General features: G+C 62.3%; 49 protein-coding genes, 1 tRNA gene and 1 pseudogene (1 of these 51 only partly in view). 20 read left to right on the top strand and 31 right to left on the bottom strand.

Features of this window, described 5'->3' with window-relative positions:
• Window positions 1-410, bottom strand: partial view of a phosphate ABC transporter substrate-binding protein PstS gene (gene pstS, locus NKI72_RS15710; RefSeq protein ID WP_352685935.1) — the 5' end (the start) only. It extends 652 nt beyond the left edge of the window; the window shows 410 of its 1,062 coding nt (coding positions 1-410); it begins with the start codon at window positions 408-410; the stop codon falls past the left edge of the window.
• A 653-nt stretch (window positions 411-1,063) separates the two neighbouring features.
• Between pstS and NKI72_RS15715 the strand changes: the two genes are divergently transcribed.
• Window positions 1,064-1,417: a hypothetical protein gene (locus NKI72_RS15715; RefSeq protein WP_352831421.1), complete on the top strand. Its 354-nt coding sequence runs from the start codon at window positions 1,064-1,066 to the stop codon at window positions 1,415-1,417.
• An 84-nt stretch (window positions 1,418-1,501) separates the two neighbouring features.
• On the opposite strand, the gene NKI72_RS15720 is transcribed toward NKI72_RS15715, so the two are convergent.
• On the bottom strand, window positions 1,502-2,473 hold the full coding sequence (locus tag NKI72_RS15720) for a DUF2865 domain-containing protein (RefSeq protein ID WP_352831419.1): 972 nt from the start codon (window positions 2,471-2,473) through the stop codon (window positions 1,502-1,504).
• A gap of 333 nt (window positions 2,474-2,806) precedes the next feature.
• On the opposite strand from NKI72_RS15720, the gene NKI72_RS15725 reads away from it, so the two are divergent.
• Window positions 2,807-3,022, top strand: coding sequence for a hypothetical protein (locus tag NKI72_RS15725; protein ID WP_352768213.1), 216 nt, complete (start codon window positions 2,807-2,809; stop codon window positions 3,020-3,022).
• 137 nt (window positions 3,023-3,159) lie between these two features.
• Here the strand turns inward: NKI72_RS15725 and tolA are convergent, their stop codons facing one another.
• The 4 genes from tolA to NKI72_RS15745 form a co-directional block, all read right to left on the bottom strand.
• The gene (tolA, locus tag NKI72_RS15730; RefSeq protein ID WP_352471136.1) at window positions 3,160-3,564 is read right to left on the bottom strand and encodes a cell envelope integrity protein TolA; all 405 of its coding nucleotides are present in this window, start codon (window positions 3,562-3,564) and stop codon (window positions 3,160-3,162) included.
• 364 nt (window positions 3,565-3,928) lie between these two features.
• Entirely contained in the window at window positions 3,929-4,795 is an 867-nt protein-coding gene (locus NKI72_RS15735) for a glutathione S-transferase family protein (RefSeq protein WP_352850293.1), read from the bottom strand.
• Between the two features lie 27 nt (window positions 4,796-4,822).
• The gene (locus NKI72_RS15740; protein ID WP_352540244.1) at window positions 4,823-5,404 is read right to left on the bottom strand and encodes a VOC family protein; all 582 of its coding nucleotides are present in this window, start codon (window positions 5,402-5,404) and stop codon (window positions 4,823-4,825) included.
• 406 nt (window positions 5,405-5,810) lie between these two features.
• Complete coding sequence (locus NKI72_RS15745) at window positions 5,811-6,251, bottom strand: SRPBCC family protein (protein WP_008873905.1); 441 nt, start codon at window positions 6,249-6,251, stop codon at window positions 5,811-5,813.
• A gap of 115 nt (window positions 6,252-6,366) precedes the next feature.
• On the opposite strand from NKI72_RS15745, the gene NKI72_RS15750 reads away from it, so the two are divergent.
• Window positions 6,367-7,434: an adenylate/guanylate cyclase domain-containing protein gene (locus tag NKI72_RS15750; protein ID WP_352540245.1), complete on the top strand. Its 1,068-nt coding sequence runs from the start codon at window positions 6,367-6,369 to the stop codon at window positions 7,432-7,434.
• A 512-nt stretch (window positions 7,435-7,946) separates the two neighbouring features.
• Here NKI72_RS15750 and NKI72_RS15755 read toward each other — a convergent pair.
• From NKI72_RS15755 to NKI72_RS15765, 3 genes are all read right to left on the bottom strand, one after another.
• Window positions 7,947-8,021 (bottom strand) — tRNA-Glu (locus NKI72_RS15755).
• Between the two features lie 90 nt (window positions 8,022-8,111).
• A complete protein-coding gene (locus tag NKI72_RS15760; RefSeq protein ID WP_352817759.1) occupies window positions 8,112-8,519 on the bottom strand; it encodes a VOC family protein in 408 nt (135 codons plus the stop codon).
• Window positions 8,516-8,899 carry a fimbrial protein gene (locus NKI72_RS15765; protein WP_352540246.1) on the bottom strand — a complete coding sequence of 128 codons (384 nt, stop codon included), beginning with the start codon at window positions 8,897-8,899 and terminating at the stop codon, window positions 8,516-8,518. The genes NKI72_RS15760 and NKI72_RS15765 overlap by 4 nt, the downstream gene beginning before the upstream one ends.
• A gap of 26 nt (window positions 8,900-8,925) precedes the next feature.
• Here NKI72_RS15765 and NKI72_RS15770 point away from each other — a divergent pair, with 26 nt between their 5' ends.
• The 3 genes from NKI72_RS15770 (at window position 8,926) to NKI72_RS15780 (ending at window position 12,012) form a co-directional block, all read left to right on the top strand.
• On the top strand, window positions 8,926-9,966 hold the full coding sequence (locus NKI72_RS15770; RefSeq protein ID WP_352540247.1) for an RluA family pseudouridine synthase: 1,041 nt from the start codon (window positions 8,926-8,928) through the stop codon (window positions 9,964-9,966).
• A gap of 187 nt (window positions 9,967-10,153) precedes the next feature.
• A complete protein-coding gene (gene rpoH, locus NKI72_RS15775) occupies window positions 10,154-11,065 on the top strand; it encodes an RNA polymerase sigma factor RpoH (protein WP_023678514.1) in 912 nt (303 codons plus the stop codon).
• Window positions 11,066-11,499: 434 nt separating this feature from the next.
• On the top strand, window positions 11,500-12,012 hold the full coding sequence (locus tag NKI72_RS15780; RefSeq protein ID WP_352540248.1) for a hypothetical protein: 513 nt from the start codon (window positions 11,500-11,502) through the stop codon (window positions 12,010-12,012).
• Window positions 12,013-12,194: 182 nt separating this feature from the next.
• Here the strand turns inward: NKI72_RS15780 and NKI72_RS15785 are convergent, their stop codons facing one another.
• The 4 genes from NKI72_RS15785 to NKI72_RS15800 form a co-directional block, all read right to left on the bottom strand.
• Entirely contained in the window at window positions 12,195-13,067 is an 873-nt protein-coding gene (locus NKI72_RS15785) for an MBL fold metallo-hydrolase (RefSeq protein WP_352831393.1), read from the bottom strand.
• 150 nt (window positions 13,068-13,217) lie between these two features.
• A complete protein-coding gene (locus tag NKI72_RS15790; protein WP_023678511.1) occupies window positions 13,218-13,877 on the bottom strand; it encodes a peroxiredoxin in 660 nt (219 codons plus the stop codon).
• A gap of 175 nt (window positions 13,878-14,052) precedes the next feature.
• Window positions 14,053-14,418, bottom strand: coding sequence for a cell division protein ZapA (locus NKI72_RS15795; protein ID WP_254816554.1), 366 nt, complete (start codon window positions 14,416-14,418; stop codon window positions 14,053-14,055).
• 4 nt (window positions 14,419-14,422) lie between these two features.
• Window positions 14,423-14,695 (bottom strand): DUF4164 domain-containing protein, encoded by a 273-nt coding sequence (locus NKI72_RS15800; RefSeq protein WP_006200774.1) that lies wholly within the window; start codon window positions 14,693-14,695, stop codon window positions 14,423-14,425.
• Window positions 14,696-14,955: 260 nt separating this feature from the next.
• Here NKI72_RS15800 and tkt point away from each other — a divergent pair, with 260 nt between their 5' ends.
• The 3 genes from tkt (at window position 14,956) to NKI72_RS15815 (ending at window position 20,225) form a co-directional block, all read left to right on the top strand.
• Window positions 14,956-16,947, top strand: coding sequence for a transketolase (gene tkt / locus NKI72_RS15805; RefSeq protein WP_352613495.1), 1,992 nt, complete (start codon window positions 14,956-14,958; stop codon window positions 16,945-16,947).
• A 158-nt stretch (window positions 16,948-17,105) separates the two neighbouring features.
• Complete coding sequence (gap, locus tag NKI72_RS15810; RefSeq protein ID WP_352831391.1) at window positions 17,106-18,116, top strand: type I glyceraldehyde-3-phosphate dehydrogenase; 1,011 nt, start codon at window positions 17,106-17,108, stop codon at window positions 18,114-18,116.
• 219 nt (window positions 18,117-18,335) lie between these two features.
• Window positions 18,336-20,225: a potassium/proton antiporter gene (locus tag NKI72_RS15815; RefSeq protein WP_352831389.1), complete on the top strand. Its 1,890-nt coding sequence runs from the start codon at window positions 18,336-18,338 to the stop codon at window positions 20,223-20,225.
• A gap of 169 nt (window positions 20,226-20,394) precedes the next feature.
• Here NKI72_RS15815 and NKI72_RS15820 read toward each other — a convergent pair whose 3' ends face one another.
• Window positions 20,395-21,312, bottom strand: a complete 918-nt coding sequence (locus NKI72_RS15820) for a polyprenyl synthetase family protein (RefSeq protein WP_352457948.1) — start codon at window positions 21,310-21,312, stop codon at window positions 20,395-20,397.
• 79 nt (window positions 21,313-21,391) lie between these two features.
• On the opposite strand from NKI72_RS15820, the gene NKI72_RS15825 reads away from it, so the two are divergent.
• From NKI72_RS15825 to NKI72_RS15835, 3 genes are all read left to right on the top strand, one after another.
• Window positions 21,392-22,150: a biosynthetic peptidoglycan transglycosylase gene (locus NKI72_RS15825; RefSeq protein WP_352817821.1), complete on the top strand. Its 759-nt coding sequence runs from the start codon at window positions 21,392-21,394 to the stop codon at window positions 22,148-22,150.
• 139 nt (window positions 22,151-22,289) lie between these two features.
• A complete protein-coding gene (rpmF, locus tag NKI72_RS15830) occupies window positions 22,290-22,472 on the top strand; it encodes a 50S ribosomal protein L32 (RefSeq protein ID WP_006203806.1) in 183 nt (60 codons plus the stop codon).
• A 200-nt stretch (window positions 22,473-22,672) separates the two neighbouring features.
• A complete protein-coding gene (locus tag NKI72_RS15835; RefSeq protein ID WP_352500775.1) occupies window positions 22,673-23,074 on the top strand; it encodes a hypothetical protein in 402 nt (133 codons plus the stop codon).
• Window positions 23,075-23,084: 10 nt separating this feature from the next.
• On the opposite strand, the pseudogene NKI72_RS15840 reads toward NKI72_RS15835, so the two are convergent.
• From NKI72_RS15840 to NKI72_RS15850, 3 genes and pseudogenes are all read right to left on the bottom strand, one after another.
• A pseudogene (locus tag NKI72_RS15840) lies at window positions 23,085-23,498 on the bottom strand (GlcG/HbpS family heme-binding protein).
• Window positions 23,499-23,595: 97 nt separating this feature from the next.
• Window positions 23,596-23,826, bottom strand: coding sequence for a hypothetical protein (locus NKI72_RS15845; protein ID WP_023678501.1), 231 nt, complete (start codon window positions 23,824-23,826; stop codon window positions 23,596-23,598).
• Window positions 23,827-23,901: 75 nt separating this feature from the next.
• Window positions 23,902-24,426 carry a winged helix-turn-helix transcriptional regulator gene (locus NKI72_RS15850; RefSeq protein WP_352451127.1) on the bottom strand — a complete coding sequence of 175 codons (525 nt, stop codon included), beginning with the start codon at window positions 24,424-24,426 and terminating at the stop codon, window positions 23,902-23,904.
• A gap of 97 nt (window positions 24,427-24,523) precedes the next feature.
• Here NKI72_RS15850 and NKI72_RS15855 point away from each other — a divergent pair, with 97 nt between their 5' ends.
• Both NKI72_RS15855 and NKI72_RS15860 read left to right on the top strand, forming a co-directional pair.
• Window positions 24,524-25,375, top strand: a complete 852-nt coding sequence (locus NKI72_RS15855; protein ID WP_352613489.1) for an alpha/beta fold hydrolase — start codon at window positions 24,524-24,526, stop codon at window positions 25,373-25,375.
• Between the two features lie 61 nt (window positions 25,376-25,436).
• Window positions 25,437-26,093, top strand: coding sequence for a glutathione S-transferase family protein (locus NKI72_RS15860; protein WP_352613487.1), 657 nt, complete (start codon window positions 25,437-25,439; stop codon window positions 26,091-26,093).
• Between the two features lie 127 nt (window positions 26,094-26,220).
• Here NKI72_RS15860 and NKI72_RS15865 read toward each other — a convergent pair whose 3' ends face one another.
• The 3 genes from NKI72_RS15865 to NKI72_RS15875 form a co-directional block, all read right to left on the bottom strand.
• Window positions 26,221-26,508 (bottom strand): ArsR/SmtB family transcription factor, encoded by a 288-nt coding sequence (locus NKI72_RS15865; RefSeq protein ID WP_023678497.1) that lies wholly within the window; start codon window positions 26,506-26,508, stop codon window positions 26,221-26,223.
• A gap of 31 nt (window positions 26,509-26,539) precedes the next feature.
• Complete coding sequence (locus NKI72_RS15870) at window positions 26,540-27,787, bottom strand: MFS transporter (protein WP_352683429.1); 1,248 nt, start codon at window positions 27,785-27,787, stop codon at window positions 26,540-26,542.
• Between the two features lie 96 nt (window positions 27,788-27,883).
• Complete coding sequence (locus NKI72_RS15875) at window positions 27,884-28,078, bottom strand: DUF1192 domain-containing protein (RefSeq protein ID WP_023678495.1); 195 nt, start codon at window positions 28,076-28,078, stop codon at window positions 27,884-27,886.
• Window positions 28,079-28,202: 124 nt separating this feature from the next.
• Between NKI72_RS15875 and NKI72_RS15880 the strand changes: the two genes are divergently transcribed.
• The 3 genes from NKI72_RS15880 to NKI72_RS15890 all read left to right on the top strand — a co-directional run bounded on the left by NKI72_RS15880 (window position 28,203) and on the right by NKI72_RS15890 (window position 30,536).
• A complete protein-coding gene (locus NKI72_RS15880) occupies window positions 28,203-29,213 on the top strand; it encodes an NAD(P)H-quinone oxidoreductase (protein ID WP_352454845.1) in 1,011 nt (336 codons plus the stop codon).
• A 132-nt stretch (window positions 29,214-29,345) separates the two neighbouring features.
• Window positions 29,346-29,486, top strand: a complete 141-nt coding sequence (locus NKI72_RS15885; protein WP_023678493.1) for a DUF1127 domain-containing protein — start codon at window positions 29,346-29,348, stop codon at window positions 29,484-29,486.
• A 354-nt stretch (window positions 29,487-29,840) separates the two neighbouring features.
• Window positions 29,841-30,536: a DUF1013 domain-containing protein gene (locus tag NKI72_RS15890; RefSeq protein WP_023678492.1), complete on the top strand. Its 696-nt coding sequence runs from the start codon at window positions 29,841-29,843 to the stop codon at window positions 30,534-30,536.
• A 59-nt stretch (window positions 30,537-30,595) separates the two neighbouring features.
• On the opposite strand, the gene NKI72_RS15895 is transcribed toward NKI72_RS15890, so the two are convergent.
• The 3 genes from NKI72_RS15895 to NKI72_RS15905 form a co-directional block, all read right to left on the bottom strand.
• Entirely contained in the window at window positions 30,596-31,315 is a 720-nt protein-coding gene (locus NKI72_RS15895) for a helix-turn-helix transcriptional regulator (protein ID WP_023678491.1), read from the bottom strand.
• An 18-nt stretch (window positions 31,316-31,333) separates the two neighbouring features.
• Window positions 31,334-31,741, bottom strand: coding sequence for a hypothetical protein (locus NKI72_RS15900; protein ID WP_352831387.1), 408 nt, complete (start codon window positions 31,739-31,741; stop codon window positions 31,334-31,336).
• Between the two features lie 141 nt (window positions 31,742-31,882).
• Window positions 31,883-32,050, bottom strand: a complete 168-nt coding sequence (locus tag NKI72_RS15905) for a hypothetical protein (protein WP_023678489.1) — start codon at window positions 32,048-32,050, stop codon at window positions 31,883-31,885.
• Window positions 32,051-32,252: 202 nt separating this feature from the next.
• Between NKI72_RS15905 and NKI72_RS15910 the strand changes: the two genes are divergently transcribed.
• Window positions 32,253-32,414 (top strand): hypothetical protein, encoded by a 162-nt coding sequence (locus NKI72_RS15910; RefSeq protein WP_352540257.1) that lies wholly within the window; start codon window positions 32,253-32,255, stop codon window positions 32,412-32,414.
• Between the two features lie 117 nt (window positions 32,415-32,531).
• Here NKI72_RS15910 and NKI72_RS15915 read toward each other — a convergent pair whose 3' ends face one another.
• The 7 genes from NKI72_RS15915 to NKI72_RS15945 all read right to left on the bottom strand — a co-directional run bounded on the left by NKI72_RS15915 (window position 32,532) and on the right by NKI72_RS15945 (window position 39,254).
• Window positions 32,532-33,263 (bottom strand): SGNH/GDSL hydrolase family protein, encoded by a 732-nt coding sequence (locus NKI72_RS15915; protein WP_352767667.1) that lies wholly within the window; start codon window positions 33,261-33,263, stop codon window positions 32,532-32,534.
• Between the two features lie 82 nt (window positions 33,264-33,345).
• Entirely contained in the window at window positions 33,346-34,086 is a 741-nt protein-coding gene (locus tag NKI72_RS15920; RefSeq protein ID WP_352831385.1) for a DUF899 domain-containing protein, read from the bottom strand.
• Between the two features lie 150 nt (window positions 34,087-34,236).
• Complete coding sequence (locus NKI72_RS15925) at window positions 34,237-35,262, bottom strand: class I fructose-bisphosphate aldolase (RefSeq protein WP_352831383.1); 1,026 nt, start codon at window positions 35,260-35,262, stop codon at window positions 34,237-34,239.
• Between the two features lie 140 nt (window positions 35,263-35,402).
• Window positions 35,403-36,599: a phosphoglycerate kinase gene (locus tag NKI72_RS15930; protein WP_352540261.1), complete on the bottom strand. Its 1,197-nt coding sequence runs from the start codon at window positions 36,597-36,599 to the stop codon at window positions 35,403-35,405.
• A gap of 162 nt (window positions 36,600-36,761) precedes the next feature.
• A complete protein-coding gene (locus tag NKI72_RS15935; RefSeq protein ID WP_352831381.1) occupies window positions 36,762-37,616 on the bottom strand; it encodes a transglycosylase SLT domain-containing protein in 855 nt (284 codons plus the stop codon).
• Between the two features lie 4 nt (window positions 37,617-37,620).
• Window positions 37,621-38,874, bottom strand: coding sequence for a flavodoxin-dependent (E)-4-hydroxy-3-methylbut-2-enyl-diphosphate synthase (gene ispG / locus NKI72_RS15940; RefSeq protein WP_352831380.1), 1,254 nt, complete (start codon window positions 38,872-38,874; stop codon window positions 37,621-37,623).
• A gap of 200 nt (window positions 38,875-39,074) precedes the next feature.
• The gene (locus NKI72_RS15945) at window positions 39,075-39,254 is read right to left on the bottom strand and encodes a YdcH family protein (protein ID WP_023678481.1); all 180 of its coding nucleotides are present in this window, start codon (window positions 39,252-39,254) and stop codon (window positions 39,075-39,077) included.
• Window positions 39,255-39,494: 240 nt separating this feature from the next.
• Here NKI72_RS15945 and NKI72_RS15950 point away from each other — a divergent pair, with 240 nt between their 5' ends.
• The gene (locus tag NKI72_RS15950) at window positions 39,495-39,698 is read left to right on the top strand and encodes a YdcH family protein (protein WP_023678480.1); all 204 of its coding nucleotides are present in this window, start codon (window positions 39,495-39,497) and stop codon (window positions 39,696-39,698) included.
• A gap of 51 nt (window positions 39,699-39,749) precedes the next feature.
• Here NKI72_RS15950 and NKI72_RS15955 read toward each other — a convergent pair whose 3' ends face one another.
• Window positions 39,750-40,535, bottom strand: coding sequence for an IclR family transcriptional regulator (locus NKI72_RS15955; RefSeq protein WP_352471159.1), 786 nt, complete (start codon window positions 40,533-40,535; stop codon window positions 39,750-39,752).
• Between the two features lie 146 nt (window positions 40,536-40,681).
• On the opposite strand from NKI72_RS15955, the gene NKI72_RS15960 reads away from it, so the two are divergent.
• A complete protein-coding gene (locus tag NKI72_RS15960) occupies window positions 40,682-41,563 on the top strand; it encodes a transporter substrate-binding protein (protein WP_031212143.1) in 882 nt (293 codons plus the stop codon).
• The last annotated feature ends 110 nt before the right edge of the window (window positions 41,564-41,673 follow it).

The raw sequence follows: 41,673 nt of genomic DNA on the forward strand, positions 1-41,673 counted from the left end.
CTCGTGATCTTGCCGAGGAAGATGTCGGCCAGCGTCGGGCCGTCGAGAACCAACTCGCCCGGCTTGATGCCTTCGAGATTGACGACGGGAACGATGCCGCCCATCACCATCGGGAACTGAGCCAGTCCGGTCGCTTCAAGCTCGTCGCCCTTGAGCGGCGCATCCGAAGCGCCGAAGGTAACGGTCTTGGCCTTGATCTGCTTGATGCCGCCGCCGGAACCGATCGACTGGTAGTTAAGGCCAACGCCGGTGTCTTTCTTGTAGGTGTCGGCCCACTTCGCATAGATCGGGTAGGGGAAGGTGGCGCCGGCGCCGGAGATGTCCGCGGCGAGCGCGGCGGACAGGGTGAGGGTGGTCGTCGCCGCAGCCATTGCAATCGCAACGGCCGCCGAGCGGATGAAATGTCTCATGTGGCCTGCTCCTGTTCGGAATATGGTCTCTCGGCGCCATTCCTCCGGCGCCCGCTGAGGCCAATAGCCCCCGATTATTACAGTCGCATGACAGTTTCATGTCGCTCCGGTAACGACGTCCAGCCGGGTTAAGAAGGAGCGGCCGCGGGCTTTTGTCGGCATGGGCCGCGGTTTGCCGCTGGAATCAGCAGCTTGCGTGAATTCCGGCCGGCATCGTCTGCTCGGCGATCGCAGCCACCGGCTTTAAAAGAAAAAAGCCGGACGGGAGCGCGTTGCATGCAGCCAGAACGTGTCATGGCCGCGCCATCGCCGAAACAGGTCCGTTGGGGTAAATCTGACCCTGTTTCTTGCCGGCGGTCGCTGCTCCCGCCCGTAACTGGAGGAGCGGAACTTCGAATATCCCATTGTCGCCACTGAGCGCGGCTTTGGTATGGTGCGATCGCACCATGGCCTTACGCTGGAAGCGTTGACGAATCGCAAGGTTCTAACTCGCGCTGGACCTCCATCCGCGCCCGACCCGGCGCTCGATCTTCGAGCAACGCCTTCCACTGGAAGTGCGACGACTCTACTTCACGGTATCTACTCCCTTCGCCCTATTCCGCCGGTTGTCGGTTAGGCCGAAGCAGCGTTATAAGCTTGCAGGGGTATTGCTGATGTCTCGACGGATTCTGCCTGTCTTCCTGTGCCTGGCGCTGCCTCTGGGAAGCGGCTGCGCGCGCAGCTATGACGGCACCGTCATCATTCCCAAGCCGCTCGATGTTCGCCGTTTCTGGGACAGGCCTTCGCCGCAGGCGCAAGCCGAACAGTCGCAACTGGAGACCGACGTCTTTCCAGTGGCGCCGCAACCGCCGAAAAGGCCGGCGGTGCGCAGGAGCGCGGCTTCCGTTGCAGCGCCTCGGAGGAGGGTCACCAACAACCCGCCCATGCTGTCGCCGGAGCCGACGAAGCCGCTAACTTGCAAGAATGTCAGCGAGCCCGGCAAACGGGCCCGCATGGTCTGCGAATAGCCAACCGTCCGTCGGTTGATGCGCACGGCTCCAGGCCTTGAAGCGGCTATCCGGCCAGCCGTCTCGGAACATCGCCCGCCTTGGTCAGTCCGCTGGGAAGAAGGCCGGCCCGACCACTCTCACCGGCCGCGCGCCGATCGCTCTTTCGATCGACTGATGCTGGGCAGCCCCCTGCACTTCGGCAGCCTGCGTTTTTGCCTCTGCCGGAGCGGCACCGGCGGTTTCGATCCCGGATTCAGGAATTTCCGCGACGACGCCAAGATCCGGCTTTGCCGTCGGCAACGGTATGATGGCGTTGGTCATGTTGGCCGGTGTCACGGTTCGTGCCCTGAGCTCGGCGACGCGCCGGTAATAGCGCTTGACGTCGCAGGCCTTGAAGTTCGCGTCGTCGCGGTACCGGAACGCGGCAGGTAGCTCCACATAGGGTTTTCCCGACTCGAGCGCGACCATCTCCTCGGTCTCGCGAGTGGCGTCGCTCAGCGTATAGAGGTCGACGCCGGCATCGTCGCAGATGTAGCGACACTGATCGACCGTTTCCCTCTGATCGTCGCTCTTGGCGAACTGCGATTTTGGCGCGGGGAAGAAATATCCGTCCGACAAGCGAACGCAAAACAGCATCCGATTGCCGCCAATTGTTGTGCCTGCGGACTGGGCCTTGGGTGCCGTGCGTTGCTGCGCCGGCTGTTTCTTGGCAGCGGGGGCGGCGCAGCCCAGCGCGACAAACCTGGCCTTCAGTCCGGACGTGTCCCTGCTCGAATTCGACAGTCTGGCGATCTGCCGTTGCACCTCCGCCTTGCTGCTGACCAGGTCGGCGCAGGGATTGAAGAAGAAGCCGGCGGTTTTCGCTGCGCATCTGCGTTGTCTCTCAAGCTTTTGAATCGCGGCGAGTTGCCGGCGCAGTTGGGCAAGCTCGGGGCTGGTCCCGCCGCTGCGCCCCGCCGAAAGCAATTGGCTCCTGATGGCACCGCAGCTATCCGCGTAGGAGAAGGATGTGCCGAGCGCAACGGCTATTGCCGACACCAGCATCAGAATCGTGAGGGGCCAGAAGCGTGTCATTGGAACGACCATTATCCTTGTTGCACCGAGAACAGGATTTCTTTGTCGACTATGGATAAGTACTAGCTAAATCAGTTTTTCCTAATTGAAGTAGATCAAACCGCCACCAGAGACTTTAGCTCTAGTGTATTAGATCCACTCGTGTAAATTCAATATTACATTTTTATTTCAAGATTAAGACGAACCGGCAGCAACGCCGGCGGACGCCCGCCACGGCGAAGTTTGATGCGCGCGGCGGGTTCGGCATCGCGATCAATCCGGCGTTACCGGCCGGCCGTCGCTGAAACCTTAGCCCTGGGATCGGCGTTGAGCGGCCAAAGGAGGAGACCGCAAATGTCGATCCACTTCACTGTCGCGGACCTGACCAGGAATCTGTTCCATTCACTTTGGTTGGACCATGAACGCGCACCGAGGCCACTCGACCACGAGCAGAGGCTTTTGCTGGAGTGCTATCTCGCCGGCCAGATACCGGAATCGGCTTGGAGCGACTATGTCTTCGAGGTGCCGGAACTGGCGCGACATGTCGAGGCGAGACGAAGGCGCCACTAAAGCGCATCGCGGTCGACCGGGCGTCATGCGACGCGCTTAGGTTCTTGTCTAATGCATGTCGTTGTCGCAAAACCGCTGCACGCTTTTGCGCGACATGCATTAGGTCCCGAAAAGTGGAATCCGGTTGTCGGAAAAGATCAAGGCGAAGCCTTCACTCGCGGTGCAGCCTGTTCTTGTTTGGGCGAGTTGAATTGCAGAGTGAACACCTTGCCCGGGATGCCTTCAGCCAGCGCCGGTGAAAAGCTCAACGGCAGGCAATGGTCCACGGCCGCGACCGCCGCGTCGACAAAAGCTTGGCGCGTCTTCTCCTCGCCGGCGACGCGGATGGCGGTCGGCTTGGGCCGGCCGATCAGCGTGCCATCGCGCCTGAAGCTGAAGCTCAGGGTGACGGTGGAATTCCCGGCATTCGCCGGAGGGGTCCAGCACGCCTGGATGGCAGCCCCGACCTCGGGCATGGTGTTGAGCGTCGCTGCATTCGATTGACCGGCTGCACCCGCCAGCATGGCGCCTGCAATCACCATCATTCCAGCAATGCTTTTCATGACAGGGCCTCTGTCCTTGAACCGCCATCGAGGACGGGACTACTTCGATGGTAGGGCCCACATCGGCGATGGCAAGATGCCGGCAACGCGCTTCATCAGCCATTCAGGCGTCGTGAAGCGCCGTCAGCCGCAAACTTCGGCAGGGCTGCAATAAGCAAAGGCCGGCGAGCAGCCGACCTTTGCTTTCCATCCGCGCCAGTACATCCGTGGTCGCAAGCTGGAGGTGGATACCAGTAGAAAGGGTTTCGGTTAACGAAACCTTAAGCTCCCCACATCGTGCAAACAGGGGAGAGTAAGAAAGAATTACCTCAGATCACTACCGGCTCCCGCAGAACGTGCGGACGATCGCCGGCCTGCACGTGCCTCAGGCGTTGGCCTGCGACCGCACATAGGCGATATAGTCGCGCACGTCGCTGGCCGGCTCGGCATAGGCCTTGCCGAGCTTCTTCTCGATCGCCGCCATATAGTCTTTTGCCCATTGGGGCAGCGCGTAGTCGATGACGGCGAGGAATTCGAGCGTCGCCGCCAGGCGGATGTCGGCGATCGACGGGTTCTTGCCGCCGATGAACGGCTTGCCGTTCCTGAAGAAGCTATGAAACACCTCCAGCGGCTCGGCTATCGCTTCTATAGCGGCCTTCTGGGCTTCCGACTTCTTGTCGGGATGAGCGTCGCTGTGGCCGACCTCGCCGGCATATTGCGGGAAATTCAGTACAGGATATGTGGCGCGCGCCACATAGGGGTAGAGCGTGCCGATCAGGTAGAACATGGCGCTGTCGATCATTGCCCGCTTGGCCGGCGCCTTGGGATATAATTTCTCCAGCCCGTGCTTGTTGGCGAGATACTGCATGATGGCGCAGCTTTCCCACAAGACACCTCTCGGCAGGCCCTTGTCCTCGATCATCGGCGTAAGATGGGCCGGGTTTCGCGCCATATATTCGGGCGAGCGCGTGAGGCCCCAAACGTCGGTTTCGGAATGATCGAGCCCGGCGGCGCGTGCAAACACCCGAACGCTCATATTGTTGACGCTGGGCTTCAGCATGCTGAGCGTGAGCGCCGGCTTTTTCGCCGGTTTCGCCTTGGCCTTCGGCGCCAGCTTCTTGGCGGAGACCTTGGCCGCCGGCTTTGCCACTTTCGCCGCTGACTTGCCGGCGGCTTTGGCCGCCGGCTTCGCTCCTGGCCTGGCTGCCTTGGCCGCGGGCTTCGTGGCACTCTTGGTTGCTGTCTTCGCCATTGTATCCTCCCTTTGTTCGGCGTGTCGTCAGTATGGATTTTTCGGTGCGCGATCCTCCGACAACGTCGTGCGCGAGCGCTCGACAAGCGCCTGGATCGCATCGGCAAGGTGCACTTCGGCGATGTTGTAGTCGCCGCGCGCGACGCGGATCTTGTGCGCCTGCATCAGCACGTCGGCATGGGTGAAGCCCGCCGGCGGTTCGAAACGGTAGGAGGCGAGTTCGATCAGCAGGCCGAGCGGATCCTCGAAATAGATCGAGTCCATGAAGCCGCGATCCTTGACGCCGCTGTGCTTGATGGCGCGCTCGTCGAGCCGGGCAACCGCCTGCAGAAAGGTGACGCGCGACACCGCGAAAGCGATATGATGGACGCAGCCCGTGTCGGTCGGCGTGCGCCGCTTGACCGGCGTGCGGCTTTCGTCGGTGAAGACGGTGATCAGCCGGCCGTCGCCCGGATCGAAATAGAGATGGCTTTCGCTTGCCTTATCGAGATTGGGCTGCTCGAAGATGAAAGGCATGCCAAGCACGCCCTCCCAGAAATCGATGGAAGTCTGGCGCCCGGCCCCGACCAGCGTGATGTGATGAACGCCTTGCGATTGCAGCTTTTGCATCTGACTCCTCCCGGCCACGCCGTCTTGCCGCCGAACGGAAGTTCGGATGCCCAGTCGCGCTTGGCATGTGACCGCGCCCGGCCTCGCTCGCCTGCGCTCCGCATTCCGCATCCTGCAGGAGTGCGGCCGGAGCTTTGATGAACGGATGCTAATTCAATCCGCGGCGTTGCGCCAGAAGCGCTGAGTTTCAAGAACTCCACGCAGGCGCCAAGAGCGGCACCGGGATCGCGGACGCCTTCGCCGAGCTCGCTGAAACGACCCGTCGCCGGCAGCTGTAGTGGTGCGGCGGCCCGCAGGTCGCTGGGTTTCCCGAGCGCCGGTTTGGCGACGGCAGGTCAAAGGGGCCCTCGTTGACGCATGCCGCGCCTGGTTCGGATTACGGGCATCCGCGGCCCTTAGACGAAAATCACATATTCTTCATCGGCACGTCGGGATCGACATGTCCCCCATCGGCAGTGATCTTCAGCCTTGAGAGGTAGTGCTCCCATCCCCTTCGGTGGCTGTCACGCTCCTTTGCGTTCGGCAGTCCGCTGTGCGTGAAGCGGATCAGTGTCCCCGCATCCCTCGCGATCAGGTCGATCTCGACATGACTGGAGCCGGGGGGCACGGTCTCGTTGTCTTCCCAGCCAAAACTGTAGGCAAGACGGTGGACCGGGATCACCTCGGTGAACTCACCGCGCGCCATATGGCGACCACCGACATTGACGAGGAACAGACCGCCCGGCGTTGCATCCAAATTCGCTTCGGTCCCGATCCATCGCACAATCTGGTCCGGATCCGTCAAAAGCGCGAACACGGTCGCTTGTGGCGCCGCGACCTCAATCTCTGTGTAAACCGATTCCGCCATCGCTCACTCCAGGTCACATCCGCAGCGAATACCTGCATGATTGAAGCGAATGTGGGGAGTTGCAAGAAGATGTTCGAGGCGTAAGCATAAGCCGGTGCCGAGTGACCTTCTACCCATGCTTCTCGCAAAGTCGCTTTCATTCCTTCTGGACGACGCCGCGCATATTGGCGACGGTGGGCGACTTCTATTGCAGCTCTCAACGCATTTGATTGAAGACGGCTTGCCGATCATCGCCGGCGCGCTGGCGCAGGATGCTCCCGACCCGATTATCTCACGCCGCATCTGGCTCTGGCGAGCGCCTGGGGGTGAAGTGGTCGAGGCTTTGGGGATAGGCGCCGACCGCCAGAATGCCGATCCCCGGCTCGTGCTGCGGGAGTGGCTTGGCACGACGCGGGCGATCGTGTTCGACGAGCGAGCGGGCGGTGTCGCACCGACTTTGGTGTGGGCGTTCGATCATACTCCGGATGAGGCGCAGTCAGAGCTGCTGCGGCAAATCTCCCGGTTTGCTGCGGCTCCGATGACCGCACTCGCAGAACGGTCCGCGAAACGCGCATTGCTCGAGGCATATTTGGGAAAGCGCAGTGCAGCACATGTGCTCAACGGTCATTCTCGTCGAGTAAAGGGAGAGACGATACGGGCTGCGCTTCTGTGCGCGGACCTTCGAGGTTTCACCGATCTATCCGAGGTTCATGATGCAGACGAGATCGTATTGGTACTTGATGCCTGGTTCGATTGCGTCGCCGGCGCGGTGCACGCATTTGGTGGTGAGGTTCTCAAGTTTATAGGTGATGGCGTCCTCGCGATTTTCCCGATTGGCGAGCGCGATGCAAATGCCGCATGTGACGCGGCGGTACGCGCCGTGAAGGCCACGCGCGCCGGGATAGATCATCTCAACCAAACTCGGCGCCGCAATGGCGGCCCTGAGCTCGGATATGGCATTGGCCTGCATGTCGGCGAGATACTCTGGGGGAATATCGGCACTGCCGGCAGGTTGGACTTCACCGCGATCGGCAAGGCTGTAAATCTTGTCAGCCGCATCGAAGGGCTGTGCAAGCCGTTGGGACGGACGGTGCTCGCGTCGACAGTGTTCGAGGCAGAAACTACCGAGCCGATGATCGCCATGGGCAGTCATCCGCTCGGAGGAATAGCAGGCGCGCAAACACTTTTCGGCTTGCCGGAATAGATCGAATGGTTGAGCCCGCCGTGGATGTGTCGTTCGCAGCATATCTTGGTATCGTGCGAAGCCATGACTGAGAGAAATTCGAACGGCAAAGAAGCTACGATACTGCAACTGGAGTATGGCGCGTTTAGAGCCCAGCCATGCGCGTCGCGCGCAGCTTTCGCTGGCCGGTGCTAAGGGCCTTCCCGGCATCCACCCTTCGAGGGAGAGGCGCCTTCGCCGAGTTCGCCAAAACGATCCGCCGCCGGCAGCTGTAGCTCAGGTCGGCTCCAGGCAGTGCCGACCAGCGTGATGGACGCCTTGTGATTGTAGTTTCTGTATCTGGCTCCTCCCCGCGTGGCATCGACTGCCCTGTTCAGCGCGACGTTCTGCGCGCCGCTAACGCTGTGCCTCAAGACCCACGATGCAATGCTAATGCAATCAGCTCCGCTTCACCAGAAGCGGCAATGAGCCAGACCCGCCGCGACCCAAGGCGATGGATCGGATTGATGGTTTGCCGAGAGCTTGGAGAGACTTGGTACGCCCAAGGGGAATCGAACCCCTGTTCCCGCCGTGAGAGGGCGGTGTCCTGACCGCTAGACGATGGGCGCGTTCAAGAACCGGCGATATAGGCTGACGGCTGGCAAAAAGCAACTAGGCTTAAGGCTGCCGATCGCGCCGGTGAAGTATCCGCTGCAAGCCTAGCGTTTTGGCTCGATCAGGTCCCAGAGATTTCCATAGAGATCTGCGAAAACCGCCACAGTGCCATAGGTCTCGTGCCGGGGCGCCTCACGGAACTCAACGCCCTTTTCGAGCATCAGCGCATAGTCGCGGGCAAAATCGTCGGTTTCGAGGAACAGAAAGACCCGGCCGCCGGTCTGGTTGCCGATGGCGTGCCTTTGCGCATCGCCGGATGCCTCGGCGAGAAGCAGCCGCGCACCCTGTCCGTTGCACGGCGTGATCGTGACCCAGCGTTTGCCGCCGCCGAGATCGACATCTTCGGCGAGCACAAAACCCAGCCGGTCGACATACCACGAGATCGCCTCGTCATAATTTGCGACGACAAGCGCGACCGTGGCAATGCTGCGGTATTCGGCAAAACCGGTCATTTGTTCCTGATCGAAAAATGGCCAACGATGCGGCGCTCGGTGATGTCATAGACGAAGATGGCGCGGCTGCCGTCGGGCAGCTCTGCGTCGATCGACAGGTGATTGCCGGACAGCGATTGGCTGATCACCCTGGCGCCGACCGGCAGCACGATGTCGCCGTTGACCGTCTCGCCGATCGGCACCTGGATGTCGCTGCTTAGCGGAGGGGCGGCAGGCGGCGCGTTGCGCGCTTTGTAGACAAGTGCCGCGATCACCACCATAAGGGCGAGGAACAGCAGGCCGAGATTGATGGCGACGAAGCGGACGAGCTTCCTCCGCACCTTTTCGACCTCGGGGTCGAGCGGCTTTTCCTCGTCTTCGTCGGCAAGCGGCCGGGCCATGGCAGCAGATTCCGGAACTGTTTTCGATGAGCGCTCATAACGAAGTGGTCAGACAATTAATAGGGGCCGGACCGATCGTCCTGGAGGCGGGCGCTGATGCGGCCGGCCAGCGGCTCGACCAATGGCTGGCGGCCAGGCTCGGCCCCGACATGTCGCGCAGCCGGGTACAGATGCTGATAAAGCAGGGCGCCGTCAGGATCGGCGGCAAGCCAGCCAGCGAAACGAAGCGCAAGATGGCGCAAGGTGACAGCGTGTCGGTTGATATGCCGGAGCCGGAACCGGCGGCGCCGCAAGGCGAAGATATTGCGCTGGACGTCCTCTACGAGGACAGCGAGCTGATCGTCATCAACAAGCCGGCCGGGCTGGTCGTTCATCCCGGCGCCGGCAACTGGACCGGCACGCTGGTCAACGCGCTGATCCATCATTGCGGCGACAGCCTGTCTGGCATCGGCGGGGTGAGACGGCCGGGCATCGTCCATCGCCTCGACAAGGAGACCAGCGGCGTCATGGTCGTCGCCAAGACCGATCGCGCCCACAAGGCGTTGTCGGAGGCCTTTGCCGACCACGGCCTGACCGGCGATCTCGAGCGGGCCTATCTGGCGTTGGTCTGGGGCATACCGGCAAGGCCGACCGGGACCGTCGACGCGCCGCTCGGCCGCGCCGCCGACCGGGTACGCCGCGCCGTGGTGCCGCAAGGCCGCGACGATGCCCGCCACGCCGTCACGCATTTCACCGTCGTTGAGCGCTTTGGCGAGCAGCAGCAGGAATTCGCCATGGCGAGCCTGGTCGAATGCCGGCTGGAAACCGGTCGCACTCACCAGATACGCGTCCACATGGCCCATATCGGCCATCCGGTGATTGGCGACCCCGAATACGGTCAGGCTTTCCGCACCAAGGCCAATCGGTTGCCCGAGCCGCTAAGAAGCAAGGTAAAGGCGTTTCCGCGACAAGCTTTGCACGCCCGCCTCCTTGCATTTCGCCATCCCGATACCCATCTAACGATGAGGTTCGAAGCACCGATACCGTGGGACATGGAGGAACTCGTCGACGGCTTCCGCAAGCTCTGAACCAGCCACCTGAAAACCTGACCGGCGTTGTTCACTTCAACGTGACACACTGTTTCGTGTTGAACAAATGCCTGTCTTTCTGGTTTTGTTCCTATATATGTCGGTTGGCGCGAATGTGCCTTTGGCATTCGCGCCACATGCCCGCCGCGTTTCGGGGGCATCACTCCAATAGAGAGGGGGCGCTATCATGGCCCAGTCATTACCCAGTATCGTTTCCGGCGAAGGCGGTCTCAGCCGCTACCTGGAAGAAATCCGCCGCTTTCCGATGCTTCAGCCGCAGGAAGAGTACATGCTCGCCAAGCGCTACGCCGAGCATGAGGACACGACGGCTGCGCACAAGCTCGTCACCAGCCACCTTCGGCTCGTCGCCAAGATCGCCATGGGCTATCGCGGTTACGGCCTGCCGATCGGCGAGGTGATCTCGGAAGGCAATGTCGGCCTGATGCAGGCCGTCAAGAAATTCGAACCGGAGCGCGGCTTCCGTCTCGCCACCTATGCGATGTGGTGGATCAAGGCCTCGATCCAGGAATACATCCTGCGCTCGTGGAGCCTGGTCAAGATGGGCACCACCGCCAACCAGAAGCGCCTGTTCTTCAACCTGCGCAAGGTGAAGGGCAAGATCCAGGCGCTCGATGAAGGCGATTTGAAGCCGGACCAGATCACCGAGATTGCCACCCGGCTGAACGTCTCGGAAGCGGAAGTCGTGTCGATGAACCGCCGCCTGTCGGGCGACGCCTCGCTCAATGCGCCCATCCGGGCCAGTGAAGGCGAGTCCGGCGAATGGCAGGACTGGCTGGTCGACGACCACGAAAGCCAGGAAGAGATGCTGATCGAGCAGGACGAGCTGGAAAACCGGCGCGGCATGCTGTCGGGCGCTCTTGCCGTGCTCAACGACCGCGAACGCCGCATCTTCGAGGCGCGCCGCCTCGCCGATGAGCCGTTGACGCTTGAAGAGCTGTCGGCCGAGTTCGATATCAGCCGCGAGCGCGTGCGCCAGATCGAGGTGCGCGCCTTCGAGAAGGTGCAGGACGCGGTCAAGGCCGCAGCCAAGCGCCAGACGCAGGCGCTGCGCACCATCGAGGCGCAGCCGGCGGCGTAAGGCCTTCCGGTAGAAACAAATAACGGCGGCGTCAGGTAACTGGCGCCGCCGTTTTTTTCTAAAGCGCGTCGCGTTCGGGCCGGCCTTGTGCGGCGCGCTTTAGATTCTTGTTTTTATGCATGTCGTTATCGCAAAACCGCTGCAGACTTTTGCGCGACATGCATTAGCGGGTTGCCGGTTCCGCGGCGCCTTCGCGGATGTCCGATCCGTCGCCCTAACTGCTCAGTAGCCTTGCCAGGCGTCCCCAGACGATCTCATTGATAGCGGCATTGTCGCAATTTTCCCCAAGCCCTGAAAACCGCAAGGCTGCAAGCTGTGGCGGCAATGTTGCGGCGCCGACCGCGGCATTCCACAACCCGGCGCTTGCGGCAGGCGGGCGCGACAACGGTCCGTCGGGCAGTTGAGTTCGTCTATTGGAAACGAAAGGCAGTGTGATGATGACGATTTCTCCGTTTCTGGCCGCCCTCGGATCCGACGGTCCGCCAGCCGATCGAGCGAAAGACATGGCCCTGTATGGATGGCTAATTGGAAGCTGGGAGATGGACTCGGTCCACTACCTCGACGACGGCACAATCCAGAAATGGGATGGCGAATGCCATTTTGGCTGGGTGCTCGAAGGCCGCGCGATTCAGGACGTTTGGATCAGGCCCAAGCGCCCTGCTCCGTCCGCGATGTATGGCACAACCTTGCGCATCTTCGACCCTGGGATCGATGGCTGGCATATCATATGGAACGACCCGCTCAACCGGGATCACTCGCGCCAGATCGGGCGGGCCGAGGGTAAGGACATTGTCCAGCTCGGCAATGACTCGCGCGGTCTGCAAACTCGATGGCGTTTCACCGAGATCACTGCCACCAGCTTCCATTGGATCGGCGAGGAAAGATCTTCCGAGAGCGATCCTTGGCAAATCATGTATGAACATTTAGCCCGCCGAACAAAACCCTGACGCTCGACTGGCTGGCGTCTGCGCTGCTCCTCATCCGGCTGCCGCCACCGTCGTCCCGCATAGACCTATCGGATTCAAACATCGCAAAAATCGAATCAGGATCAATAGCTTGGATGACCATCGCAGAACGATGAGGGCGGCGCCGAGTCTGAATGGCATTGTAGTGCCAGCGACCCATCCTCTCACAGGCAATCGAGCGGAAACTTCAGATAGCGCTGCCCGTTGGATTCCGGTTCCGGCAGGCGTCCGCCATTCATATTGACCTGCAGCGCGTGCAGGATCAGCCGCGGCATCGGCAACGTCCTGTCGCGGGCTTGGCGGAGCGCGACGAAGTCGGCTTCCGTCTTGCAGCCGGCAACATGGATGTTGCCGGCTTTCTGCTCCGCGACCGTGCTTTCCCACCGCGCTTCGCGACCGCCCGGCTGGTAGTCGTGACCGACGAACAGACGTGTCTCGTCCGGCAGCGCCAGGATGTCCTCGATCGAACGCCAGAGCCGCTCGGCACTGCCGCCCGGAAAGTCTGTCCTTGCGGTGCCGCTGTCCGGCATGAACAGCGTGTCGTGGATGAAGGCGGCGTCGCCAATGACGTAAGTGATCGAGGCCAGTGTGTGGCCCGGCGAGAACAGCACTCTTGCCGCAATGCCGCCGACCGAAAAAGTTGCGCCGTTGGCGAACAGCCTGTCCCATTGCGAACCGTCGGCGGGGAATTCCGGCCAGTTGTAGATCACCTTCCACAATTTCTGGACGTTGATGACCTTCTCGCCGATTGCCGTCGGCGCTCCGGTTCTCCCCCTCAGATAATGGGCGGCGGAGAAATGATCCGCATGCGGATGCGTGTCGAGGATCCACTCGACCTCCAGCCCGCTTTCCCTGACGAAGTCGAGCAGGGCGTCGGCGTTTTTCGTTGCCGTTGCACCGGACCTTTCGTCGAAGTCGAGCACCGGATCGATGATAGCGCATTTGCGGGTCGCCATGTCGGCGACCACATACTGGACGGACCCGCTCGGCTTGTCATAGAAGCCGGTGACCTGCGACCTGGCCGATAATGCGTCCAATCCAGCCTCCTTCGCCCCTCACCACGGCAGGAAGGATTTTCTCTGCCACGGCAAATTAAAGGCATGGTTGTCCGTCAACCAGGCATCGTCAAGCACCCCATGCTCACACGGCCAGGAAAACCGAAAACTCTCTGTGCCGCCTCTGCCTGCTCAGGCGGAAGGCTGCTTGGTTTTCCTGAGATATGGCAGGATCGTCTCATAGGCGCCGAAGCGCTTGATGGCATCCTCATTCGAGACGGCAGCGGTGATGATGACGTCCTCGCCCTGCTTCCAGTTCGCCGGCGTCGCCACCTGGTGCTTGGCGGTCAGCTGCATGGAATCGATGGCGCGCAGGATTTCGTCGAAGTTGCGGCCCGTCGTCATCGGGTAGGTGAGAACCAGCTTGATCTTCTTGTCGGGCCCGATGACGTAAACCGAACGCACCGTGGCATTGTCGGCGGGCGTGCGGCCTTCCGAGCTCTCGCCGGCACCCGCCGGCAGCATCTCGTAAAGCTTGGCGACCTTGAGATCCTTGTCGCCGATCAGCGGGTAGTTCACCGAATGACCGGTCGCGGTCTTGATGTCGTTCTGCCACTTTTCATGGCTTTGGACGGGATCGACCGAGATGCCGATGATCTTGACGTTGCGCTTCCTGAACTCGCCTTCGAGCCCGGCCATTGTGCCGAGTTCGGTCGTGCAAACCGGCGTAAAGTTCTTCGGATGGCTGAACAATACCGCCCAGCCGTCGCCGATCCATTCATGGAAGCTGATCGGTCCTTGCGTGGTCTCAGCGGTGAAGTCCGGTGCGATATCGTTGATGCGAAGGCTCATGACGTGTCCCTTACCCTGTGCGTGCAGATCGCAGCCGGCGTTGCCCGGCGCTGCTTTTGCCTTTCTATCACTCCGGCGTCATCCTTCAAACGCCTGTTGCGCCGGCATCAAGGCCGGCGGCGAAATATTTTCATTGCTTCTCGGCAAATGCAGCAGGAATTTTCGCTGCGCTGGTTCAGGCCTTGTTCACTGCCAGCGTCGTCGCCAGGTCTTCCATGCGCTGGGCCAGTGCGCCGAGCGCCCCGGTCAGCACGGAATCGTTCTTGTCGGCCTTGGTCAGTGCGTCGTCGCGCGTCTTGCGCAGCGTCAGCACTTCGCTTTCCATGCCCTTGACCCGCTTCTGCAGTTCCGAAAGCTCGTCCATGACCATGATGCCGGCCATCACGGTCAGCCGCTGGTCGCCGATCTCGCCAAAAGAATCCTTCAGATGCGAGACATAGCGGTCGAAGCGCTCGGCAAGATCGATCAGATGCTCTTCCTGGCCCTCGTCGCAGGCCATCCGATACTGCTTGCCGTCGATGGAAACCGTGACTTGTGCCATTGGCCTACCTGTCCAGTACCGCGCGGATGGTTTCCATAGCTGTCACCAGCCTTCGCGACACTTCCTTGTTGGCATCTTCCAGCCGTTCGGCGCGGGCCTCGGAATTGTCGAGCTCCTGCGCCAGCCGCGAGCGGTCGGCGTTCATCCGCTGCACTTCGGCCTCGGCTTCCGAATAGTCCCGCTCATGCTCAAGCTTGGCCGCGACGGCGTTTTCCAGCCCTTCGATGGCCTTACCCAGCCTGGCAATGACTTCCTTGAGGGTCGTTTCCCCGGTCATGGCTTTCGTCCTGCGCCCTGCCCATCACCGAATCATCCACGTTCAGAACGCGTTATCCCTGAAACATTACGCGTCGTGTGAACCGCACGTCAATAAAGCTGTCGCGACTGTCCCCTGCTAACGCTAATGTAAGTCGCGCACGGCCATCACAAGACCGGCAAAAGCACACCGATTTGTTGACTAAAAGGCCGCGCCTGCTATGTGTCGCGCACCCTTTTCAAGGGCTTTCCCAAGGCCCAAACCCCCATTTTGGAGGAAGCATGACCTCGCGCGAACAACATGACCGGATGGCCAATGCGATCCGTTTTCTCGCCATGGACGCCGTCGAGAAGGCAAATTCCGGCCACCCCGGACTGCCCATGGGCTGCGCCGACATCGCCACGGTGCTGTTCACCCGCTTTCTCAAATACGATCCGAAAAACCCGCATTGGCCGGACCGCGACCGCTTTATCCTGTCGGCCGGCCACGGATCGATGCTGCTTTACTCGCTGCTCTATCTGACCGGCTACGAAGACATCACCATCGACCAGATCAAGCAGTTCCGCCAATTGGGGTCGAGGACGGCGGGCCACCCGGAATACGGCCATGCCGCGGGCATTGAGACGACGACCGGCCCACTCGGCCAGGGCCTTGCCAATTCGGTCGGCTTCGCGCTCGGCGAGCGCATCATGAATGCCGCTTTCGGCAAAGATCTCGTCGACCACTACACCTATGTGCTGGCCGGCGACGGCTGCCTGATGGAAGGCGTATCCCAGGAAGCCATCGCGCTTGCCGGGCATCTGAAACTGAACAAGCTGATCGTCTTCTGGGACAACAACAACATCTCGATCGATGGCCCGGTGTCGCTCGCCGATAACACCGATCAGGTCGCCCGCTTCCAGGCGTCCGGCTGGAATGCCAGCCATATCGACGGCCAGGACCCGGAAGCGATCGCCTATGCCATCGAAGCGGCCCGCCACTCCGACAAGCCGACGATGATCGCCTGCAAGACGACCATCGGCTTCGGCGCGCCGACCAAGGCCGGCACCAACAAGGCGCATGGCTCGCCGCTCGGCGCCGAGGAAATCGCTGGCGCCAGAAAATTCTTCGGCTGGGATTATCCGCCCTTCGAGGTTCCGGCCGATATCCTCGACGCATGGCGTACCGCCGGGCGGACAGGCGTCAAGGCGCGCACTGACTGGGAAAGCCGCCTTGCCAAGGCTGATGCCAAATTGCGCAGCGAGTTCGAACGCCGCATCAGTGGCACGCTGCCGGCCAACTTCGACGCCGTCATTGGCGATTACAAGAAGAAGCTCGCCGCCGACAAGCCGAAGGTCGCCACCCGTAAGTCATCGGAAATGGCGCTGGAGGTCATCAACGGCGCCGTGCCCGAAACCATCGGCGGCTCGGCCGATTTGACCGGCTCCAACAACACCAAGACCAGCCAGACCAAGAACATCACCGCCGACGATTACGGCCAGCGCTACGTTCATTACGGCGTTCGCGAGCACGGCATGGCGGCCGCGCTCAACGGGCTGACATTGCATGGCGGCATTATCGCCTATGGCGGCACTTTCATGTGCTTTTCCGACTATGCCCGTCCGGCGATGCGGCTTGCTTCGCTGATGGGCATCCGCTCGATCTTCGTCATGACCCATGATTCCATCGGCCTTGGCGAAGACGGCCCGACCCATCAGCCGGTCGAGCATCTGGCAGCACTTCGCGCCATTCCGAACCACAATGTCTTCCGCCCCGCCGATGCGGTGGAAACCGCGGAATGCTGGCAGTTGGCCATTGAGTCGGAAAAGACGCCTTCGACATTGGCGCTGACCCGGCAGAACCTGCCGACGGTACGCAACGACTTCGTTGCGGAAAACCTCTCCAGCCGCGGCGCCTATGAACTTGCCGCCGCCAGTGGCGAGGCGGCGGTGACGATCTTCGCGTCGGGCTCCGAGGTCGAGATCGCGCTGGCCGCCCGCGAGGCCTTGGAAAAGCACGGCCACGCGACCCGCGTCGTCTCGGTGCCGTGTTTCGAATTGTTCGACAAGCAGAGCGCCGACTATCGCAGCAGGACGATCGGCAATGCGCCGCTCAAGATTGCCATCGAAGCCGGCATCCGTCAGGGCTGGGATCACTTCATCGGCACCGACGGCATCTTTGTCGGCATGACCGGCTTCGGCGCCTCCGGCACCATCGAACAGCTCTACCCGCATTTCGGCATCACAGCCGAGGCAACGGTGAAGGCGGCGGAAGCCCGTCTGCATGGCAAATGAAAGTGAGCCCCGCCCGGCAAAGGCTGGCATAGCGGTTTTGCCGGGCGGTGGAACACTAATCGATTTAAATCCACGCCTCGGCGGCTGGATTCTTTGCCCGTCCGCCGTTATGAAGCTGCGGACTTGATCTTCGGCCTCCAACTCCCAGGGAGAGAACAATGACCGTCAGAGTTGCCATCAACGGATTCGGCCGCATCGGCCGCAACATCCTGCGCGCCATCCATGAATCCGGCCGCAAGGACATCGACGTCGTCGCCGTCAACGACCTCGGTCCTGTCGAGACCAACGCGCATCTCTTGCGCTACGACAGCGTGCATGGCCGCTTCCCGCATGAAGTGACGGTCTCCGGCGACCAGATCACCGTCGGCAAGGAAAAATTCAAGGTCACCGCGATCAAGGATCCGACGCAGCTGCCGTGGAAGGAACTCGGCATCGACATCGCGCTCGAATGCACCGGCATCTTCACCGCGCGCGACAAGGCCGCCGCGCACCTGACTGCCGGCGCCAAGCGCGTCGTCGTCTCGGCGCCGGCCGAGGGCGCCGACCTCACTGTCGTCTATGGCATCAACCACGACAAGCTGACCAAGGACCACATCGTCATCTCCAACGCGTCCTGCACCACCAACTGCCTGGCGCCGCTGGCGGCCGTGCTGCACGACGCCGTCGGCATCGAAAAGGGCATGATGACTACGATCCACTCCTACACCGGCGACCAGCCGACGCTGGACACCATGCACAAGGATCTCTACCGCGCCCGTGCCGCGGCCCTGTCGCAGATCCCGACCTCGACCGGTGCGGCCAAGGCGATCGGGCTGGTGCTGCCCGACCTCAAGGGCAAGCTCGACGGCATCTCGATCCGCGTGCCGACCCCCAACGTGTCGGTCGTCGACTTCAAATTCATCGCCAAGCGTTCGACCACCGTGCAGGAAATCAACGAGGCGGTGATCGCCGCTTCCAACGGCAAGCTGAAGGGCATTCTCGGCGTCACTCACCATCCGAATGTCTCGATCGACTTCAACCACGATCCGCGTTCCTCGGTCATGGCGCTCGACCAAACCAAGGTCATGGATGGCAACTTCGTTTCGGTCCTGTCCTGGTACGACAATGAATGGGGCTTCTCCAACCGCATGGGCGACACAGCGGTCGCCTTCGGCAAGACCATCGCCTGATCTTCCCCATCGCGACCTGAAACGCCCGGCTTCGTCCGGGCGTTTTTGTTGGAGCAGGACCGCCCCACGCTTTGGTCGGCGCGATTGCGCTCCGGGCGTCAAAACCTGCGAAAATCAGCGGCATAGACCAAAAAGCCACCCTCCCGCCTTGCACTGGTCACGTCTTCGCCTCACTCTCCCGCAATTCGAGAGGGACACGAATGTGAGGGGCAAATTCGGATGGAGCATGCGATCTATCTCGTAACGCTGGTCGGCACCGCGCTCGTCGTTGCCGCCGCGTTTTCGAGCCTGATCGCCTTCCGCTTCGGCGCCCCTCTCCTGCTGCTGTTTTTGTGCATCGGCCTCGCCACCGGAACCGACGGCCTCGGCATCGAGTTCGACAATGCGCGGCTGGCTTATTTTGCCGGCTCATTGGCGCTGGCCGTCATCCTGTTCGATTCCGGTTTCGGCACGCCGCTCAACGCCTTGCGGCAGGCGGCAGCACCGGCGCTGTCGCTGGCAACCTTCGGCGTGTTGCTGACCACCGGCCTGTTCGGTGCCGCCGCCCACTATTTTCTCGATCTCACCTGGCTGGAATCCTTCCTGCTGGGTGCTGCCGTCGCCTCGACCGACGCGGCAGCGGTCTTCTTCCTGCTGCGCGCCGGCGAGATCAATCTGCGCGAGCGTGTGCGCTCCACGCTCGAAGTGGAGTCCGGCACCAATGATCCGATCGCCATCTTCCTGACCATCACCCTGGTCGAGATCATCGCGGCTCACGCCAACCCTGAAGCCAAGATGCTGGTTACCGACCTTTTCCTCGGCTTCCTCATCAGTATGGGGCTTGGCGCCGTTGTCGGCGTGCTCGGCGGCCTCGCCATCGTGCGCCTCGTCGACCGGCTCAATCTCGATCACGGCCTGCTGCCGATCTTCGTGCTGACCTTGTCGCTGATGGTGTTCGCCGCCGCCGGCGCCATTGGCGGCTCCGGCTTCCTGGCGGTCTATCTCGCCGGCCTGGTTGCCGGCAATTCCGACATCCGCGCCGTCACCATCCTCAAGCGCTTTCAGGACGGCATGTCGTGGCTGGCGCAGATCATCATGTTCCTGATCCTCGGCCTGTTCGCCACGCCGTCACAATTTCCGGCGCTCCTGGTGCCGGCGGTGCTGCTCGGCCTGTTCCTGATCTTCGTCGCGCGGCCGATCGCCGTCTGGCTCTGCCTGATCCCGTTTCGCCTGCCGCGCCCCGAGATCGCCTTCATCTCCTGGGTCGGCCTGCGCGGCGCCGTGTCGATCCTGCTCGCCATCACCCCGATGCTCGGCGGCCTGGAGAACGGCCGCTTCATCTTCAACATCGCCTTCATCGTCGTGCTGGTCTCGCTGGTCGTGCAGGGATGGACCGTCGGCCCGCTGGCGCGCCGCCTCGGCCTGATCGTGCCGGCCCGCCTCGGGCCGCTGGACAAGGTCGAACTCGAACTGCCGGGTTCCGCCCATCACGAGCTGCTTGCCTACCGCGTGGCGCCCGGCAGCCCGGTGGCGCGCGGCGAGCGCATTCCGCGCTGGGCGCGGCCCTCGCTGGTGCTGCGCGACGGACGCTCGATGCGCTTCCAGGACATGGGCAGGCTGACCGCCGGCGACCATGTCTACATCTTCGTGCCGGACCGCTATCCGCGCCTGCTCGACAAGCTGTTCGCTAGCCGTGCCGTGGTCGATCCCGAGGACGCTGATTTCTTCGGCGCCTTCGCCGTCGATCCGTCACGCCCCGCCGAGGAACTGGAGACCGCCTACGCGCCGGGCCTGACCGAAGCGGAACGCAAGCTCAGCATTGGCGACCTGGTCACTACCCGGCTCGGCGGCCACGCCGAATACGCCGACCGCGTGCTGCTCGGTCCGATCGAGCTGATCGTCCGCGACGTCGACGACAAGGGCAGGATCACCGGCCTTGGCCTGTCCTTTGAGCCGACCGCGCCGGTGGCGCGCGTTCCGGTGTTTCTCAGCGCCGGCGAAATCCGCGACCGCATCGCCGCCTTCATCCGCAACCGGCGCAAGCCGGCCGAGGCGCGGGCGGTCGAGGCGGCGGCCGAGATGGAACCGGTTCCGCAGCCCGTGGTGGAAAAGACAACTGGCGAAGGCTGACCGCTGTCCACCCGAGCCGCGGAACCCTGCCGCGAGGCTGAAGAATGGCTCGGCAACTGGTGTGGCGGGTCCATGTGGTCCGACATCGCCGGAAATGATCCCGATCGGCCGGTTGCGAGGACGTTCGGCCGATCAGTCGCCAATTCTCCGGCGCGCCATAGGGGCGCGCTTAATTGTTGCGGGCCGCTACGAACTGCGCCGCTTGTTTCAGAAGCGCAGCTTGCTCGCCAAAAGGTTCGAGCAACGCATGAGCCTGGTCAACGAGGCCATGGAGCTGGCCCCGCGCCCAGTCCGGTCCGTGCAGCGCGACCAGCGTCGCCTTGCCGGCCGCGGCATCCTTGCCGGTCGCCTTGCCCATCTGATGCGCGTCGGCGGTCAGGTCGAGCAGATCGTCGGCAAGCTGAAAGGCAAGCCCGATCGCCGAGCCGAACTCGGCCAGCCTTTCGCGGTCGCCCGACGGCGCGCCGGCAAGGATAGCGCCCGCTTCGCAGGCAAAGCGGATCAGCGCACCGGTTTTCATCGCCTGAAGCCGGATGATGCCGGCCTCGTCCGGCCGGCTTTGTTCGGCTTCGAGATCGAGCATCTGGCCGCCGACCATGCTTCCCGCCCCGGCGGCGCGGGCCAGTGCCAGCACCAGCGTTGCCCTGCGCTCGGCCGGCAGCATTGTCGCCTCGTCGGCAAGGATGTCGAAGGCAAGTGTCAGCAAGGCGTCGCCCGCAAGAATGGCGGTCGCCTCATCGAAAGCCCTGTGCACGGTCGGCTGGCCGCGGCGCAAATCGTCGTCGTCCATGGCCGGCAGATCGTCATGGATGAGCGAATAGCAGTGCACGCATTCGAGCGCCGCCGCGACGCGCAGCGCCGCCTCGCCGTCGGCTGAAAACAGTGCAGCACTTTCCATGACCAGGAAGGGACGCAGTCGTTTGCCGCCGTTCAGCACGCCATGTCGCATTGCCGCCATCAGGCGTTCGGGCCGCGCGACCTCGCCCGAAAGCGTCCGTCCGTCGAGCAACCGCCTCAGCAGCGCCTCGAGCGGAACTGCCCGGGCAATAAGTGCAGCTTCGAACGCCATTTGGTCGTCTTTCGTCATGGTCGGGAGCGGTAGCCGACACTCAGACATTGCGCAAGAAGCCAAGCGCCATTATGCCGGGGGCAGGGAGTAGCGCGGACTGGGTGGCTTGGCGGAACCGATCGTCGATCACGAAACCGAAGGGTTGGACATGGCGAGACCGAGACGCGGCAGCCGCATCGGTCTTCAACGCTGGGTCCGGCGCGGCATTGCCGTCGCCGTCGTGCTGGCGTTGGTGCCGGTGGTGCTGACCTTCCTGTATCTGCCGTCATTCGTGCATCCGGTGTCGACATTGATGCTGAAGGACCTGGCGACGTTTTCCGGCTACGATCGGCGCTGGGTTTCCATCGACGATGTCGCGCCGGTGCTGGCATATTCGATAATCATGTCGGAGGACGGGCAGTTCTGTTTCCATCGCGGCGTCGATCTGGGCGAGTTGCGCGGCGTCGTCGACGATGCGCTCGCCGGCGAGATGACACGTGGCGCCTCGACCATCACCATGCAGACGGTAAAGAATCTTTATCTATGGTCGCGGCCGTTGGGCTCGGTCCGTAAGGTCGTCGAACTGCCGCTGGCCGTCTATTTCGATGCGGTGCTGTCGAAACGGCGGATCATGGAGATCTACCTCAACATCGCCGAATGGGGACCGGGCATCTACGGCATCGAGGCCGCCGCCCAGCATCATTTCGGCGTCTCGGCTAAACAGCTGTCGCGCCGGCAGGCAGCGCTGCTTGCCGTCACCTTGCCGAATCCGATCGTGCGCAATCCGGCGAAGCCCGGGCCGGGACTGAGGCGGCTTGCCGCGTTGATCGAACGGCGCGCCGGCCGCGCCGGCGCCTATGTCGGTTGCCTGCGATAGTGTCAAAAAAAAACACGGCGACGCTGGCCAAAACGCCGTCGGGCGTGTATAGGCACCCGACTTTCTCAGATTCCGGCCCCTGATGTGGCCCTTTCACGAGGGCCGCCGGGGCGTTTTGACCATGTAGTGGAGCATATCCATGGCCGTTCCGAAACGAAAAACCTCTCCGTCGAAGCGCGGCATGCGCCGTTCTGCCGACGCACTGAAGGCCCCGACCTATGTCGAGGACAAGAACTCCGGCGAGATGCGCCGTCCGCACCATATCGACCTGAAGACCGGCATGTATCGCGGTCGCCAGGTTCTGGAGCCGAAGGAAAGCTGATAGAGCTTTCGACGGTTTATTGGGTTGCGAAGCGACCGGCCATTGGCCGGTCTTTTTGCGTTTGCGACAACTGATCGTATCAGCCGGGCCTGACATTGTTGTTTCACGCCGTCTTTGTCCGTGTTTATCGGCCGCACGAAAATTCTTGACGGCGAACGCCGGGCGCACTCTACAAAGATCAGTCCAACCGGAGCCGCCACATGTTCGGTGCCATCCCGCTGCTGATCGTGCCTTTCATCCTCTACAATCTTGGGCTTCTGGGAATATTCGGCAGCGGCGACGATCCGTGGGCCACCGAAATGTTTTCGGTCCGGATGATGTCGGGTGGCGTGTTCTCGATGACCCTCGGCGACCTCATCGTGCTGATCGCACTGATCTTCTTGTTCGTCGAAGTGGTGAAGTCGACGCGCACGACAAGTGCCTCGATCATGGACCATCTTTTGTCGACCTTCGTCTTTGTGGCCTATCTGGTCGAGTTCCTGCTGGTGAAGGGCGCCGCCCATTCCGTCTTCTTCACACTGATGGTCATAGCGCTGATCGACGTGCTGGCCGGCTTTTCGGTGTCGATGCGGTCGGCCACCCGCGACATCAATATGAATTAAGGATCCCGGCTCAGCCCGGGTCAGCGGTGAAGCCAGCCGCCTCGAGCCGGCGATGGCTGCCGTTTCATCATTGTCGAACGTGTCGCCGGAAATACCGATGGCGCCGATGATCGTGCCGGCGTTGTCGCGGATCAGCACGCCGCGCGCGCGCCCGACACGTCGGAGATGTCGGCGATCAGATGCGGGCGCTCCTTGGCGAAAGCTTCCACCCGGCGCGGGCCCATGCCGATAGCCAGCGCGCCATAGGCCTTGCCGGCCGACATTTGCGGACGCAGGAACGAGGCGCCGTCCTGACGCTGGAACGCGACCAGATGGGCGCCGGCGTCGAGCACCGAGACGCCAAGCGCCTGAGCTTGAGCTAGGCACCCTTGGCAAAGGCGGCGGCGTTGATTTCAAGGGCTTTGTCGAGCGTCAGTGCGGTCATGGCCGTCTCCTGAACGCGCCAGTTATCAGCCGTCAGAACAGACTCCGAGTGAACTGTTTCGCGTGCGGAAGGAAGCATGGATTCTGGGAGCGCCGGCCTATTTCTTCTTGGCGCGAGGCTTCTTCACCGGGGCCGGAGGCGCATTGGCCAGGTCTTCCGCTTCCTTGGCGAGGCGCAGCGCCCGCAGCTTGTTGGTCTTGGCTTGGCGAGCGTCGCTCTCGGCGACATATTCCGCCATCGCCTTCTGGCGAACCGTGGCTGCCTCTTCCTGTTTCTTGAAACGCAAATCGGCCCGCGCACGGGCAGTGTCCTTAGAGTTCTCGACCAAGAGCGTTATCCAATCCGTAAATTATCTTCAGTCCCTTGATAGCAGAGCCAGCCCGCAATTGGGAAAATAAGTTGGTCATGGCGCCGGATCGCAGCCAACTCGCTCCGCCTTGCGGGCGACTACCGCATCGTATCCGGCCTGCAAAGTCGCGCGGACGGTGGGTCCAGATGGGGCGGGAGACGCACCCAGATGCTCGTGGCGCAACTCGTTCATGAACTTATCCCACATCGGCGGGCCGCCTTTTTCCAGAAGCTCGGCACGGATAGAGAGCTCTTCGCTGACCGGCAGCCAGACGCGGCCCCAGGCGCCGAGATGCGCCAGGATCGGCACCAGCGTAATCGCCATTTCGGTCAGGCTGTAGATCGCCTTTTGCTTGTGGGAGGGATCGTCCGCCTTGGTCAGCATGCCGAGCTCCATCAGCCGCTTCAGCCGGTCGGCGAGGATGTTGGAGGCGATGCCCTCCATCGAGCCGTTGAGCAGTTCGCGAAAGTGGCGTCTGCCGCCGAAGATGATGTCGCGAAGGATGATCAGGCTCCACCGGTCACCGAACACTTCGAGCGACAGGTTGATGGGGCATCCGGACCGACGATCGATGTTCATGCGAATCTCCAAAAACCGGTTGCATTATCGTATCGGTTTTAATATCGTGCAACTGATTGCAAAATGCAATCGGATTGGAAGCCCAAGGAGGAAAGCCATGAAAAACGCCGAACACCCCGAAATCGCATCCCAGACGTTCGGCGATCCGGCCCATCCGGCGGTGTTGTTGATCATGGGCGCGATGGCTTCCATGCTTTGGTGGCCCGAAGCGTTTTGCCGGAAGCTGGCCGGCGAGGGTCGCTTCGTGATCCGCTATGACAATCGCGATACCGGCCGTTCGACCAAATACGCGCCGGGCGAGCCGCCTTATACATTCGACGACATGGTGGACGATGCCGTCCGCGTCCTTGACGACCAGGGAATCCGAAAGGCGCACGTGGTCGGCATGTCGATGGGCGGCATGATCGCGCAGCTCGTTGCGTTGAAATACCCGTCGCGTGTCACTTCGCTGACGGTGATCAGCAGCTCGCCCTTGGGCATCGATACGTCGCATTTGCCCGGAACCACCGAGGCCTATAGGAAACATTCGGCCGAAGGCGCGAAGGTCGACTGGTCTGACCGTGGCCAAGCGGTCGATTTCATGGTCAAAAACGCGCGTGCGCTCGCCGGCACCGCGCATCCGTTCGATGAGGCGCGGACGAGAGCGTTCGTGGAACAGGACTACGACCGGTCCGGCGGCTTTCTCAGCGCGACCAATCACTTCATGCTCAAGGGCGGCGAAGATCGGAGCGGCGAGGACTGGACGGGGCGGCTGCACGAGATGAAGATTCCGCTCCTCGTTGTCCACGGCACCGACGATCCGATCTTTCCAGCCGAGCATGGCGCCGCTCTTGCCGACGCGGTCGCCGGTGCAAGACTGGTCCGGATCGAGGGCGGCGGCCACGAGCTGCATCCCGACGATTGGGCCGCGATCATCGATGCGATCGTCGCCCACAGCCGGGCCACGTAGCAGCGGGCCGAACCTTGACACCGGATGCCCGCGAGACGAAGCACCAAAGATAGGAGCAAAAATGTCCCTGACGATGCATCTTCATCCGCTGGCCTCCTTCTGCTGGAAACCGCTGATCGCGCTCTATGAGAACGGCACGCCATTCACATCGGTCGTTGTCGATCTCGGCAATGAACAGTCGCGCGCGGCGTTTCTGAAATTGTGGCCGCTCGGCAAGATGCCGGTGCTGCGCGATGAAGCGCTGGACCGGACCGTGCCGGAATCGACGATCGTCATCGAATATCTCAACGCGTATTATCCTGGGCCGGTCGAACTGATCCCCGCCGATCTCGATCTCGCTCGCCAGACCCGGCTTGCCGACCGCTTCTATGACTTCTATGTCCAGGAACCGATGCAGAAGATCGTTGGTGACCGGCTGCGGCCGGAGGGCAAGACCGATCCGTTCGGCGTCGAGCAGGCCCGCGCCCAGCTGCGCAGCTCCTACGCCATCATTGAACAGGACATGCAGTCGACGACATGGGCGGTGGGTGCGAGCTTCACCATGGCCGACTGCGCTGCCGCCCCCGCGCTGTTCTACGCCAACAAGGTCGAGCCGTTCGGAGACGAATATCCTGCGGTCAGGCGCTATCACGACCGGTTGCTGCAACGCCCCTCGGTTGCCCGTGTGATCGAGGAAGCGCAGCCGTATTTCAAGCTCTTCCCCTACAACAATGGCTAGAGTGGTTCATCATCCTCGCAAACGCACTACTCAGGGACAATCGGACCTGGACACCATCTCTCCCTTGACCAACACGGATACTCTAGGCCCGATGCTGCATAGTTGCTCGACGCGCTGACGATGCCTCTCAGCTTCCGGGTGAACCGAGCTGCTCCGCATCCCAGAACTGGTCAAGCCAGATGTTGAGCTTCAGGAAGCCGGCATTGCTGACCGTATAGACGCGCCTGGTGCCTTCCGGCTTGGCGTTGACCAACCCCGCATCAAGCAGCACCTTCAGGTGCTGCGAAACGGCCGGGCGGGACACCGGCAAGCCGGATGCCAATTCGTTGACGGTCTTCGGTCCGCGCCGGAGCTCTTCCAAGAGATGGCGCCGGTTGGGATCGGCAATCGCCATGAAGGCGTCGGAAAGCATCATGCCTTATTTGTGGGGCAAAGCGCCTCGAATCTCAACTGTCGGCTTCAGCTTTTCTGCGCGGGTCGAGCCGCAACGCTTCCGGCGTCACCGAGCGATCGGCGGGCTGGGTCTTGAAGGCATCGCGGCCTTCGATCGGCACCGGCGCGCGACGGCTGATGCGCAGCAGCGTATAGCCAGCCAGGCTGAGATGCGCGAGCGCAGTGGCCAGGAACAGCCCCTCAGGGCGCATCCAGCCCATCAGGCCGGCGGCCACCAGCGGACCGATCATCGTGCCGAAGCCATAAAGCAGCAGCAGGCCGCCCGACACTTTGACGAAGTCCTCCGATCGCGCATGGTCATTGGCATGCGCCACCGCGATCGAATAGAGCGTGTAGGCGAAGGCGCCGTAGGCGGCGGTGCAGACGATGACGAAGACGCCGGAGCGCGGTTCGAACAGGAAGATGGCGATGGCAAACAGCGCAGCGCCGCAGGCCGCGCCCGCCAGCACGAAACGACGGTCCGTCGTGTCGGAGAGCCGCCCGGCCGGAAGCTGCATGGCAGCGCCGGCGATGACCACGAGGCTCATCATCAGCGCGATCTCGGCTGTCGAGATGCCGATGCGCGCTCCATAGACGGCACCAAGTGTACCCCAGGCGCCGTTGGCGATGCCGATCAGCACGCAAGCGATCGCCGACACCGGCGAATTGACGTAGAGCCCCTTGACGTCAAGCGACACGTCCTGCAGCGGCTTGGGGTGAGACGCCGTCGAGACCGCTGTCGGGATCAGCGACAGGCAGAACAGAATGCCGGTGATCATGAACAGCGACGCCGATCTCACATCGCCGCCGGCAACGATCATCTGACCGCCCATGATCGAGGCATAGGTGACCATCATGTAGAGGCCGAAGACGGTGCCGCGGTTTTCGTTGGTGGCCTTCTCGTTGAGCCAGCTTTCGATGACCATGAAGGCGCCGGCCATGGTGAAGCCGGTGAAGGCGCGCAGCAGGATCCAGGTATATTCGTCGATGATCAGGCCGGTGAGCAGTGCGACGATCGCTCCCGATGCGGCAAAGGCGCCGAAAGCCCTGACATGACCGGCGCGGCGCACGATGCGTGGCGCAAAGAAGCAGCCGGTGACGAAGCCGCCGGCCCAAGCCGTGCCCATCAGGCCGAGCGATGCCGTCGAGAAGCCCTCCACCTGGCCGCGCAGCGGCAACAGCAGACCGTGCAGTCCAGATGCCGCCAACAGGAACGCGGTGCCGCGCAGCAGCGAGAGGATCGGTCTGTAGCTTGCGAACATTTTTCAATCCGGCTGGGGTTTTGGGCACAAGTCTGGAGACAGCGGCATTCGGGCTTTTCGGCGGCGTGCCCGAGCTTTTGGAATTACCCGCAGTAACTACCCGCGGCGAAACAGCGCCTCTGCCGCCGACTTGGTCGAGCCCTTGGTCTTGAGCTCGGCTTCCAGCCGGGCGATCTCGTCGCGCAGGATGCCGATCCGTTCGGACAATTCATCGACGGAAAGCAGCGACAGATCCTGCCCGATCTCGTGCGGGCGCGCTTTCTTCTTGGGTTCGTCGTCGAAGATCGCCATCGTCGCTCCTCCGTGATTGCCCATTTGCCTGATTTGCCAATGAGCATACATAGGGCAAGGGTATGGATGCAAATGGCGGGCAAGAGCTGGCACGAGAAACCGGCGGAGCACGACGGGAAAATTCATGGCGAACGCACAGAAAATTCCGGCGAAGATGATGGCGATCGCCATATCGGAACCGGGCGGGCCGCGGGTGCTGAAACCGGAAACCCGCGACGTACCGGTTCCCGGTCCCGGCGAGATCCTGATCCGGGTGCGGGCCGCCGGCGTCAACCGGCCGGACGTGCAACAGCGCAAGGGCGCCTATCCGCCACCGCCGGGAGCGTCGGATCTGCCGGGGCTGGAAGCAGCAGGCGAAGTCGCTGCCCTTGGTGACGAGATATCGCGCTGGCGCGTCGGCGACCGGGTCTGTGCGCTGACGGCGGGCGGCGGCTATGCCGAATATGTCAGAGTGCACGCCGGCAGCGTGCTGCCGCTGCCCGCCGGCTTTACCTACACCGAAGCGGCGGCGCTGCCGGAAAACTACTTCACTGTTTGGCACAATGTCTTCGAGCGCGGCGGCCTGAAGAGCGGCGAGACACTGCTCGTGCATGGCGGCTCGTCGGGTATCGGCACCACGGCGATCCAGCTTGCTGCTGCTTTCGGCGCCTATGTCGTCACCACCGCCGGCAGCAAGGAGAAATGCGACGCCTGCCTCAAGCTCGGCGCCGACCGGGCGATCAACTACCGCGAGGAGGACTTCGTCGCCGCAGTCAAGGAGGCAACCGGCGGCAAGGGTGCCAATGTCATCCTCGACATGGTCGGCGGCGACTATGTGGCGCGAAACTATGAGGCTGCAGCCATGGAAGGCCGCATCGTCCAGATCGCGACGCAGGGCGGGGCAGTGGCGAGCGCCGATTTCTTCAAGATCATGGCCAAGCGGCTCGTGCACACAGGATCGCTGCTCAGGCCACGCACCGTGGAGTTCAAGGCGGCAGTTGCGGCTGCGCTCGAGGCGCAGGTTTGGCCGCTGCTCGGCACGCGCAAGGTTGCGCCGGTGATGGATACGATCTTCCCGCTCAAGGAAGCGTGGCGGGCGCATGAGCGGATGGAGGAGGGTGAGCACATCGGCAAGATTGTGCTCGATGTCGCCTGACGGCCCGCAAACAGGCTGAACGAAAGCTTAATGGTGCAATGCAACAAACGCATTGCGGCCATGCAAAAGCGTCTGTTCAATTTTTCATCGCCGATGCCTATTTACGCGGCATCAAAACGATGGAGGACTATCATGAACCCGATCCGCGCTTTCCGTAACTGGCGCATGTACAACGAAACCGTGCGCGAACTGAACCGGCTGAATGCTCGTCAGCTCAACGACCTCGGCATCAACCGCGGCGACATCGAGAGAATCGCCCGCAAAGGGCTTTGATCTCGAGCACGATCCCGCTCGAAGACCGGGCGCCGCTTTTCGGCAACGCCGAGCCGCGGTTCGGGATCAAGCTTTAGAAGCCAGAGCCGCAGCAGACGGATTTCCGTCGCCGGTTCCGAGCCCGCCCGACCTTGGTCTGGCGGGCTTTGTCTTTTTGAAGGTTTCGACTGCATGGCGTCATCTGCCGACCCTTCGCGGTCTGCTGGTCGCGCTGCCGTGCCGTCCTTGACGCGCGCCTGCCAAAAACATTGCGAAACGGCGAGCGAGCGGTTATATAGACCGCGATTTTCCCATTTTGGTGGCTCTAAACCACCGCCCGCGCGGGAACGCGGGCGAACGAGAAGGATTTTTGTAATGGCCAATACGCTGCTGATGCCAAAGGCGACCGCCGTCTGGCTGGTTGACAACACAGCGCTTTCCTTCGAGCAGATCGCGCAGTTCTGCGGACTGCATCCGCTTGAGGTCAAGGCGATCGCCGACGGCGAGTCGGCGCAAGGCATCAAGGGCATGGACCCGATCATGACCGGCCAGCTCACTCGCGACGAGATCGCGCGCGCCGAGAAGGACGCCAACCACCGGCTGAAGCTCTCCGATCCCAAGGTGCGGGTGCCGGAATCCAAACGCAAGGGTCCGCGCTACACACCGCTGTCGAAGCGCCAGGACCGGCCCAACGCCATCCTCTGGCTGGTGCGCAACCATCCCGAGCTCAAGGATGCGCAGATTGCCCGCCTTGTCGGCACAACGAAGTCGACGATCGACCAGATCCGCGACAGAAAGCACTGGAACTCCGCCAATCTCCAGCCGATGGATCCGGTGACGCTCGGCCTGACGTCGCAGATCGACCTCGATATGGAAATCAACCGCGCCTCGCGCGGCCGCGAGCAGGCGCAGCCGGTCGGCGATACGCTGCTGCCGGCCGCCTTGACCGAACGGCTGGTGCCGGCGCCCGAAAAGCCGAAGGACGAGGACCGCGAACTTGACGCCAACGCCGTCTTCGCCAAGCTTTCGGCGCTGAAGTCGAAGGACAAGGACGCCGACGAAGAGGAATAGGTCTGGCATCCAAAACTAAAAGCCCGCTTTCAAGCGGGCTTTTTTTGTGATCTTCCGTGTCAGCTTCGCGCCGCCCGGTCCGGCGCCATGCCGTAATCCTCGCTGCGCTCCACCGCGCGATAGAAATCAGCGAGCTGCTTGCCGCGCTCCGGCTTGAAGGTGCGGCCGGCGATGACCACCGAGGCGATGCGGTCGATGCGGAAGGCGCGGAAATCGCCGCGCATCTCACACCAGGCGACCAAGGTCCACACCTTGCCCCAGAACCACAGGCCGAGCGGGCGGATGTCGCGCGCGGTGCTGCGGCCGGCCTCATCCGAATAGTCGATGGTCAGCACCTGACGTTTCTCGATGGACCGCTCGATCAGGTCGATGGCTTCGCGGGCGGCATCGCTTACCACCCACATCGGCGTGTGGATCTCGGTACGGGCGATGCGGTCCTTTTCGGCGTCGGGCAACACGGCGCCTATCTTGACCAGCGCCTCGTCGGCGGCTCGCGCCATGGCCGCGCCGCCAAAGGCGCGCACCATGCGGGCGCCGGCGACCAGCGCGACGATCTCGTCACGCGTGAACATCAGCGGCGGAAGATCGAAACCCTCCCTCATCATGTAGCCGACACCGGCCTCGCCGTCGATCGGCACGCCGGTCGACTGCAGGTCTGCGATGTCGCGATAGATCGTCCGCTCGGAAACCTCGAGCCACGTGCCCAGCTTCTGGGCGGTGACCAGACGACCACCACGCAGATGCTGCACGATCTGGAAGAGCCTGTCGGCGCGGCGCATCGTATGGTCCCTCGGCGTCTATCGTTCCAGCCCTTCGCGCTTGCGCTGCGCGGCGACGAAGGCCGCGCCGAAGGACAGTTTACTCGTTGTCGGCGGGTTTGCGCCGACCACCCGCCAGAACGGCGCAACGTCGCCCAGCGCCATACCACCCTCAAGATCCTCGTTGGCGGCCTCGGCGACGGTGCGCAGATGATAGCCGATGGTGACCGGACATGTCATCTCGGCACCGTGCTCGATGGCGAGAGCGGTGCGCAAAGCGCGGACATTCATGTCCATGCCTTCGGGGATGGAGCGGATGAATGCATGGACCTGGCGAGCTGTAGGAACCAGCATCGGCTGGCCTTCGATGACGTCGCCGATGGTGCGTGGCGACGGTGTTATGCCGTTGATGCCAGGCGTGTTCAGCCTGTCGTTCCAGCTTTTCATCGATCGTCCTCTCGGCCATCCGGCTCCGGCGGCCATCGCACTATGGCACGAGCCTCCTGACACCATACTGTCAGGAGGCTTCAGCATGCCCATTTCAGCTCGTCGCCAGGTCGCATCCAAACGCCACGCAGAAAGCTTGCCTCAATTGCCGCCATTGCGGCGGTCGCCATACATGTCCGGCCAACCAATATCCTTGCGGATGTCCGCAGGCAGGGTGTTCATGAATCGCTGGGTGCGGATCTCATTGCGGATCGTCCGGATCTTGCCGACATAGTGCTGCACGCTACGCAGAATGGTAATACCGTTCATGGCTGGTCTCCTCTCTTTCGATGCAGGCACTATCGCACACCCCTGCTGACAGCAGTCTGTCAGGAGGGTGCGGCTCTCATGACCGGCGTTCCGATTTATCCATCGAAGTGACAAGGCAGTGCTGAAAAGAGGCTTGCCGCAGTGGAAGCCGGCGATCCCGGAGCCGCTTTGACAGCCAGCCGCGATGCTGATCAAAGGCTGCATGTCGAAACTTCTCGCGCTCGTCATCATCTTCATGATGGTCATCCAGCTCATCAAGCCGCTCGGCTGGCCCGGGCTGAAGCGGCGCAGCGATTTCTGGAAGCTGGCGCTGCTGGCGATGGCGGCGATTTCGATTACGGCGGTGCTCGGGCACTGGACGTAATGCATGTCGCGCAAAAGTGTGCAGCGGTTTTGCGACAACGACATGCATAAAAACAAGAACCTGAAGCGCGTCGGATGAGGCCAATCGAATGCGACGCGCTTTAGTGCGGGCGGCCCGCTACGCGACGCCCGGTTCGTTGGCGAGCACCAGGCTGACCAGATGTTCCGCCCAGGCTCGGTAGCCGGCTTCCGAAGCGTGAAATCCATCCGATGCGAAGCCGGCATCGGCATCCGTGATCGGCAGCCGGGGCGCCGGTATGGCGCCGCGTTCGAGGCAAAGGCGCTCGCCCATCCGGTTCACCTCGACGGCGCGGATTTCGAGGATCTTGCCGAGCAATGGCGGCATTGCCGGAGCCCGGGTGAACTCCAGCACCGGCGACCACACCACGCGCGCTTCCGGCCATTTGGCGCGCAGCGCGTAGAGCAGGCCGCCAAACTCGCGCTTGAAGCGCGGTACCGAATGAAAATTCTTGGTGTCGTTGGTACCGACGGCCAGCACGATATGCGTCCACGGATCGGCCGATAGATTGGGCAGCACATGATCGCGGATCTGGCCAGAGGTTGCCGAGTTGAAGCCGGCCGCCCGCCAGCGCACGGTGCGGCCGGTGCGTTGCGCAATCAGAACTGCCAGTTGCGCGGCCAATCCGTTTTCGGAATTGCCGATGCCGACCGAGGCGGCGGAGGAATCGCCAAGCACCAGAACCGAGATTGCTGGCGCCAGGCCAGATATCTCGTGCATGACCGGACCTTGTGCCGGCAGCATGCGGGCGGTGCGGCGACGCACGCCAAGTCCTTGCCAGACATAAACCGGAAAGGCGAGCCAGGTGAGAAGGGTCGGAAAGCGCCGCATGGCAAGTCCCTTTTAGGGCATAGCGAACAGCACTTAGCGCATGTCGGGCCGAAGGCGAAAGACCTTGGGTGACCGCCCGTCGTCAATGGCAGCAGCTGTCCTGCATCTCGGGCGTATCCGCATATTCGTCGTGCAGCCGCACCCAGTCCACCAGGCTATGGTGGGGACCGGTTTCGTTGCGACCCTTCGGCGTCAGGTCGAGATAGTGATAGGCGCCGATCAGCGGATCGCCGCCTCTGGAGCGCGAGATAAAAGTCAGGAAGATGTCGCCTTTCTCGTCGCGATAGAACACGCTGGTGCCGGGAAGATCCTTCGATTGCCGCGCGCGCCGCTCGAAATTGTAGGTCGTGTCGCCGGCCGCGATCTGCTTGTCGGTGAATGACACCTGCATGTCGAAGTTGAAGTCCGAAGCGTACGACGACACCCAGTCGAATTTCCAGCCCATGCGCTGCTTGTAGGGCAGAAGCTCGGCCAGCGGCGCCCGCGCAACCACCACGAGCGAGACGTCGTGGTGCCTGAGATGCTGGTTGGCACCGTCGATGTGGTCGGCAAGGAACGAGCAGCCCTCGCAACGATAGTCGGCACCGGGGCCGAACATGAAATGGTAGATGATCAGCTGGCTGTTGCCGCCAAACAGGTCAGGCAGTTTCTTTGGCCCCTGCTCGGTCTCGAAGACGTAGTCCTTGCGGATCTTCAGCCACGGCAGTTCGCGGCGTTCGGCGGCGACGCGGTCGCGAAAGCGCGTCAATTCCTTTTCGCGCGCCAGATGCGCCTTGTGCGCCTGAAACCATTTTTCCTGCGATACGGTCTTGTTGTTTGGCATAGGTCTGCTCCTCTTTTCACGGAGGACGATCGGCAGCGAGGAATGCCGACACAGAGCTGCATTTTTAGTTGCAGGAAATCGCAGACCTTGCTGCTTTCAAACAAACCCGGGCACATGGCCCGGGTCGGAGGGAACGCAACCTGAATTCCGTCAGGCGGCTTGCTCCAGCGTCGGCTGCCATTGTCCAAGCGCTGCCAGATGGTTCATGTGGGCGCGATGGGCGAAGGCGGCCTGTGCGGCGGCGACGTTCGCCGGCTTGCCGCTCCAGGCCTTCTGCGGAGCGGCCTGCAAGGCGCGGCCGTAGGAGAAGGTCAGCTTCCACGGATGCGGGCCGATAGCGTTGATGGCATTGAGGTTGGCGGTCGCCTGCTCGTCCGTTTGTCCGCCTGACAGGAAGGCGATGCCTCCGATCGCGGCCGGCACCGTCTCGCGGAACAGTTTTATGGTCTTTTCGGCGACTTCCTCGGGGCTGCTGACCTTGCCCGATTTCTTGCCGGCAAGGACCATGTTCGGTTTCAGGATGGTGCCTTCGAGCACGACGCGGGCCGCATAGAGCTCGGTGTACAACTTTGTCAGTGTCGCCTTGCTGATCTCGTAGCAGGTGTCGATGTCGTGGGCGCCGTCCATCAGCACCTCCGGCTCGACGATCGGCACGATGCCGGCCTCCTGGCAAAGCGCGGCGTAACGGGCGAGCGCATGGGCGTTCGAGCCGATCGACGTGGCGGAAGGCACGCCCTTGGCAACATCGATGTCGATCACCGCGCGCCATTTGGCAAAGCGGGCGCCGAGCTTGTAATAGTCGGCAAGGCGTTCGCGCAGGCCGTCGAGGCCCTCGGTGATGGTGTCGCCGGGAAAGCCGGCCAGCGGCTTGGCGCCGGCGTCGACCTTGATGCCGGGGATAGCGCCTGATGCCTTGATGATGTCGACCAGCGGTGTGCCGTCGGCGGCCTTCTGGTGAATGGTCTCGTCGTAGAGGATGACGCCGGAAATGTACTTGGTCATTGCATCGCTGGCGCGGAACATCATCTCGCGATAGTCGCGGCGACTGTCGGCGGTCGACTCGACACCGATGACGTCGAAGCGCTTCTTGATGGTGCCGGAGCTCTCGTCGGCAGCCAGCAGGCCTTTGCCATTGGCCACCATCGCGGCAGCAATGTCCTCGAGACGTTCGCTCATCGTGCTTCTCCTGAAAGAATTGATCCGTGCCCAGCAGACCACCAGAGCAACGCAGGTTCAAGTCGAACAATTTCACCGGGTAGGCGCGAATCGATTGAAAGTCGCGGGCGCCCTCTTTCGCGCTGTTATTGCTGCCGCGCTCAGCGCTTCAAGATGTCGACGCCGGGCAAGGGCTTGCCTTCCATCCACTCCAGGAAAGCGCCGCCAGCCGTCGAGACATAGGTGAAGTCGTCGGCTACGCCGGCATGGTTGAGCGCCGCCACCGTATCGCCGCCGCCGGCGACCGAGATCAGTCTGCCGGCCCTGGTGCGCGCTGCCGCGTGCCTGGCCGTCGCCACCGTTGCGTGGTCGAATGGCTCGATCTCGAAGGCGCCGAGCGGCCCGTTCCAGACCAGCGTCGCGGCGCGGTCGATCCATTCGGCAATGGTTTTCACGGTCTTTGCGCCGACGTCGAGGATCATGCCGTCGGCCGGCACGTCTGCTATGGCGACGGTCTCGCTGGCGGCGCCGGCCTTGAACTCCCTGGCGACAACGCCGTCGGCGGGCAGGATGATGGCGCAGCCGGCCTCGGCCGCCTCGATCATGATCTGCTTGGCGGTGGTCGCGAGATCACGCTCGCACAAGGATTTCCCGACGTCGGTGCCGCGTGCCGCGAGAAACGTGTTGGCCATGCCGCCGCCGATGACCAGCGCGTCGACCTTCTTCACCAGGTTCATCAACAGGTCGATCTTGGTCGAGACCTTGGCCCCGCCGACGATGGCGACAACCGGACGGACGGGATTGCCAAGACCCTTTTCCAACGCGTCGAGCTCGGCCTGCATGGTGCGGCCGGCGAAGGAAGGCTGCACATGCGCCAACCCTTCCGTCGACGAGTGGGCGCGGTGCGCAGCAGAGAAGGCGTCGTTGACGAAAATGTCGCCGTTGGCGGCGAGCTTTTCGGTGAAGGCCGGATCGTTCTGCTCCTCGCCCTTATGGAAGCGGGTGTTCTCGAGCAGCAGCACGTCGCCATTATTCATGGCAGCAATGGCATTTCCCGCCTTGTCGCCGATGCAGTCGGCGGCAAAGCCAACCGGGCGGCCGAGCACTTCCGCCGTCGCCTTGGCGATCGGCTCGAGCGAGAATTCCGCCGCCGGTCCATCCTTCGGCCGGCCGAAATGGGCAAGCAGGATGACCTTGGCGCCCTTGCCGGAGAGCTCGGCAATGGTCGGCGCAATGCGCTCGATGCGGGTGGCGTCGGTGACCTTGCCCTCGGCGACGGGAACGTTGAGGTCGACACGCACCAGCACACGCTTGCCGCTGATATTGCCGATGTCGTCCAGTGTCTTGAAGCCGGCCATGCTGATCCCTTTCGCGAAAAATCGCGGGGACCTTACCCCGCATCGACGACGATGCAAGACCTGCCTAACGGTTCACCGAAAATATGATTCACGTATCGAGGACGAAGTGCCCACGGGGAGCGAGATGGGCAGCAATGGCGCAAAACGCACCGACATATGGCTTTACCGGTTGCGCACCACGATGCAGGCGCCGCCGACGCTTTGCAGCTTGTCGCAGATCGTGTCGGCCTTGGCTCTGCTATCGGCGCCGATCCGCACGGCATAGATGCCGCGCCTGCCGATCGGTGTGCGGACCCGGCTGACCACCGGATCGTGGCCGGCAAGCAGTGCCGGGAACCGGCTTTTCACTCTCAGCCACTGGTTGAGCGCCGCGGCGCGGCGAAAATTGCCGGCCACCTGCACGCCCCACGGCTTGATGTTGATCGACGACATCGGCACGGTTCTGGACATGATCACCGGCAGCTCGCGGCAAGCGGCAGCGAAACTCGCCTTCTTGTCGAGCGGCCGGATGACGCCGGCGTAGGCGGTATTGGTGAAGTTGTCGGCCGGCTCGCCCATGACGTCCAGAACGTAGCTTTCGGTCTCCATCGGCAAGAAGCCGCCGGAATTCAGCCAGCGCGTCACCCGGCTCTCGCCGGCATTGTAGGCGGCGGCGGCGAGGCCGAGATTGCCGAAACCGGATTTCATTTCGGCGAGGTATTTTGCCGAGGCCGGGATCGCCTGTTCGATGTCGAAGGAATTGGCGAGCCCGCGCATCCTGGCGGTGCCCGGCATGAATTGGGCGATACCCTCGGCGCCGACGGGGCTGACCGCATTGGGATCGAAACGGCTTTCCTTCCAGATCAGCCGGGCAAAGAAATCCCGGGGCAGGCCATTCTGGTCGGCATGCGTCTCGATAAGATCGCAAACTCGATCAATCAGCTTCTGCTTGGCGGGCCGCGGCGGATCGGCCTGGACGGCTGTCGCCCAGCCCAGCCCGCAAATGACAACCAGCGTCGCCCCAAGCAAACGCCGCATCGAACTACTCCGCCGCGGCTTTGCCGTGTTGCCCAAACCGCCGTTCGATGTAGTCGGAAACCATTTTTTCGAAATCCGCGGCGATCGACGGGCCGCGCAGGGTCGCCGCCTTCTTGCCGTCGACGAACACCGGGGCGGTCGGTGTCTCACCGGTGCCGGGCAGCGAAATGCCGATATCGGCATGTTTGGATTCGCCCGGACCGTTGACGATGCAACCCATCACCGCGACCTTGAGGTTCTCGACGCCGGGATATTGTTCGCGCCACACAGGCATGTTCTTGCGCAGGTCGGCCTGGATGTTCTGGGCAAGCTCCTGGAACACGGTCGAGGTTGTGCGGCCGCAGCCCGGGCAGGCGGCGACGATCGGCACGAACTGCCGGAAGCCCATGGTCTGCAACAGTTCCTGCGACACCTGCACCTCGCGCGTGCGGTCGCCGTTCGGCTCCGGCGTCAGCGAAATGCGGATGGTGTCGCCAATGCCTTGCTGGAGCAGGATGCCCATGGCAGCGGACGAGGCGACGATGCCTTTCGAGCCCATGCCGGCCTCTGTCAGGCCGAGGTGCAGCGCATGGTCGGATCGGGTGGCAAGCTCGGTGTAGACGGCGATCAGATCCTGCACGCCGCTGACCTTGGCCGACAGGATGATTTTCTCGCGCGCAAGGCCGATCTCTTCGGCCATTCCGGCCGACAGGATCGCCGATTGCACGATTGCCTCGCGCGTCACTTCCTGCGCCGTCAGCGGAAAGCCCTGGGCCTGGTTGTCGTCCATCAGCCGGGTCAGCAGCTCCTGGTCAAGCGAACCCCAATTGACGCCGATGCGCACCGGTTTGTCGTATTTGATCGCCATCTCGACGATCGCCGCGAACTGCCGGTCTTTCTTGTCCTTGAAGCCGACATTGCCGGGATTGATACGGTATTTGGCCAGTGCCTCGGCACAGGCCGGGTGGTCGGCCAGGAGCTTGTGGCCGATATAGTGGAAATCGCCGACCAGCGGCACGTCGATGCCGAGCCGTTCCAGCCGCTCGCGGATAGCCGGTAGGGCCGCAGCGCTTTCGTCGCGATCGACGGTTATGCGCACGATCTCGGAGCCGGCACGATGCAGCGCCGCCACTTGCGCGACCGTCTGGTCGACATCGGCCGTATCGGTGTTGGTCATTGACTGGACGACGACCGGCGCACCGCCGCCGACCATCACGCCGCCGACATCGACACCGACCGACCTGCGGCGTGGGAAGGGTGAAGAAAAATATCCGGTCATGCCGGCTGCCTTTAATCTTGAAGGTCCGGGCATGAGGTGGAGGAGCAAAGATGGCTTGTCAATGGCGACTGGCGCGCAGGCCCAGCAAATCGGAAATGACAAGACGGCAGCTTGCCGCAAATCCACGAACGTTTCCGGTAGCATAGCGATGCCACCGGAAAGATCGCGCGCCGGGCGGCGCTTCTAGTCCTGGAAGGGCTTCAGTGCGTCGTCGGTTTCGCCTTCAGTTTTTCAATCTCGTCCTTGAGCGCCAGCTTGCGCCGCTTGAGATTCACGATTTCGAGGTCGTCTACCGATGGATGGGTCATCGCATCATCGATTTCGCGTTCGATGTCGCCGTGTTTCCGCTGCAGCTCATCAAGATGGGATGCAAGAGACATGATTGGTTCTCCCTTTCATGGTTTCCTCGGATTGCAGCCGTCATGGCACGTCCACCGCAGGCTCGCTTCTATGACGGCATAATGACAGTGTGCCACCATCGCGCACCGATGTCGAATGCTGCGTGGTAGCATTCCACGCCAATATGAAATGTGATATGGGCTGCGCGCCGGTGCAAGAAGGCCCGGTCCCGCCCAATCAGGCCCATAGTTTGGGCGCCGCAGACGTGCAGACGGTAAAAAATGTCCGATCAGGAACAGGCAGATATCCGCCTCGAATATTCCCGGCTGAAGCAGGAACACGCCGATTTCGACGCGGCCATCAATGCGATGATCGCCATGAATTGCGACCCGCTGCAAATCCAGCGCATGAAGAAAAAGAAGCTTTTCCTGAAGGACAGGCTGATGGCGCTGGAAGACAAGATCATTCCAGATATTATTGCTTGAACGAACGCCATTGCTTGAACGAACGCCGGCGCCGGCTTGCTGGAAAAGCGGTTATGCCGCGATCGAAAGCCGTGCGGCGCGCTCGCGCAACAACGCTATCAGGTCGTCGGTCTTTTCGGTCGAGGTATCGATCGGAACCACCAGGCACATCGTCGCCTCGACCCTGCCCGGCGCTGAGAAGACCGGCGCGGCCAGGCATTTGGTGTAGGCATCGACAAGGCCGGAGGTGACGCAGTAGCCGGCCGACTTGGCGACGGCGATGTCGTCTATGAAATCGTCGAGTTGCAATCTGCGGCCGTCGGGCAGCACGAGATCGTCCTCGGAGACCATATCCTCGATCGCTGCCCTGTCGAAGCCGGCGAGGAGCAGTCGCCCGGAAGCTGTCCAGGGGAGCGGTATTTGCAGACCGGTCGCCGAGCTGATCCGGAATGGCCTCGTCCCCGGGCTTGAATGGACGATGGTGTAGCGGCCGCTTTGCAGCATGCACAACTCCGAGGTCTCGCCGGTCTCGCGTGACAGATGGTCGACTTCTTGGCGCCCTCGCCTGAGCAGGTCGTTGCCCCGCACATAGTCCATTCCGTAGAGATAGAGCTTCTTTCCGAAATAAACCCGATTGCCGTCTCCGGCCATTTCCAGCAGACCTGCGTCGACCAGCGAGCGCACAAGCGTATAAGTCGTCGAACGCGGCGCGTTTACCCCCTTGGCAAGATCGCCGATGCCGATCGCGCGCTGGGTCGCGTGAAGAAACTCCAAAATCTGGAGGACCCGGTTGAGGCCCTTCTCCCGAGAAGCCGAGTTCTTGTCTTCGTCCAGACCGGCGTCCGGTCGAGCGGCCAAGGCATTACCTTCTTGCATTATCGATCCCTGATGTTAATCTGTCTTGTACAGAGTACAGGCGTCTCTTGTAAGGGACAATGACGTCAGTTGCAACCGATGCCTGTACTGCTGCTCCAAAGGGGAACACAACACGAAAGGAGGTCGCCGTGAACGACACATCCAAAAGGCGTGAATTTCTGAAACTGGGAATGGCCGGGCTTGCAACGGCCGGAGTGATGAGCGCCGCTACCGCGGTCGACGTTCAGAAAGCGGCGGCCCAGGCAGCGCCGGACAGCCTGCTGCGCACCGTCCTCGAGCGCGGCAAGGTGATCGTCGGCACCGGCAGCACCAATGCGCCCTGGCATTTCGAGAACGACGCCGGCGAACTGGTGGGCATGGACATCACCATGGGTCGCATTCTCGCCAAGGGGCTTTTCGACGATCCGACCAAAGTGGAATTCGTCATGCAGGATCCGGCTCAGCGCATTCCGAACGTGACCACCAACAAGGTCGACATCACCATCCAGTTCATGACCATGACCGCCCAGCGCTCGCAGCTGATCCACTTCTCCCGACCCTACTACGTCGAAGGCATCGCCTTGCTGACCCTTCCGAACGCCGAAAACAAGACCTTCGACAAGCTGCTTGCCGGCGGTTCGGCGACGCGGATTTCCATCCTGCAAAATGTCGATGCCGAGGCTAACGTGCATATCGTCCTGCCGGAGTCGCAGGTGATGCAGATAGACACGCAGGCCAACGTGCTGCAGGCCCTGGAATCGAAGCGCGTCGACGCCGCCGCGGTCGATCTGTCAACGGTGCGCTGGCTCGCCTCGCGCAATCCGGACAAATACTTCGATGCCGGCAAGAGCTGGTTCTCAATGCTTTATGGTGCCGCGCTTCGGCAGGGCGACCTCGACTGGCTGACCTTCGTCAACCAGACCTTCACCATCGCCATGTTCGGTCATGAAACGGCACTCTACGACGCTGCGTTCAAGGATTATTTCGGACAGGAGCCGCCGGCGCGCCATCCCGGTTTCCCAGTCATTTGATGCAAGCGGGGGGGGCGCCCCACGCCATGAGCCCTTTCGACTACACCCCCCGCAAGGCCCGGCCGCCGGGGGGGTTGAGGGGTCGTGTAGACCACTACCGGCCCCCCCCC

It is taken from the genome of Mesorhizobium sp. M0437 (genome assembly GCF_040321335.1).
Taxonomy (GTDB): domain Bacteria; phylum Pseudomonadota; class Alphaproteobacteria; order Rhizobiales; family Rhizobiaceae; genus Mesorhizobium.

Bases quoted from the DNA above. Each gene is read 5' to 3' on its own strand.
- NKI72_RS15715 (WP_352831421.1), top strand. From the start codon at position 1,064: ATGTCTCGACGGATTCTGCCTGTCTTCCTGTGCCTGGCGCTGCCTCTG.
- NKI72_RS15720 (WP_352831419.1), bottom strand. From the start codon at position 2,473: ATGACACGCTTCTGGCCCCTCACGATTCTGATGCTGGTGTCGGCAATA.
- NKI72_RS15725 (WP_352768213.1), top strand. From the start codon at position 2,807: ATGTCGATCCACTTCACTGTCGCGGACCTGACCAGGAATCTGTTCCAT.
- tolA (WP_352471136.1), bottom strand. From the start codon at position 3,564: ATGAAAAGCATTGCTGGAATGATGGTGATTGCAGGCGCCATGCTGGCG.
- NKI72_RS15735 (WP_352850293.1), bottom strand. From the start codon at position 4,795: ATGGCGAAGACAGCAACCAAGAGTGCCACGAAGCCCGCGGCCAAGGCA.
- NKI72_RS15740 (WP_352540244.1), bottom strand. From the start codon at position 5,404: ATGCAAAAGCTGCAATCGCAAGGCGTTCATCACATCACGCTGGTCGGG.
- NKI72_RS15745 (WP_008873905.1), bottom strand. From the start codon at position 6,251: ATGGCGGAATCGGTTTACACAGAGATTGAGGTCGCGGCGCCACAAGCG.
- NKI72_RS15750 (WP_352540245.1), top strand. From the start codon at position 6,367: ATGCTTCTCGCAAAGTCGCTTTCATTCCTTCTGGACGACGCCGCGCAT.
- NKI72_RS15760 (WP_352817759.1), bottom strand. From the start codon at position 8,519: ATGACCGGTTTTGCCGAATACCGCAGCATTGCCACGGTCGCGCTTGTC.
- NKI72_RS15765 (WP_352540246.1), bottom strand. From the start codon at position 8,899: ATGGCCCGGCCGCTTGCCGACGAAGACGAGGAAAAGCCGCTCGACCCC.
- NKI72_RS15770 (WP_352540247.1), top strand. From the start codon at position 8,926: ATGAGCGCTCATAACGAAGTGGTCAGACAATTAATAGGGGCCGGACCG.
- rpoH (WP_023678514.1), top strand. From the start codon at position 10,154: ATGGCCCAGTCATTACCCAGTATCGTTTCCGGCGAAGGCGGTCTCAGC.
- NKI72_RS15780 (WP_352540248.1), top strand. From the start codon at position 11,500: ATGATGACGATTTCTCCGTTTCTGGCCGCCCTCGGATCCGACGGTCCG.
- NKI72_RS15790 (WP_023678511.1), bottom strand. From the start codon at position 13,877: ATGAGCCTTCGCATCAACGATATCGCACCGGACTTCACCGCTGAGACC.
- NKI72_RS15795 (WP_254816554.1), bottom strand. From the start codon at position 14,418: ATGGCACAAGTCACGGTTTCCATCGACGGCAAGCAGTATCGGATGGCC.
- NKI72_RS15800 (WP_006200774.1), bottom strand. From the start codon at position 14,695: ATGACCGGGGAAACGACCCTCAAGGAAGTCATTGCCAGGCTGGGTAAG.
- tkt (WP_352613495.1), top strand. From the start codon at position 14,956: ATGACCTCGCGCGAACAACATGACCGGATGGCCAATGCGATCCGTTTT.
- gap (WP_352831391.1), top strand. From the start codon at position 17,106: ATGACCGTCAGAGTTGCCATCAACGGATTCGGCCGCATCGGCCGCAAC.
- NKI72_RS15815 (WP_352831389.1), top strand. From the start codon at position 18,336: ATGGAGCATGCGATCTATCTCGTAACGCTGGTCGGCACCGCGCTCGTC.
- NKI72_RS15820 (WP_352457948.1), bottom strand. From the start codon at position 21,312: ATGACGAAAGACGACCAAATGGCGTTCGAAGCTGCACTTATTGCCCGG.
- rpmF (WP_006203806.1), top strand. From the start codon at position 22,290: ATGGCCGTTCCGAAACGAAAAACCTCTCCGTCGAAGCGCGGCATGCGC.
- NKI72_RS15835 (WP_352500775.1), top strand. From the start codon at position 22,673: ATGTTCGGTGCCATCCCGCTGCTGATCGTGCCTTTCATCCTCTACAAT.
- NKI72_RS15850 (WP_352451127.1), bottom strand. From the start codon at position 24,426: ATGAACATCGATCGTCGGTCCGGATGCCCCATCAACCTGTCGCTCGAA.
- NKI72_RS15855 (WP_352613489.1), top strand. From the start codon at position 24,524: ATGAAAAACGCCGAACACCCCGAAATCGCATCCCAGACGTTCGGCGAT.
- NKI72_RS15860 (WP_352613487.1), top strand. From the start codon at position 25,437: ATGTCCCTGACGATGCATCTTCATCCGCTGGCCTCCTTCTGCTGGAAA.
- NKI72_RS15865 (WP_023678497.1), bottom strand. From the start codon at position 26,508: ATGATGCTTTCCGACGCCTTCATGGCGATTGCCGATCCCAACCGGCGC.
- NKI72_RS15870 (WP_352683429.1), bottom strand. From the start codon at position 27,787: ATGTTCGCAAGCTACAGACCGATCCTCTCGCTGCTGCGCGGCACCGCG.
- NKI72_RS15875 (WP_023678495.1), bottom strand. From the start codon at position 28,078: ATGGCGATCTTCGACGACGAACCCAAGAAGAAAGCGCGCCCGCACGAG.
- NKI72_RS15880 (WP_352454845.1), top strand. From the start codon at position 28,203: ATGGCGAACGCACAGAAAATTCCGGCGAAGATGATGGCGATCGCCATA.
- NKI72_RS15885 (WP_023678493.1), top strand. From the start codon at position 29,346: ATGAACCCGATCCGCGCTTTCCGTAACTGGCGCATGTACAACGAAACC.
- NKI72_RS15890 (WP_023678492.1), top strand. From the start codon at position 29,841: ATGGCCAATACGCTGCTGATGCCAAAGGCGACCGCCGTCTGGCTGGTT.
- NKI72_RS15895 (WP_023678491.1), bottom strand. From the start codon at position 31,315: ATGCGCCGCGCCGACAGGCTCTTCCAGATCGTGCAGCATCTGCGTGGT.
- NKI72_RS15900 (WP_352831387.1), bottom strand. From the start codon at position 31,741: ATGAAAAGCTGGAACGACAGGCTGAACACGCCTGGCATCAACGGCATA.
- NKI72_RS15905 (WP_023678489.1), bottom strand. From the start codon at position 32,050: ATGAACGGTATTACCATTCTGCGTAGCGTGCAGCACTATGTCGGCAAG.
- NKI72_RS15910 (WP_352540257.1), top strand. From the start codon at position 32,253: ATGTCGAAACTTCTCGCGCTCGTCATCATCTTCATGATGGTCATCCAG.
- NKI72_RS15915 (WP_352767667.1), bottom strand. From the start codon at position 33,263: ATGCGGCGCTTTCCGACCCTTCTCACCTGGCTCGCCTTTCCGGTTTAT.
- NKI72_RS15920 (WP_352831385.1), bottom strand. From the start codon at position 34,086: ATGCCAAACAACAAGACCGTATCGCAGGAAAAATGGTTTCAGGCGCAC.
- NKI72_RS15925 (WP_352831383.1), bottom strand. From the start codon at position 35,262: ATGAGCGAACGTCTCGAGGACATTGCTGCCGCGATGGTGGCCAATGGC.
- NKI72_RS15930 (WP_352540261.1), bottom strand. From the start codon at position 36,599: ATGGCCGGCTTCAAGACACTGGACGACATCGGCAATATCAGCGGCAAG.
- NKI72_RS15935 (WP_352831381.1), bottom strand. From the start codon at position 37,616: ATGCGGCGTTTGCTTGGGGCGACGCTGGTTGTCATTTGCGGGCTGGGC.
- ispG (WP_352831380.1), bottom strand. From the start codon at position 38,874: ATGACCGGATATTTTTCTTCACCCTTCCCACGCCGCAGGTCGGTCGGT.
- NKI72_RS15945 (WP_023678481.1), bottom strand. From the start codon at position 39,254: ATGTCTCTTGCATCCCATCTTGATGAGCTGCAGCGGAAACACGGCGAC.
- NKI72_RS15950 (WP_023678480.1), top strand. From the start codon at position 39,495: ATGTCCGATCAGGAACAGGCAGATATCCGCCTCGAATATTCCCGGCTG.